Annotated in this window: 43 protein-coding genes and 3 pseudogenes (1 of these 46 running past the window's edge); 10 read left to right on the top strand and 36 right to left on the bottom strand. The window is 28.0% G+C overall.

The genetic code is table 11. The features are described from left to right. The 6 genes from J7M87_RS10960 to J7M87_RS10935 form a co-directional block, all read right to left on the bottom strand. A protein-coding gene (locus J7M87_RS10960) for an aryl-sulfate sulfotransferase (protein WP_291651091.1) crosses the window boundary here: on the bottom strand, positions 1 to 579 show its start. It extends 909 nt beyond the left edge of the window; only the first 579 of its 1,488 coding nucleotides appear in the window; it begins with the start codon at positions 577 to 579; its stop codon lies beyond the left edge, outside the window. A gap of 265 nt (positions 580 to 844) precedes the next feature. Next, entirely contained in the window at positions 845 to 4,081 is a 3,237-nt protein-coding gene (locus J7M87_RS10955; protein WP_291651090.1) for a sensor histidine kinase, read from the bottom strand. A gap of 314 nt (positions 4,082 to 4,395) precedes the next feature. Then, the gene (locus tag J7M87_RS10950) at positions 4,396 to 4,551 is read right to left on the bottom strand and encodes a hypothetical protein (protein WP_291651089.1); all 156 of its coding nucleotides are present in this window, start codon (positions 4,549 to 4,551) and stop codon (positions 4,396 to 4,398) included. 279 nt (positions 4,552 to 4,830) lie between these two features. After that, entirely contained in the window at positions 4,831 to 5,976 is a 1,146-nt protein-coding gene (locus tag J7M87_RS10945; RefSeq protein ID WP_291651088.1) for a toxic anion resistance protein, read from the bottom strand. Between the two features lie 27 nt (positions 5,977 to 6,003). Continuing rightward, on the bottom strand, positions 6,004 to 7,176 hold the full coding sequence (locus J7M87_RS10940; protein WP_291651087.1) for a 5-bromo-4-chloroindolyl phosphate hydrolysis family protein: 1,173 nt from the start codon (positions 7,174 to 7,176) through the stop codon (positions 6,004 to 6,006). Between the two features lie 392 nt (positions 7,177 to 7,568). Next, positions 7,569 to 13,274, bottom strand: coding sequence for a beta-N-acetylglucosaminidase domain-containing protein (locus J7M87_RS10935; RefSeq protein WP_291651086.1), 5,706 nt, complete (start codon positions 13,272 to 13,274; stop codon positions 7,569 to 7,571). A 585-nt stretch (positions 13,275 to 13,859) separates the two neighbouring features. Between J7M87_RS10935 and J7M87_RS10930 the strand changes: the two genes are divergently transcribed. From J7M87_RS10930 to J7M87_RS10920, 3 genes are all read left to right on the top strand, one after another. After that, positions 13,860 to 15,518 carry a sensor histidine kinase gene (locus J7M87_RS10930; protein ID WP_365845308.1) on the top strand — a complete coding sequence of 553 codons (1,659 nt, stop codon included), beginning with the start codon at positions 13,860 to 13,862 and terminating at the stop codon, positions 15,516 to 15,518. 13 nt (positions 15,519 to 15,531) lie between these two features. After that, the gene (locus J7M87_RS10925; RefSeq protein ID WP_291651085.1) at positions 15,532 to 16,254 is read left to right on the top strand and encodes a LytTR family DNA-binding domain-containing protein; all 723 of its coding nucleotides are present in this window, start codon (positions 15,532 to 15,534) and stop codon (positions 16,252 to 16,254) included. Positions 16,255 to 16,399: 145 nt separating this feature from the next. Then, positions 16,400 to 17,617 carry an OFA family MFS transporter gene (locus tag J7M87_RS10920; RefSeq protein WP_291651084.1) on the top strand — a complete coding sequence of 406 codons (1,218 nt, stop codon included), beginning with the start codon at positions 16,400 to 16,402 and terminating at the stop codon, positions 17,615 to 17,617. Positions 17,618 to 17,742: 125 nt separating this feature from the next. Here J7M87_RS10920 and J7M87_RS10915 read toward each other — a convergent pair whose 3' ends face one another. Both J7M87_RS10915 and fliB read right to left on the bottom strand, forming a co-directional pair. Beyond that, the gene (locus J7M87_RS10915; RefSeq protein ID WP_291651083.1) at positions 17,743 to 18,057 is read right to left on the bottom strand and encodes a nucleotide pyrophosphohydrolase; all 315 of its coding nucleotides are present in this window, start codon (positions 18,055 to 18,057) and stop codon (positions 17,743 to 17,745) included. Between the two features lie 51 nt (positions 18,058 to 18,108). Next, positions 18,109 to 19,257 (bottom strand): flagellin lysine-N-methylase, encoded by a 1,149-nt coding sequence (fliB, locus tag J7M87_RS10910; protein ID WP_291651082.1) that lies wholly within the window; start codon positions 19,255 to 19,257, stop codon positions 18,109 to 18,111. Positions 19,258 to 19,502: 245 nt separating this feature from the next. Between fliB and guaC the strand changes: the two genes are divergently transcribed. Next, a complete protein-coding gene (gene guaC, locus J7M87_RS10905) occupies positions 19,503 to 20,486 on the top strand; it encodes a GMP reductase (RefSeq protein ID WP_291651081.1) in 984 nt (327 codons plus the stop codon). Between the two features lie 110 nt (positions 20,487 to 20,596). On the opposite strand, the gene J7M87_RS10900 is transcribed toward guaC, so the two are convergent. Together J7M87_RS10900 and J7M87_RS10895 are read right to left on the bottom strand one after the other, a co-directional pair. Next, positions 20,597 to 20,752, bottom strand: coding sequence for a hypothetical protein (locus tag J7M87_RS10900; RefSeq protein WP_291651080.1), 156 nt, complete (start codon positions 20,750 to 20,752; stop codon positions 20,597 to 20,599). A gap of 79 nt (positions 20,753 to 20,831) precedes the next feature. Then, positions 20,832 to 21,734 (bottom strand): LysR family transcriptional regulator, encoded by a 903-nt coding sequence (locus J7M87_RS10895; protein WP_291651079.1) that lies wholly within the window; start codon positions 21,732 to 21,734, stop codon positions 20,832 to 20,834. Between the two features lie 117 nt (positions 21,735 to 21,851). On the opposite strand from J7M87_RS10895, the gene J7M87_RS10890 reads away from it, so the two are divergent. The 3 genes and pseudogenes from J7M87_RS10890 (at position 21,852) to J7M87_RS10880 (ending at position 24,618) form a co-directional block, all read left to right on the top strand. Further along, positions 21,852 to 23,042, top strand: a complete 1,191-nt coding sequence (locus J7M87_RS10890) for a coenzyme F420-0:L-glutamate ligase (RefSeq protein WP_291651078.1) — start codon at positions 21,852 to 21,854, stop codon at positions 23,040 to 23,042. Positions 23,043 to 23,316: 274 nt separating this feature from the next. Further along, the gene (locus J7M87_RS10885) at positions 23,317 to 23,856 is read left to right on the top strand and encodes a hypothetical protein (RefSeq protein ID WP_291651077.1); all 540 of its coding nucleotides are present in this window, start codon (positions 23,317 to 23,319) and stop codon (positions 23,854 to 23,856) included. A 176-nt stretch (positions 23,857 to 24,032) separates the two neighbouring features. Further along, a pseudogene (locus tag J7M87_RS10880) lies at positions 24,033 to 24,618 on the top strand (IS30 family transposase). A 63-nt stretch (positions 24,619 to 24,681) separates the two neighbouring features. Here J7M87_RS10880 and J7M87_RS10875 read toward each other — a convergent pair. The 6 genes from J7M87_RS10875 to J7M87_RS10850 all read right to left on the bottom strand — a co-directional run bounded on the left by J7M87_RS10875 (position 24,682) and on the right by J7M87_RS10850 (position 32,623). After that, the gene (locus J7M87_RS10875; protein WP_291651076.1) at positions 24,682 to 25,674 is read right to left on the bottom strand and encodes a LacI family DNA-binding transcriptional regulator; all 993 of its coding nucleotides are present in this window, start codon (positions 25,672 to 25,674) and stop codon (positions 24,682 to 24,684) included. Positions 25,675 to 25,865: 191 nt separating this feature from the next. Then, entirely contained in the window at positions 25,866 to 27,500 is a 1,635-nt protein-coding gene (locus J7M87_RS10870) for an alpha-glucosidase (protein WP_291651075.1), read from the bottom strand. A 24-nt stretch (positions 27,501 to 27,524) separates the two neighbouring features. After that, positions 27,525 to 28,496 carry a carbohydrate kinase gene (locus J7M87_RS10865; protein ID WP_291651074.1) on the bottom strand — a complete coding sequence of 324 codons (972 nt, stop codon included), beginning with the start codon at positions 28,494 to 28,496 and terminating at the stop codon, positions 27,525 to 27,527. A gap of 12 nt (positions 28,497 to 28,508) precedes the next feature. Then, positions 28,509 to 29,987 (bottom strand): sucrose-6-phosphate hydrolase, encoded by a 1,479-nt coding sequence (locus J7M87_RS10860; protein WP_291651073.1) that lies wholly within the window; start codon positions 29,985 to 29,987, stop codon positions 28,509 to 28,511. A gap of 109 nt (positions 29,988 to 30,096) precedes the next feature. Continuing rightward, a complete protein-coding gene (locus J7M87_RS10855; protein WP_291651072.1) occupies positions 30,097 to 31,539 on the bottom strand; it encodes a sucrose-specific PTS transporter subunit IIBC in 1,443 nt (480 codons plus the stop codon). A gap of 193 nt (positions 31,540 to 31,732) precedes the next feature. Next, positions 31,733 to 32,623, bottom strand: a complete 891-nt coding sequence (locus J7M87_RS10850) for a response regulator transcription factor (RefSeq protein ID WP_291651071.1) — start codon at positions 32,621 to 32,623, stop codon at positions 31,733 to 31,735. A 98-nt stretch (positions 32,624 to 32,721) separates the two neighbouring features. Between J7M87_RS10850 and J7M87_RS10845 the strand changes: the two genes are divergently transcribed. Continuing rightward, positions 32,722 to 34,914, top strand: coding sequence for an alpha-galactosidase (locus J7M87_RS10845; RefSeq protein ID WP_291651070.1), 2,193 nt, complete (start codon positions 32,722 to 32,724; stop codon positions 34,912 to 34,914). 121 nt (positions 34,915 to 35,035) lie between these two features. Further along, entirely contained in the window at positions 35,036 to 35,188 is a 153-nt protein-coding gene (locus J7M87_RS10840) for a FlxA-like family protein (RefSeq protein WP_291651069.1), read from the top strand. A gap of 154 nt (positions 35,189 to 35,342) precedes the next feature. Here J7M87_RS10840 and J7M87_RS10835 read toward each other — a convergent pair whose 3' ends face one another. From J7M87_RS10835 to J7M87_RS10765, 15 genes and pseudogenes are all read right to left on the bottom strand, one after another. Then, positions 35,343 to 37,025 (bottom strand): GH3 auxin-responsive promoter family protein, encoded by a 1,683-nt coding sequence (locus J7M87_RS10835; RefSeq protein WP_291651068.1) that lies wholly within the window; start codon positions 37,023 to 37,025, stop codon positions 35,343 to 35,345. Between the two features lie 126 nt (positions 37,026 to 37,151). After that, a complete protein-coding gene (locus J7M87_RS10830) occupies positions 37,152 to 38,582 on the bottom strand; it encodes a family 1 glycosylhydrolase (protein WP_291651067.1) in 1,431 nt (476 codons plus the stop codon). A 21-nt stretch (positions 38,583 to 38,603) separates the two neighbouring features. Then, positions 38,604 to 40,481, bottom strand: coding sequence for a beta-glucoside-specific PTS transporter subunit IIABC (locus tag J7M87_RS10825; protein WP_291651066.1), 1,878 nt, complete (start codon positions 40,479 to 40,481; stop codon positions 38,604 to 38,606). Between the two features lie 2 nt (positions 40,482 to 40,483). After that, a complete protein-coding gene (locus tag J7M87_RS10820; protein ID WP_291651065.1) occupies positions 40,484 to 41,329 on the bottom strand; it encodes a PRD domain-containing protein in 846 nt (281 codons plus the stop codon). A 646-nt stretch (positions 41,330 to 41,975) separates the two neighbouring features. Continuing rightward, a complete protein-coding gene (locus J7M87_RS10815) occupies positions 41,976 to 42,914 on the bottom strand; it encodes a hypothetical protein (RefSeq protein WP_291651064.1) in 939 nt (312 codons plus the stop codon). A 32-nt stretch (positions 42,915 to 42,946) separates the two neighbouring features. Then, a complete protein-coding gene (locus J7M87_RS10810; RefSeq protein ID WP_291651063.1) occupies positions 42,947 to 44,125 on the bottom strand; it encodes a glycosyltransferase family 2 protein in 1,179 nt (392 codons plus the stop codon). A gap of 27 nt (positions 44,126 to 44,152) precedes the next feature. Then, positions 44,153 to 45,070 (bottom strand): hypothetical protein, encoded by a 918-nt coding sequence (locus tag J7M87_RS10805; protein WP_291651062.1) that lies wholly within the window; start codon positions 45,068 to 45,070, stop codon positions 44,153 to 44,155. 3 nt (positions 45,071 to 45,073) lie between these two features. After that, positions 45,074 to 46,054: a GDP-mannose 4,6-dehydratase gene (locus J7M87_RS10800; RefSeq protein WP_291651061.1), complete on the bottom strand. Its 981-nt coding sequence runs from the start codon at positions 46,052 to 46,054 to the stop codon at positions 45,074 to 45,076. Further along, positions 46,048 to 46,812, bottom strand: a complete 765-nt coding sequence (gene rfbF, locus J7M87_RS10795; protein ID WP_291651060.1) for a glucose-1-phosphate cytidylyltransferase — start codon at positions 46,810 to 46,812, stop codon at positions 46,048 to 46,050. Before rfbF ends, J7M87_RS10800 begins: the two co-directional genes overlap by 7 nt. Positions 46,813 to 46,837: 25 nt before the next feature. After that, the gene (locus J7M87_RS10790) at positions 46,838 to 47,068 is read right to left on the bottom strand and encodes a hypothetical protein (protein ID WP_291651059.1); all 231 of its coding nucleotides are present in this window, start codon (positions 47,066 to 47,068) and stop codon (positions 46,838 to 46,840) included. Between the two features lie 380 nt (positions 47,069 to 47,448). Then, a complete protein-coding gene (locus tag J7M87_RS10785) occupies positions 47,449 to 47,571 on the bottom strand; it encodes a hypothetical protein (protein WP_291651058.1) in 123 nt (40 codons plus the stop codon). Between the two features lie 132 nt (positions 47,572 to 47,703). Then, complete coding sequence (locus J7M87_RS10780; protein WP_291651057.1) at positions 47,704 to 48,357, bottom strand: 4Fe-4S binding protein; 654 nt, start codon at positions 48,355 to 48,357, stop codon at positions 47,704 to 47,706. Between the two features lie 344 nt (positions 48,358 to 48,701). Continuing rightward, positions 48,702 to 49,031, bottom strand: a pseudogene (locus J7M87_RS10775) (ATP-binding cassette domain-containing protein); the annotation flags it as partial. Then, positions 48,986 to 49,111: a hypothetical protein gene (locus J7M87_RS10770; RefSeq protein WP_291651056.1), complete on the bottom strand. Its 126-nt coding sequence runs from the start codon at positions 49,109 to 49,111 to the stop codon at positions 48,986 to 48,988. The pseudogene J7M87_RS10775 and the gene J7M87_RS10770, both read right to left, overlap by 46 nt. 228 nt (positions 49,112 to 49,339) lie before the next feature. Further along, positions 49,340 to 50,053: pseudogene (locus J7M87_RS10765) on the bottom strand (DUF434 domain-containing protein). A 375-nt stretch (positions 50,054 to 50,428) separates the two neighbouring features. On the opposite strand from J7M87_RS10765, the gene J7M87_RS10760 reads away from it, so the two are divergent. Then, positions 50,429 to 50,659 carry a hypothetical protein gene (locus J7M87_RS10760; protein ID WP_291651355.1) on the top strand — a complete coding sequence of 77 codons (231 nt, stop codon included), beginning with the start codon at positions 50,429 to 50,431 and terminating at the stop codon, positions 50,657 to 50,659. Positions 50,660 to 51,071: 412 nt separating this feature from the next. Here the strand turns inward: J7M87_RS10760 and J7M87_RS10755 are convergent, their stop codons facing one another. The 5 genes from J7M87_RS10755 to J7M87_RS10735 form a co-directional block, all read right to left on the bottom strand. Beyond that, the gene (locus J7M87_RS10755; RefSeq protein ID WP_291651055.1) at positions 51,072 to 53,792 is read right to left on the bottom strand and encodes an SIR2 family protein; all 2,721 of its coding nucleotides are present in this window, start codon (positions 53,790 to 53,792) and stop codon (positions 51,072 to 51,074) included. A gap of 213 nt (positions 53,793 to 54,005) precedes the next feature. Continuing rightward, complete coding sequence (locus tag J7M87_RS10750) at positions 54,006 to 54,281, bottom strand: hypothetical protein (protein ID WP_209738925.1); 276 nt, start codon at positions 54,279 to 54,281, stop codon at positions 54,006 to 54,008. 262 nt (positions 54,282 to 54,543) lie between these two features. Next, a complete protein-coding gene (locus J7M87_RS10745) occupies positions 54,544 to 55,746 on the bottom strand; it encodes an RES family NAD+ phosphorylase (RefSeq protein WP_195624326.1) in 1,203 nt (400 codons plus the stop codon). Between the two features lie 99 nt (positions 55,747 to 55,845). Then, positions 55,846 to 57,435 carry a recombinase family protein gene (locus J7M87_RS10740; protein WP_195624327.1) on the bottom strand — a complete coding sequence of 530 codons (1,590 nt, stop codon included), beginning with the start codon at positions 57,433 to 57,435 and terminating at the stop codon, positions 55,846 to 55,848. A 15-nt stretch (positions 57,436 to 57,450) separates the two neighbouring features. Then, positions 57,451 to 57,621, bottom strand: coding sequence for a hypothetical protein (locus J7M87_RS10735; protein WP_195624328.1), 171 nt, complete (start codon positions 57,619 to 57,621; stop codon positions 57,451 to 57,453). Positions 57,622 to 57,671: the final 50 nt, after the last annotated feature.

Here is a 57,671-nt window from a genome sequence, read left to right as displayed (position 1 = left end):
AGCTCCACAAATACCACTTGATATTGGCGCATCTACTATTAAATTTCCATTTTCAAGTCTCATAAACACGTGGCAGGATACCCCTGTGTATAACCATCTTAATCTTGCTTTATTATCTATGATAGAATATAAATGCTCTATAGTTTTTACAGCTTCTGATCTTCCTAAAGACATTGCTATCATTCCATCATACATATCACTTTCATCACATTTAATTAAATCTATACTAGGATATTCTATAGATAATTTTGAGGTTTTTATATAATGAATAAATTCCTTTTTATTATTATCTTTATAATTACATATAACTCTTATACAATTTTTCTTATCTTCCATTAAACCTAATATAGGTATTTCATGATCCTTCTTAAATTCCTTAAATTCCTTTTCAATATCATCTTCAATAAACACAGTTACTGAACACTCTTCTTCAGTTTTAAATTTCATTAAAGCTGATAATGGACAAGTTTCAAATGGATTCAATATTATAAAAGGATTTTCTTCTGTATAGTTACCTTCTAAATACTTACTCTCTATATTTTCCTCTATATCCTTTTGTTTTTTTAATAACTCTTCCATATGTTCACCTACTATAATCTAATTATTAGCGCCTAATATTATAACATGATTATATTTTCTAAAAAACAGATAAATATTATACACTTTTACTGTAATTACTTTTCCATATATATTAATTTATCACTCTTAATTTCTCTTCAAATATGTTTTATAGACAGTCCTCAAAGTTTTAGATAAAATCTACATAAAGGGCTAAGAGCAAATTTGTCTTAAGCCCTTAAAAATTATCTATTTAATAATTAAATTTTACTTTAAATAATATTCTCTAACTTATTGGTAATATTATTGTAAAAGTGCTTCCTTTATTTATTTCACTTTCTAAAGTGACCTGTCCACCATGCAATTCCACAATATATTTAACTAAAGTTAATCCTATTCCACTGCTACTTACCTGAGTAGAATTAGAACTCTTTCCTTGTTCAAATCTCTTAAATATGAACTCTTGGTCATCATTTGATATTCCAAGTCCAGTATCTGCTATGGAAATACTTACATTATTCTCATATTCTTTAATTAAAACCTTAATTTCTCCTCCACTTTCTGTAAATTTAACTGCGTTTCCAATAAGATTAATAACACATCTTTCTATTTCTTTAGGATCACAACATATTGGCATTTCTTCAATTTCAGGATCAATAATTAAATCAATTCCTTTATTATTAATATAATTACTCATATTTAATGCAGTTTCTTCAACTAAATATACTATATCAATATTTTCTTGCTTATTTATCTTATAAGTACCTGATTCTATTTTTGAACTATCTATAATATCATTTATTATATTTAATAAGTTATTAGAATTTTTCATTATTACATTCATATAATATAATACCTTTTCTTTAGTTACGCTACCGCTTTCATCTAAAGAATTAAATAGCTGAACTACTGATAAAATTACATTTATAGGTGTCCTTAACTCATGGGATAAATTAACAAAGTAATCATTTTTAAATTTTTCATTTCTAATATTTCTCTCATAAAGCTTTTTATTTTCCTCCATTTGAGAATTTATTTCTTTTGTTTGTTTATCTACTAAAGATTTTAGAATTCTTACATGATAAATAAAAAATAGAATTAGTATTGAAATAAGGGATATATAAATACAATATGCTATATTGGATTGCCAAAATGGTTTTTTTATAACAAAGTTTATAGAAGATGCTTCCGTTAAACTTCCATCACTATTAGATGCTTTAACCCTAAATGTATAGTTGCCTGGTTTTAACATTGTATAATGTGCATAACCATCACTATTACCACTAATCCATTCATCATTTACCCCATCCATTTTATAAAAATAAGTTATTCCTCCTATTCTTGTATAATCTGGAATGAAGTACTGAATAGTTATATTATTTTCATTATACTTAAGCTCTACATTCTTTTCTTTTATTGTGTACAAATCATTATTTACCAGTACTTTATCTAAAATTATTTTATCCTCTTTAGAAATTACCTTTTCTATATCATCTGGATTAAATGAAACTACGCCTTTAGTTGTTCCAAATAATAAATATCCTTCTTTTGTCTTATATGCAGCTCTTTTATTAAATTGGTTCCCATATATTCCATCTACTTCTGTGAAATTTATAAATCTATTTTCACTTAGAATAAACTTACTTAATCCATTGCTTGTCCCTAACCATATATCTTCATTATTATCTACTATTATACTATTTATATAATTGCTTCCTAATCCATGTTTCTCACTATATTTAGTGAAAGTTTCTTCTTTAATATTAAACTTATTTAACCCAGAATCGGTTCCTATCCAAAGGTTTCCTTTTTCATCACCTTGAATACAATTTATAGATTCATAACTTAATGAATTATTTTCTGATGATGATAAATAATTCTTAATAATACCTTTAGTTTTATGGAATTTTATTAAACCTCCACCACGTCCTCCAGCTAACCAAAGAATATTTTCATCGTTATCATCTTGATAAATATCAAAAACTTTATAATTTTCGATTCCACTTTCAATAAAATGCTCTTTATAATTCTCAGATTCATTAATATTGTTTGCACTTCTATAGAGCCCATCATGAGTTGCAACCCATAAATCCTTACCATCATTTATCATTTTCAAATCTTGATTAAAAGGAATAATTGTTGCATCTTCTACATCCTGTTTAATTACATCCCCTGTTTCTTTATCAATTGTATTTATTCCATTGTCTGTAGTTACTATTACTACTCCTGGTTTTCCTTGAGCAATATATTTTATTGAATTACTACTTAATGAATTTTTATCATTTTCATTATAGCTAAATCTTATCATCTTATTTTCATCTACATCAAAATAAATTACCCCATTTTGTTCTGTACCTATCCATAAATCACTTTCACTATCTTCTAAAAATGATGTTATACTACTTACATATATTTCATTTTTTTTTAATATATTATTTATTTTATTGCTAAATCGTTGTTTAACATTTAATATACTAATTCCATTATTTGTTCCAATCCATAGAACTCCATTTCTATCTTCATATAAGCATCTAATTGAATTACTTAATAAATAATTAGATTGACTAGGTCCTGACTGATATATTTTAGTTATGTTGGTACTTGGTATATATCTTATTAAACCACTTGAACTAGAAAACCATACGTCTCCTTTACTGTCGCATAATACTTTAGTTACATCTTTACTTAAATTATCTCCAATATCAATTTTATAGTTACCTAATTCATATTTTCCAGCTGTCACCTGAAATATATCATTTTTAGTAACAACCCACATATTACCTTCACTATCTCTATCTACTTGATATATGAATTCAGTATTATCAGTTCCATTTCTCCAATTATGTATATCATAGGTATTTAAATCAATAGCAGATATTCCATCTATAGTAGATATCCATAAGTATCCATTATTATCCTCATCTATATCTGTTATATGATTATTATTTATACTTTTATCAGTTCCATCCGTATAATACTTTATAAATTTATTATTTTTCTCATCATATCTATTAAGTCCATTTGCTGTTCCTACCCACATAGTATCATTACTATCCCTATATATTGAAGTTATTACATAATCAGATAATATATTATCAGACCCTTCGTTTTCTTCTATCATTGTAACCTTATAGTCAGTCCTATTTATAATATTTAGGCCTGCATCAGTTCCCACCCATATATTACCATGATCATCTTCATTTATACTAGTAATACAAGTTGAAGTAAGACTACTTTCATTATTAGTTTCATAGTTATATTCTATTACTATATTGCCATTATATTGATTTAATCCATCCTCAGTTCCAATCCAAATATAACCCAATGAATCTTGATAAATATCAGTTATGATATTATTCGATAATCCATCCTTAGTAGTTAAATTATAAAAATTCACTTTATCTACTTCAGCAATTGAACTTTTGTAAAATTCTATTTTACTAGCATAAGCTATATTTACATTACTACATAAAAACATTAATCCTATTATAAGTAAGACGATATTTCTTTTAAAAGTATCCATTTCTTCTCCAAATCTAATAAAATTTTGTTATTATCTCTACATACTTTTAACATTTTTTACCTTGATAGTCAATTCTATTAACATAAAATTCATATGAATATTGGCTTTATATAAACAATTTAATGAATTTTTAACATTTTTGTGAACAATTGATATTTTATAAAATTTATATAACTTAGTTTTTCAGTAGCCTATAAAAAATTAAATAACTTATTTAAATGAAAAAGAGCCTTTTGGCTCTTTTCTTATATAAACTCTCTAATTGATATGAATAGTTTTTATTTACTTTATAATAGGAATATTATTTTTATTTATTAACTTTCTTTGTTACTTTTCTTATTTATATTTCTTACTGGTACAAATTCTGATGTAGTGTCATTTGGATCAATATAAACATAGTCTCCATTATTATCTTTTTTAAGTCCTAAAGATGCCATCTTTTTCTTACTATTTCTATACTTTGTACTCATTGCCTTCACCTCTTAAATATTATTTTGATCTCTTATTTATTATTTTTAACCGTATAATAACATAGTATGTATGCATAATTACTCCTTTAATTAATATATCTTCCTTAAATACTACCTTTTCATTATGAATTTATTATCCATATAAAGTAGATAGTTGTGAATATTCTTCTTCAAAGGATTCTTATTTAAATTTAAAACGCCTATGTAATGATAGTGTACATAGGCGTTTTGCTTTTATTAAACTATTATGAAATTCTATTTTTTATTAAATTCAAATTATTAATATTTAAAATCTAAAAGCTTATTTTTTAATTGATCTTCAATATTCCTTAATTCTACCTCGGCTTCTCTTCGCTTTTGACGTCCTTCTGTTTGTATATTAAGTATTTCGTCAAGAGTTGAAATTAATGATTCATTAGTTGTTCTAAGGGTATCAATATCAACAATTCCTCTTTCAGCTACTTTAGCTGTTTCTATAGTTGAAGTTTTTAATATTTCAGCATTTTTACGTAAAAGTTCATTTGTCATATTCGTTACTTCATTTTGAACCTTTGCTGCATTAGTAGAATGAGCAACTCCAAGAGCTAAAACTATTTGGCTTTTCCAAAGAGGAATAGTATTTACAATTGTTGATTGTATTTTTTCGGACATTAAGGAATCATTATTTTGAATCAAACGAATTTGAGGTGCCATTTGCAGAGAAATCATTTTCGTTAATTCTAAATCATGTATCTTCTTTTCAAAGCGATTGCAAAGTGCAATAAAATCATTTACTTCTTGAGCATCCTGAGGAAGCCCACTTCTTTTTGCTTTTTCTTGTAGTTTAGGAAGTTCATCTTTTTCTAATATTTGAAGCTTCTTTTTTCCAGCTAATATATACATAGAAAGCTCTTTAAAATATACTTTATTTATTTCATACATCTTATCTAGCATAGCAATATCTTTTAAAAGCTGTATTTGATGTTTTTCAAGGATATTACACATTTTATTAATATTATCCTCTACCTTATCATATTTTACTTTCATTTGATTAATCTTATCTTTACCTTTTTTTAAAAATCCAAAAATACCTTTTTTCTCTTCTGAATCTTCGAAGTTCTTTAACTCAAGAACTACATTAGAAAGCATATCCCCAACTTCACCTAAATCTTTAGTTTTCACATTATTTAACGCAGTCTCTGAAAAATCAGATATTTTCTTTTGAGCACCTACTCCATATTGTAAAATAGAATTTGAATTTTTTATTTCTATCTTCTCTACAAATTGATCTACCATCCTTTTTTCCTCTTCTGTCAATTGGATTTCATCAACTTTTTCTTCTTCTGGTTTTTCTTCCTGTACTTTTACATCAAGAACTTCTTCTTGAAATGGTTCAAAGCTTAATTCTGGCTTTATATTAATAGGTTCTTTAAAATCGTCGATCATTTAAAATTCCTCCCTTTTACTTTAAACTTATTTTTTAAAATCTTCCTCTGTTAATCCTTCTTGCTTAAACAAAGTCTTAAGAACAGAAATATCTGTAGAAATATCTAAAACAATATCTTCAAATAAATCATCTAATAAATTTTCAAAAGCATTATTTATAATATCAATACTCTTTTCAATTTCATTTTTAGCATTTTTTATATTTTCTCCTTGAACTAATTGATTGCTTAAATCTTTATATGAATTAATAAGTTTTATTGTAATCGGAAGATAATGATTTATAAATTTATTAACTTCTTGAAGCTTTTTAGGATTTTTCTCAACATAATCAAGTATTTGATTTGCAATATTTTGTAATTTATCTAGCTTTATAGCTATTTCTTCCTTATAAAGCTGATTTCTTACTTTCTTTATTTGTTCAATATAATTTCTTCCCATTTCAATTATAGATTTTAGTTCTTCTCTTTCTGAATCACTTAACCCTTCATTAGCTTCTTCTTTTTTACTTAATTTTTCTTTATTACTTTCTTTAACAATTTGTTGCTTTTTCAAATTTAGATAGTCTCCATAAACATCATCATTTAACATAAAATAAGTTTTTTCTTCATCAATATGTCCTTCTATAAACATACCTAAATCAATCATTTTGTTTAAGTCTTTAAGAACAAACTCCTCTTTCTCTTTAGCAAATCTCGCTAAGTCTTTAATTAAACAATAACTATTATCTTCAATGAATCTTACATATTTTTTAAAACGCTTTAATCTCTTTCTTAAATTTATTCCTCTAAAAAATAAACCTAAGCTTAATCCTAAAAATCCAAGTAAAACACCAAAAGTAGCAAAAGTACCTGGTATAATCCCATTAAAAAATAACATAAAGATTAGAAATATAAATACCAAAACTCCAAAAACTACGCTTCCAATCAAGCCAAATATTGAATAAAGTATTCCTGATACTGTTCCAGCTGGCCTTTTGCTAATGTATTCTGATATATCATTTTTAGTTTTTTTGTTTAATAATCCATATTTATTTTCTATTTTTACATTGTATTCCTTTAGCTTTGATTTAAATTCATTTAAAGTGTCCTCAGTTTTACCACTAATATCTCTTTTTAAATTAACAAAATCTATAGCATCAAGTGCACTTTTTACTGTCGATACAATTTGATCTTCTAACTCAGAAAAATCTTTCCTACCCATAACTCTTCCTCCAGATTATTTTTCTTATATTTAATATAAATTTAAATATATAAAATAATATATCTCTATTATAATATTTCAGATTAATTATATCTTATTATTAGGTCAATTACAATTTATAACAACTGTATATGTTTATTTTTCTTAATTAATATAAAATCCCTTGTCAAAGTGATATTTAGAAGTTTATAGTTGATTAGTTAAAATCCAATTAAGAAACTCTATAATAAAATAAAAAACTATAATAGCACCTAAATTACTATGATAGCCTTTCATTTAGTAATGCTATCATCAATCCTCGTCATTATAAATGAAATAAAAATGGACTATATCCTTAAAACTAAAGATATAATCCATTTTTATTTTTAATTAATTATTATTTAAAGATTCTATTACTTTGCAAGTTTTCTTTTCTTATTAAATATAAATACCACACCTGCAGATACCAATATAAATCCAAATAATAATACATTTGTTGAGTTTACTCCACCTGTTTCTGGAAGAGCTCCTTCATTTTTACCATTATTATTTTCTGAAGAATTTTCTCCACTTCCTGGAGTATTCTCTCCAGTTCCTGGATTTTCTTCTCCTGCTCCTGGATTTCCTTCTCCTGCTCCTGGGTTACCTTCTCCCCCGCCTGGATTTTCTTCTCCGGTTCCTGGGTTGCCTTCCCCTTCTCCTGGGTTAGTATCAGGTTTTAACTCTAAGTTTTCTTTTGCATCTTCAAAATTGTTCTTAGCTTTCACAAAATCTGTAGCAGCAGTATTATCAGCATTTTCTAACATAGATTTTAATATTGATAATCCTTCCGCATATTTAGCTGCACTTTCTTCTGTATATTTAGTTAAATCAATCTCTTCGATACCATTAACATAATCTACAATCTCTTTATTATCTACTCTTGTAACTAAGTTTTTAATAGCTACATCAATCTTGTTAATTAAATCTTGTACGCTATCTTCACTACCTGAAACAAATTCTTCATTTGCTGAATTAACTAAGGCCATTAATGCATTGTAGCTACTTGTAGTATATAAGTCAGCTTTAAATCCTTTAGCTGTCTCAACTTTAGCATGTAGTGCACTTACATTAACTAAGCTATTTCTTAAGCTTAATAGCTCTTTTTCATATCCTTTTAATTCTTCTTCTGACATTCCATCTAAGTCCATAGATTCAATTTCAACTACTCTATCCATTAATGCTTTATAAGAATTATTAGTATAATTAACTTTATCTAATTTCTTTAATTCAGAAATGTATTTTTTAATACTATCACTTGAACCTATTAATTCTAAGTTATTTTTTGTATTTTTAATATCATCTTCTGCTTGTTTAACTGTGTCAATTGTACCATTAATCATAACTTCTTTAGCTTTATTAATTGCATTTTCATAAGCCTTATAAGAAGTTTCTGTATAAATACTTGAATCAGTTATTGCATCAAATTCATCTATTAATGATGATAAAGATTCAACATTTACTAAAGAGTTCTTAGCATTTAACATAGAATCTTTTGTAGTTTCAAATGCTGAAGGATCTTGAGGTTCTGTTTTATTTAATTCAATTAATGCTTCTAATTCTATCTTTCTATCCTTTAATAAGTTCCAAGAATTTATAGTATATGTTTTTTCTGGGGCTGTAATATTATTCATAAACTCATTAACATCTTCTACTATAATTTCTGCTTCTTCTCTATTAGTAGGATTATATACTAAAGCTGACTTTGCTGAATTTAATTCATCTATTAACTTTGTAATATCAGCTTCTGATAAATTATTAGCATCTTCCATAGCTTTCTTAGCTGCATTTAAAGCTTTTTGATAATTAGCCCAGGTTTTACCTGTATATTTTGAACTATCATCATTAGCAATAGCATTATCAATTTCATCTTGTAATTTAGTGCTATCACCCTTTAATGCTTTATTTTCTTTTGCTTTTTCTATTTCTTTTATAGCACTATCTACAGTTGCTTGTGCTACATAATTATTTTCTTTAATCTCCTTAGCGACTTCTATAGCTTCTTTATATGCATTTGCGCTATTAGTAGTCCAGTCTTCAGTATTTAAATTCTCATTTATTAATTCTTCTAACTTTTGCTTATCTACATTTACATCTAATACTGAATCCATTGATAATTCTACTAGGTTTGGAGTAACTCCACTCCACTCAAACTTAACCTCTAAAACATTAGTTCCAACTGGTAAAATAAATTCATTTGTAGCTTTATTTAATCTTCCTAGTGTTATCCACTCATCAGTATTCTTATTAGTTTTAGCAATTCTAACCTTTACTTCTGCATTTGAAATTTGTTTAGCATTTTGCATAACTCTAATATGATTAACTTCTGTTTTTTCAGATAATGAATATACAAGGTATCCTGTATCTTTATTTGGAATATACATTGTAGTAATATCCCCATCTATTAAGTATTCATATAATCCTTTTTCTGTATCTGCTACATTTGATTCAAATGTTGGATCATTTACTGTTGGAATATATTCACCATTGTTTATTTCAACTTCATTAAGCTTTGTCCATCTATACGAATAAGGTTGTGTTATTTCAATTTTAATATAACGAGCTTTTTTATTAATATCAGTTGCTTTTGCTACATTATATGAAATTTCATGTTCTGGGAAACTTTCATTAATAGTTGAATCATCAGATTCAGTATTAGCTAATTGATCTCCTAGTGTAATGATTGGTTCGCCCCATTCACTTTTGTTTGCTGAAGCATAAACCAATCCATCTCGGATATAGTCTTTATCTGAATCATGAGTTACTAGCTTTAATTCATTTAAGTCAATTTCTTGACCTAAATCAAGAATCATATAATCTCCAATAGCTTGTGTCTTTTGATATTTTAAACCTGTTGTACGATCTTTATCAAATAAGTTTTCAATTTTACCCTCAGCAATTGTTCCCATATTAGTTTCACTTACTGTAGGTTGTCCAAATTCTCTTGATAATACCTTAAACTCATCTAAATCAAAAGTAACTGCATTGTTTGTTAAATTAACTAGACGAATATATCTAGCATCATTATTTTCAGTTAAACTTCCACTTTCTATATTAGTCCATTCATGAGCATTTTTAGAAACTTGTAATGTAAGGTTTTCTAATGATGAACCCTTTACGATAGCTTCAGTTAATTCATGAATACGATCTAATTTTAATCCAATATATTCTCCATTTTCTAATGTAACATTTTGAAGTTCAACAATACTAGCATTATCATTATAATAATCTGCTGGATGTTCTTTGTATTTTTCTACATTAGTATATACCTTACCATTATGATAAACTTTTGAATTTACCTCAAACTCTCTAAATCCAATCCAAGTTTCTTGATTCACATTATTTCTTAAACGCACATATTGTGCTTCAATTTCTTGACTTGAAAGATCTATTCTAATTTCTTTTTTATTTTCAAATCGTTCAATTGGCGTGTAATTTTTCCCATCTAAAGAATACTCTAAAGTAGCATCCTTAAACCAATCCCCCGCATCTGCGGTTTGACCTTGAATAATATTAATTTTACCTAATATAATTGGTTCGCTTAATCTTACTCCCACATAGTCCCCTGCAATAGTTGTATTTACAGGATTTCCATTTTGTCTAACATTATAGTGAACACCTGTAGTTTCATCTCCATCTATAATATCAGAATCTTTTCCGCTATACACACTCCAACCATCAGTTGTACGTATTACTTCACTTGTAAATGTTGGCCCTTCTGATTCTTGTGGAGATGTAGCAATTGAGAATTCTCTCATAGCTGGCCATTTTCTTCCACTTCCAGCTTCTGTGCAAATGTATCTTAATCCTACAACATTATCTATTTCTATTCCACTAATTTTAACTGATTCAGCATATGGTCCATATGTTTTACTGTTAATATCTTGCCATGTTGTTCCATCAGTTGTGTATTGTACCTTTGCAGTACCAAATGTATCATCTTTCTTACTTGGAGTACCATTTAATATATCTACTCCATAAATTGTAGTTGGCTTACTTAATGATATTTGATAATATTGACCAACGGCCTCATATTCACCATTCCATATAAATGTATCTGCCTTACCATCAACAATATTTTCAATATTTCCTGAATATATATTTGATATATTAGTAGAAGGGGTAATTACTAAGTTTTCTCCACCATTAACTAAAGCATTAATTTTATTAGAAATACCATCTCTAACAGCTTCTGCAAATGGAACTAAACGCTTTGATCCTGGTTGAGCTTTAGTACTTCCATTAATAGTTGGTCTATCATGATTTTTACTATTCTCATATGCAACAGTTCCATCAGCGAAATTTTGGATTGCTGATTCATTATCCTTTTCTTCTAAATTCATTGCTGCATTGACATAATCTTTAATAGAAGTTGCTAAATCTTTTAATGAATTTGCGAATGGTGTAATTTGTTCAACCATTCTTGCATTATTGCTAGTATTAATAAATTCATCACTAGCCTCAATTATTATATTCATTTCATTTACTAATTTAGTACCAACTTCAATAAGTGACTCTCCACTACTTAATTTAGTTTTAAATTCATCTAATAAAGGTTTTATCTCTTCTGATTCTTCTAATACTAATCCATGTCCATTTGGTGCTGGATCTGAAGTATGTTTTGCTATTGTGTGTAAAGCTTCTGAAGCATCACTATCTATATATTTGAATGAATCTTCCCAACTCTTATCATCATCAAATCCTTTTACATTCCAAGCATAATCTGCAATAGCAAAAAGAGATACTTTTGATGGTTCTGCATCTTGCATAGGATTTGTTACTACACCTGCTAAATCCTCAATATTGATGTCAGTGTGTAATAAGCTTCCTTTTCCCATCATTAATCTTTTCATATTAATATCATTAACTGGCCAGTTTAGCCAGAATAAAGGACTTCTTCTACTGTCTTTACCTTCTTCTAGTCTATGTGTTTTAAAGTTAGTTAAAGTATCTTGGCTAACTGGTGCACATACTGAATTACCTGTCCAGAAAATTTGAACATCCTCTGGGAATTGGGCATCATAAATATTTAATTCTGAGTAATCCCCTTGCCAACTAGCATTATAACCTGCAGGACAGAATACAAAATCGTATACATCACCTTTTTCTTTACCCCATTCTGATAGTTCATTCATCATATTAACAACAATTTGTTTATCAAGGTTACCAACATCATCTCCTAGAATACCAAATTGTCTAACACCAACTGAGTATAATTGATCAAATTTTGCTTTTAATTTAATCATTTCATTGTCATAATCATTTGCATTAAATCCACCCATAAAAGGATGCGCTGTCCAAACAAATTTTGTTTTACTCTTAACCCCTACTTCTACCATTTCAGCAATTGCTGCTAATTCTTCTTCTGGGTATAATTCTCTCCACTTGCGTGTATGATATAAATCATCTTTAGGTGCAAAGATATAAGATGTCATCTTAAATTCTCCACCAAACTCCATTAAAGACATACGATCTTCATTAGTCCATGGAATACCATAATATCCTTCGATAAATCCACGAATTGGTGTGTCCGCATAATCCTTCATTTCAAAATTAAGAATTGTTGATCCATCCATTTGACTAAATATATGTTTTAATGATGTGATTCCATAAAATGCAGCATCTGTATTTTTTCCTAAAATAGAAATTGTCCCATTTTCTGATGCTAGATAATAAGAATCATATTTTTCAAATAAATCACTATCTAATTCATGATTACTTTGTACATACTTGTCTACATATTCACCTGATGAATATGTTCCTACTAGTATATTTGTTTTCCCATTTGTAATTTCATCTGAAACTGTAATATTCTTATCCTTTGATTCTAAAACTTCAGTCATACGATTTTTAGTAGCATCATCAATTGTACTATCATATACTACATTAACATCTTTACGTATTACAAATTCATCTCCTGTGTATTTTACTTCATGAGGGTTTGGATAAATTTCATATCCAACTTTTTCTTCATTTTCCTCTACTCTTGTTGTCCCATGAACCACAGATGGTTGAACCAAACCGAAAGTCATAGCAACAGCTAAAATAGAACTCAGTAATTTCTTACCTTTAATCCTCATACTATTTCCTCCCTAATAAATAATATTAAAAGGCTTTAAATGATATCTTGTATTGTTGTTACCTATTTTTTCTATTTATATTGTCCTTTATATAAATTCATTTAAGATATATATATTTATACAAAAAAAAGCTCTCTTACAAATCTTGTAAGAAAGCTAATGCCCAATTGGTAACACGCTATACAAAATATACACAAATATTTCCTTTTGTTCTATATTATATAATGAAAACGTATTTCTGTAAACATTTTTCTCATTTTTCATTCTTTTTTTAATAATTATAATTTTCTGCCAAATTAATATAATACAAATTTTATATAAATAAAGGCAATTATTTTTATTATAGTTAAAATTATATTCTAAATCCATATTCCTAAAAAAGTTATCTATTATTTAATTTAATACTTAATGCTATACAGATATTATCACCTTATTTTATAAATTTTAATATTATCTTCATCTACATCTTCTTTGTTAATATTAATAACTTATATTTTGTTATTTTTTTATTTGCTTAACAAATAATAAGAAAAAAAGTAGAATTATATATAGATAAATTATCTTAAGAAAGGAGAAGATGTTAACTTGGATTACATAATTAATATATTAATTCAATTTATGGATAGAGCCGTATTACTTCTTGCATGTTTATTTACTATAACTAGATTACAAAGTTTCAGAAATATATTTCAAAGAGATACCTATAGAAAAAAGGATTACTTAATTGCTTGTACAGTCTTTTCTATATTTGCAATACTATCAACATATACAGGCCTTAATGTAGAAGGGTCTTTAGTAAATGTTAGAACTATCACTATAGTATCTGGAGGAATAATATTTGGTCCAGTTGTTGGAATAGTAACAGGAGTAATATCCGGAGTTCATAGATATCTAATAGATATAGGAGGAATAACTTCTATTCCCTGCCTAATAAGCAGTATATGTGCTGGAATAATCTCTGGGTATATTAATAGAAAAATAAAAAGAAACTATAGATGGATAGCAGGAATAATAGCTGGAATGTTTTCCGAGACCATTACAATGATACTTATACTTCTATTAAGTAGGCCCCACTCATTGGGTTATGACATAGTATCTAAAATCGCAGCTCCAATGATTATTGGGCAAATATGTGTGGGATTTATTGTTTTATTAGTTCAAAGTATAGAAAATGATAAGGAAAAGATTTCTGCTAAGCAAGCAAAACTAGCATTAGATATCGCAAATAAAACTCTTCCTTATTTTAGAAAAATAAATAGTGAGTCTTTAAATAAAATATGTACAATTATAAAAGAGGATATTAAAGCTGATGCTGTTTCAATAACTGACACAAAAAATATATTAGCTTATAGTGGTATTGGTAAAGAATATTATAATATTGGTCATGAAATTATAAATTCTGAAACAAAAGAAGCTATCAGTAGTGGTAAAATAGTTATAAAAAATACTGGTTTTAAAGAAAAAACATCACTTTTAAAATCAGCAATTATTATACCTCTTAAAGAGAAAAATGAAGTTATCGGTGCTTTAAAAATATACTATAGAGCTTCTAATAACATAACTTATACTGTAGAAACTCTTGCTGTGGGACTTTCACAAATTATTTCAACTCTTATGGAGGTATCAAAAGTTGAAGAAATGAAGGAAATGGCTAATAAGGCAGAGCTTAAAGCCCTTCAAACACAAATTAATCCTCACTTTTTATTTAATGCATTGAATGCTATAGCTTCTTCTATAAGAATAAATCCTAATAATGCAAGAGAACTTATAATAAATTTATCAAGTTATTTAAGATTTAATTTAGAATTAAACAGTGAATTTATAGATGTAAAAAAAGAACTTAAACAAGTAAAAGATTATATTGAAATAGAAAAGGCTCGATTTGGTGATAAATTAAATGTTATCTATGATATAGATGATGTTGATATTAAAATACCAAGCCTTACAATACAACCTTTAGTTGAAAATGCCATAGTCCATGGAATTTTAAAGGATAATCATAATGGAACAGTTAAAATAAGTTTAAAGGATGAGGATGAGAAAGTTAAAATTTCTATAATAGATAGTGGTTTAGGAATAAGTGAAGAAATGATAAATAATATTTATACTGATAATGTTCCAGAAAAGAAAATAGGTCTTTATAATGTTCATTCAAGAATTAAGCTTATTTATGGAGAAGGTCTTAACATAAAAAGACTAGATAAAGGAACTATGATAGAATTTTATATAAAGAAAAAAATATAAGAGGGTGAGATATATGAAAGCAATAATAGTTGATGATGAATTCTTAGCAAGAGAAGAACTTAAATATTTTATTCAAAATTACAGTAAAATAGATATAGTCTCAGAATTTACAGATGGAATAGAGGTTCTTAAATTTATTCAAAATAATGAAATTGATGTTATATTTTTAGATATAAATATTCCTTCATTAGATGGTGTTTTACTTGCTAAAAGTATAAGTAAATTTACAAAAAAACCTTATATAGTTTTTATAACAGCATATAAAGAACATGCTGTTGAAGCCTTTGAAGTTGAAGCTTTTGATTATATTTTAAAGCCTTATTCAGAATCTAGAATTGTCTCAATGTTAAAAAAGTTAGAAAATCTTGATAATAACTCAAAAAGTAATTCTCCTAAACATAGCATATCAAATAAGATAAATCTATGGAAAAATGAAAAAATAATAGTTGTAGATATTAATGATATATATTATTGTGTAGCAAGAGAAAGAATAACTTATGTTTTTACTAAAAATGAGGAGTATTCAGTTAACCTAAGTATATCTGATTTTTATGAAAAACTCTCTAAAGATATATTCTTTAGATGCCATAGATCCTATATAGTAAATGTCAATAAAATAAGAGAAATAATACCTTGGTTTAATAGTACCTATAATTTGAAACTTCAAGATATTGATTATGAAGTACCTGTAAGCAGAAGTAATGTAAAAGAATTCAAGCAACTCATGCATATATAATTGCATTCTATTCAAACTTTTTTGTATTTCATTCATAAAATAATAATTTTATCTTTTACGGATTTATAATGAAAACATAAACAGTGTTTCGTTATAAAAATTAGTAAATGCTATATATGTAAAAATAAAATTAGAGGTGAATGAGATGAAAAAAGTATCAGAAAATCGTTGGTTAATAGTTTTAGGTTCAGTAATTACCCAACTTGGATTAGGTACAATTTATACTTGGAGTTTATTTAACCAACCCCTAGTAAATAAATTTGGCTTTCAATTAAATAAGGTTGCTATTACCTTCTCCATAACTAGTTTTGCTTTAGCAGTATCTACATTAGCAGCTGGTAAACTTCAGGACAAGCTAGGAATTAGAAAACTTACTTCAATTGCAGGCTTAATATTAGGACTTGGCTTAATATTAACATCATTTGATTCTTCATTACCTATGCTTTATATTACAGCAGGTGTAATAGTTGGAGCTGCCGACGGTATAGCATATATTACAACACTTTCAAATTGTATTAAATGGTTCCCTGATAAAAAAGGACTTATTTCTGGTATTTCAGTAGGAGCTTATGGAACAGGTAGTTTAATTTTTAAATATATAAATGGAAGCCTAATTAATAATGTCGGAGTTTCACAAGCATTTTTATACTGGGGTCTTATAGCTATGGCTTTAATATTAATAGGTTCTCAACTTTTAAAGGATGCTCCATTAGTGATCAGTAATTCTAAAGATAATAAAAACACAAAGGAGTTTACAGTAAAAGAAATGCTTAAAACAAAAGAAGCTTATGCTTTATTTGTAATATTCTTTTCAGCATGCATGAGCGGTCTTTATCTAATAGGGATAGTTAAAGATATTGGTGTTGAACTAGTTGGACTGACACCTGATGTAGCCGCAAATGCAGTTGCTATGGTAGCAATATTCAATACAGCTGGAAGAATTATATTAGGTGCCTTATCAGATAAATTCGGTAGATTAAAAGTAGTAATACTATCACTTTCAATTACAACTATTTCAGTATTTATACTAAGCTTCATGCATTTAAACTTTGCTATATTCTTTGCCTGTGTTGCATCAATTGCATTTTGTTTTGGAGGAAATATTACAGTATTCCCTGCCATAGTAGGAGATTTCTTTGGTGTTAATAATCAAACTAAGAACTATGGAATTATATATCAAGGGTTTGGCTTAGGAGCAATTTCAGGTTCATTTATATCATCATTAACAGGAGGCTTTAAATCCACATTCATAGTTATTGGAGCCTTATGCTTAATATCAATAATTTTAGCTTCTACAATACAATCTGTAAAATCAAATCAAAAAGTTAGACGTAGTACTAAGCTTGTAAAAAAAGTTGCATAATATCCTTGATATTTATATATGAACCTTTTAAAAAGGAGCTGTCGCACAATTAAAATGGCTTTCTGTGACAACTCCTTTTTTGTATAAATTTAAATATTTGAATTAGATTATACTTATATTATTTTTTAAAGTTCTTTATACTTTTTGCTTGTTCCTTTAGCTTTTTCTACTGGGTATTTCTTTTCATTCTTATCCATTTTCTTATTCATTATGTCGTCTATATTTACACCTAAAGAATCTGACATATGTAAGCAATATATCATAACATCTGCTAGTTCTTCGCATACTTCTTCTTTATTATAATTATCATCCCAAAGGAAATGTTCTAATAATTCAGCTGACTCAATGCTTATTGCCTTTGCTAAATTGGCAGGCGTATGAAATTGTGACCATTCTCTATCATCTCTAAATTTTTTTATTCTATTTCTTATTTCTTCCACTTATATTATCTCCCTTCTTAACATTTGTGTACTATTTTTTAATTATTACTATTAGACTAAAGTTAAAGAACATATATAATCAAATTCTAATATTTCACTTTCAAAAATATCTAATAAGAATTCCATTACTGCATCAGAATTATTACCTATAATTCTTGAAAAAATTACAATATAATCTTTTACATCTTGGATACTAATTTCTTTTTTTACATTAATACTATATCTTAAAAATACAGCATGTCTTATAAATAAATATTCCAATATAATCAATTCGATAGAAATAATCATTTCTTCTAAATCATCACTAACACAACTACTCAAAACTTTTGATACAATGCAGTTTTCAATTAAATTATCATACTCTTTAAATAAATCCTTAAAGTCCTTCCACTCTTTTAAAAGATATTCTATATTAATTTCTTTATTAAATTTATAAATATCCTTTAAAGCTTCTTTAAAAATAGAAACATTTCTATAGTTTTCTATTATATCTATAAATAATGAATTTATTTCTTTTAAACACTCTGCAGTATCTTTACTCTCATAGCATTTGTATTTGTTTAATTCTTCTTTTATATAATTTTTAGATCTATATTTATCTAAAAACTCTATTAAATCTTCATAAGTTAAATCATCACTATCCATCATATTAAGAAGAATATTATAAGAAATGATAAGCTTACCTTCTATACTTATTTCATCTTTTTGGAGTATATTAACTAAGCTCTCTCTTATTTTTAAACAGCCTAAATTTTCAATATAAGAAAGATAATCATTAAACTCTATATAATTTTTTTCTTTCATATCACTAATTATATTAACTACTTCAGGACATGAACATGATAAAGTAAGTTCTTTTACATCCTCAAATTTATTTTCTATTCTAGGGAAGTTCTTACAAGTTAAAGATAAATTTTCATCACCATGGTTTATAACTATATTACATAGCCCTTCTTCACTTAATAAAGGACACTTCCCCTTTGTCTCTTTTTTTATTAAATATGTATTTTCCCCATTAATTTTTATAAACCTTACATTATCTAAAAGATAATTAAGATCATCTTTTTCCCTCCACTTATTATAAGTTTTAGTATCTACATTTATATCCCACCCTTTACAACAAGTGAACTTACATTTATCTGCTGTACACTTAAATTTATCATATCCTTTTATCTTTAAGATATTTTCTATTTTGTTCATATATTAAACTCCATATTCAAATTTAATTTTAATATACTTATTATAATAAACTTCCTTTGCTTTGTATTGTTTTTTATTAAAGGTTACACAGTTAAAACAAATAATATTTTGATAGTCATAATAAAATAAGTATAAAAAAGACTTTAATTAATTTTGACATCTCTCTGAAATATATGTATAATATATCCTATAAACGAATTATAAATATATATTTACAAAAATTATTCGGATATAGTGAGGTAAAAATGGATAACGTTTTTGATTATGAAGATATACAACTAATACCAGCAAAATGCATAGTAAACAGTCGTTCTGAATGTGATACATCTATAACTCTTGGAGGAAGAACTTTTAAATTACCTGTAGTTCCAGCAAATATGCAAACTATTATAGATGAAAAAGTCGCAGTTTATCTGGCAGAAAACGGATATTTTTATATAATGCACCGTTTCAATCCAGAGAGCAGAATACAATTTATTAAAGATATGAAAGCAAAAAATTTATTTTCTTCTATAAGTGTTGGAGTTAAGGATGAAGAATATGCATTTATCGAACAATTAGAAGGAGAAAACCTTTCACCTGAATATATAACAATTGATATTGCTCATGGACATTCTAATGCAGTTATTAATATGATTCAGCATATAAAAAAGCATTTACCTAAAAGTTTTGTTATTGCAGGAAATGTAGGAACCCCAGAAGCAGTAAGAGAGTTAGAAAATGCCGGTGCAGATGCTACAAAAGTAGGGATTGGTCCTGGAAAAGTATGTATTACTAAAATTAAAACAGGCTTTGGTACAGGTGGCTGGCAATTAGCTGCACTTCGTTGGTGTGCAAAAGCTGCAACTAAGCCAATTATTGCAGATGGAGGTATTCGTACTCATGGTGATATCGCTAAATCAATTAGATTTGGTGCCTCTATGGTTATGATAGGTTCTCTGTTTGCTGGACATGAAGAATCTCCAGGTGAAACTGTTGAAAAAGACGGAAAGCTTTATAAGGAATACTTTGGTTCTGCTTCCGAATTTCAAAAAGGTGAAAGAAAAAATGTTGAAGGAAAGAAAATGTTTGTGGAATATAAAGGTTCATTAAAAGATACCTTAATAGAAATGCAACAAGACCTTCAATCATCTATTTCCTATGCAGGAGGCAAAAAACTAGATGCAATAAGAACTGTTGATTACGTAGTTGTTAAAAATTCAATTTTTAATGGCGATAGAATATATTAGAATCATTCAAAAAATGAATCTACTACTGATCTTTAAACTAGTAGTAGATTCATTTTTATTTCTTCTAAATTTATCTTAGTTAGATATTCATTTAAGTATCCATATTATTTTTATATTCTATCATTAATTAACAGCTTTTGGCTTGATTCTAAGCCAATTAGTTTTAATTGTCTTTTTTCTTTTACAAATATAGATTTATACATCTTTCTTTCATTTTTCTCAAATATAATAATTCTTGTCCCTTCATTATCCGATTCAACATACATATTATAATCTTGTACATTAATTTTTTCAGCAATTTTGCTAATTTCTTCATAACAATCCCCCTTCCAGGTTATCTAAACACTACTCCCTCCTGTCACTTAACTCACAAGATAATATCTCAACAAATTTTGTAGAAGCTAATGAAAGTGGCACACTCTTTAAATAACAAACTCCAATACTTCTACTAGGTATTTTTTCTAAAACATTAACCTCATACAATAATCCTTTTTCTAAATAATCCTTCGAGAACTCCTTTACTACACAAGCAATACCTAAATTTATCTTTGCAAACTCCAATAATAAATCAAAAGATCCAAGTTCAAATTCTGGTGAGATTTTTATCCCCTTTGATAGCATGAATTTCTCTACATATTTTCTTGAATTTGAATTAGGTTCTAGAAATATCAAAGGATATTTAACCATTTCTTCTAATGAAATTTTCTTCTTTGTTAATTCCTTATACTTATCTCCACAAACAAAAATATCTCTAACTTCCCCACAAGTTATAAATTCTAATGAAGGATCATCAATTGGTAAGTTGCAAATTGCAATATCAATTTCCCCTGACTTAATTAAAGCGCATAATTCTAATGTAGTTCCATTTATAATCTTAAATTTAAGATTAGTATATCTATTATGGAAAACCTCTAAATACGGTAGCAAAAAATACTTAGATATAGTATCTCCTACACCAATCTTTAATTCTCCAACAGTTAAATCTTTAAATTCTAATATTTTTTCTTCTCCTACATTAATTAAATTAATTGCTGAATTTACATATTCAAATAAGAGACTTCCTTCATTAGTTAAGGTTACTCCCTTTGATGTTCTATTAAAAAGTCTAATATCTAATTCTCTTTCTAATTGCATTATAGCTTGACTCACTGCTGGTTGTGTCATGTAAAGCTCATTTGATGCTTTAGAGAAACTTTTACTTTTTCCTACCTGACAAAACACCTTATATAAATCTAATTTAGTAATCATATAAGTACTCCTTATACCACATATTCATTCTATTTATTTTACTTATATCATTTTTTGAGGTATATTACAATAGTAAGAATATTTGAAAATAAATTTAAATTGTTAGGAGAGATTATTTTGGAAAGAGTTGTTGGTACAGTTGTTAGAGGACTTCGTTGCCCAATCATTAAAGAAGGCGATAAAATTGAAGATATAGTTGTAGAAAGTGTACTTAAAGCTTCAGAAACTGAAGGCTTTACTATAAACGATAAAGATATTGTTACTGTAACTGAATCAATAGTTGCACGTGCACAAGGAAATTATGCTTCTATAGATAATATTGCTACAGATGTTAAATCTAAATTTGGTGACGATACTATTGGTGTAATCTTCCCTATCTTAAGTCGTAACCGTTTTGCAATCTGCCTTCGTGGTATAGCAAAAGGAGCTAAGAAAATAGTATTAATGTTAAGCTATCCATCTGATGAAGTTGGAAATCACTTAGTTGATTTAGATATGTTAGATGATAAAGGTGTTAATCCTTGGACAGATGTTTTAACAGAACAAGAATTCCGTAATCTATTTGGATATAATAAACATCCTTTTACAGGTGTTGATTATATTGATTATTATAAATCTTTAATAGAAGAATATGGTGTTGAATGTGAAGTAATATTCTCAAACAATCCTAAAACTATATTAAATTATACAAAGAGCGTTCTTACTTGTGACATTCATACAAGATTTAGAACTAAGAAAATTTTAAAAGCAAACGGCGGAGAAAAAATTTATAGCCTTGATAATATATTATGTGAATCTATTGATGGAAGTGGATGTAATGAAGCTTATGGTTTATTAGGTTCAAATAAATCAACAGAAGAAACTGTTAAACTTTTCCCTCGTAACTGTCAACCTGTAGTTGATAATATCCAGGCTATTCTTAAGGAAAAGACAGGAAAAGATGTTGAAGTTATGATTTATGGAGATGGAGCTTTCAAAGATCCAGTGGGTAAGATTTGGGAACTTGCTGACCCAGTAGTATCCCCTGCATATACATCAGGCTTAAATGGTACACCAAATGAAATAAAATTAAAATATCTTGCTGATAATAACTTTGCTGATTTAAAAGGTGAAGAACTTAAGAAAGCAATATCAGAATATATTAAAAATAAGGAATCAGATTTAGTTGGAGCTATGGAAGCCCAAGGTACTACTCCAAGAAGACTTACTGACCTTATAGGATCATTATCTGACTTAACATCAGGAAGTGGAGATAAAGGAACTCCTATTATATTCATTCAAGGTTATTTCGATAATTATACAAAGTAATAAATTTAAAAAGTCATCTACAGTGCTTTTGTACTATGTAGATGACTTTTCTTTTATAATAATAAATTATATATCTTTAATATTTTATATATTTGTGAACTATTTTGCACTAAGTAAGTTTCTATTTGCTCAATAAAAAATTTCTTTTATCAGCACAAATTCAATAGCATCTTCATAAATAATATTTAATATTTTTGAAAGATAATATTTTAATCTAGTACTTTTTAGTATATATCTAATATAATAAATATAATCACTTTTATTGAGGTAAAATATGAATTTTAATGGTTGGGGAAATTTTGAAGATTTAATAAGATCTTATAGTAATAATACTACTACTAATAACAATACTAATAATAGCAATAATAATAATAATAACAATAATAATACTACTAACTGTAATGACATACCACCAAGCCCATTCCAAACCATACCACCAGAGCTTTTTGCAATAATAAGTGAAATAATTGGTAATATAATAGCTGGAAATATTCCTTTTAATGTTCAAAACCTTATTGGAAACTGGTTGGAATTAATTGGTCAAATTATTTTAGTATTTAATGCTCAACAACAATATTTCGAATCAGGGCCAGGTAGATACTATGACCCAAAGAATTATAATATTAGTAATCCTTTTTGTAGTAATAATTCTACAAGCACAAATGGCAATACTTCAAGCACATCAACTTCTTCAAGTGCTTCTAGCTCCAAAAATAATGATATTAGCATAGCTAAAATAGAAAGTTTAGAAAATCAAATTCAAGAATTAACGAAAGAATTAAATGAAATTAAAACTTTATTAAAACAAAAATAAGAGGTAGTATCAATTCATTTTGGTACATCCTCTTATTGATAAAACATAGTTATTAAAAATTATTTATTGACTTTTTGTAAGATGAAATTGAACTAATTGTAAATAAAAAATCCATAGTGGATTATCTGTGTTATTATTTAATCTCTAAACAAAACTCAACACGGAGGATAATCACTATGAACTATCAAAATAATAACACAGGATCACGTAAAAATAAGCACTTGGATTTCAAGGAACGTATAACCATTAAAATTAGACTTAAAGATGAATTTTTAGTATATAAAATAGCAAAAGAACTAGGTATATCTATAAACACTGTTCTGAATTATACTGTTATTGGCGAAAAATCAAACAATGACAATGTACTTTTAACTATTTTAGAGCATAAAACTAGATATGCTATTATTCTTGATATTGTAACTAAAACTGCTTATGTAGTTACGGATGCTCTTAGTAGGGTTCACAACTTATATTGAGAACAATTTAACCAAGTACTTAAAATTATAACTGGTGATAATTCTCAGAGTTTGCTGATTCAGAAACAGATATAAAAGTCTATTTCACCAACCCATATTCATCTTTTAAGAAGCGTACTTATGAAGGTCATAATGATCTAATACGCTCCTTTATCCAAATGGAAAGCGTATATTGAATTATTCTTCTTATGCTATTTATTTCATAGAAGATTGGATAAATGCTCTGCAAAGGAGAATACTTAACTATAAAACTCCTGAAGAGTTATTTGACATACACCTAGATTAAATATATTTAATCTAATCAAGCATAAGTAATTAAGTTATAATTATACATTAGTTCAATTTATAGTTATATACTATTTCTTTCTACTATTCGAAAAGGTAGTATTTCCTTTTTAGTAATACCTTTTGAAGATACTACAGAATCTTTTATTAATTCTAATAAAATATTAGCTGCTTCTACACCTGCTGTCTTATAGTAGTAATGTACTGTTGTAAGTTTTGGATCTACAAATCTAGATATTTTCGAATCACCAATACTCATAATAGCTATATCACTTGGAATATTATAGTTATTTTCCTTTAAATACTCAATAGCACCTGCCGCAATATTATCTGTAACTGCAAATATTGCCTTTGGCTTTTCTTTAGACTTCATTAATTCCTTAGTAAGATTGTACCCACTTTCAACATTAAAGTCACCTATCTTAATAAAATCTTTTTTAATCTCTATTTTATTACTTTTCAATTCATCTAGATATCCCCTTTTTCTTTCAAAACCAACTGAAATATCCTCTTCATATACTCCTATAAAAGCTATTTCTCTATATCCTTTATTTATTATATATTTAACTACTTCTCTAGCTGCATTATAATCATCATTATATACTGATGGATATTCATCTATATTTTGAGCTACTACCACTATAGGAACAGCTATTTCATTCATAACCTTTAAATGTTCCTCTGTAACCTTCGTTGCCATAAAAATTATTCCATCTACATGATTACTTTTAAACATCTTTAAATATTCTATTTCTTTTTCTATAACCAGGTTAGTATTTGCTATCAATATATCATATCCATGAACACTTAACTCATCTGAGATTCCCTCTACAACTCTTGGAGCTGTTTCAGTGCTTATTTTAGGTACAATTACTCCTATTAAATTTGTTTTCTTAGTTCTCATACTTTGTGCTTGCCTTTGAGGTCTAAATCCTGTTTTTTCTATAGCAATCTTTATCTTTTCATTAGCTTCTTCACTTACATAGCCATTATTAAAATATCTAGATACAGTTGATTTTGAAACTCCTGCTATTTTAGCAAATTCTATTATATTCATATTCATCACCTAAATTCACTTTTTTTCAGTAAACATAAGTATTTTAACCTATGTTACTAATCTCTATAAAACATAATTCTATTATAAAGAGTATATTAAAATAAGGCAATGAAAGTGTTTTTTTCATTGCCTTATACATAATCAATAAAATACTAGTTAATTATTTTATTGATTACTCCTATTATCAAACTTTAAACATATTTATAAACTACAGCCTCATACGGTCTAAGTTTTATCTGTGAATTTAATACATCATTTTCATTGTAATTTGATATTAATACGTATGCGTCTCTAGATTCAAATTCTTCACCTAAATCTATAGTAATATCATTACCATAAAAATTGCAAGCTACAAGTAACTTTTCATCATTATAACTTCTAGTATAAACAAACGCTTCTTTGTGATCTTTTAATAATAATTCAAAAGTTCCATATTTAATAATATCTTCTTTTTTTCTTAATTTTATTAACTTTTTGTAGTATTCAAAAATTGAATCCTCTCTATTCATATCTTTTTCTACATTTATATATTTATAATTTTCATTTATACCAATCCAAGGTTTTGCCGTTGTGAATCCAGCATTTTTACTTCCATCCCATTGCATAGGTGTTCTTGCATTATCTCTTCCTTTTGCATATAATGACTCCATTACTTCCTTTTCTGAATACCCTAATGCTATTCTTTCCTTATACATATTTAAGCCTTCTATATCATTATAATCATTTATTGATGGAAACTTTACATTTGTCATCCCTATTTCTTCACCTTGATACACATAAGGAGTCCCTTTTTGCATATGTAACATAGTTGCTAACATTTTTGCTGACTCTACCCTATACTCTTTATCATTTCCCCATCTTGAAACCATTCTTGGCAAATCATGATTGTTTCCAAATAAACTATTCCAACCTTTATCATGTAATTCAACCTGCCACTTTCTAAAAGTATCCTTAAAAGCTATAAAATCAAGAGGTGCTAAATCCCATTTTCTTTTCCCTTGCTTTTTATCTAGTGATATAACTTCAAATTGAAAAACCATACTAAGTTCATTTCTATTTGGATCACTATATAACTTAGCTATCTCCGGTGTTGCTCCCCAGGTCTCTCCTACTGTTAATACATCATATTTTCCAAAGGTTTCTCTGTACATTTCTTGTATATAATAATGTAGCTTAGGCCCATTTTGAGTTATTAGTTTATCTGGCTCTTTTCCTATTAAATCTATAACATCCATTCTGAATCCCTTTATTCCAAGTTCTAGCCAGAAATTCATCATTTTATATATTTCTTTCCTTAAAGTCTCATTTTCCCAATTTAAATCAGGTTGTCTTTTATCATGAAGATGTAGATAGTATTGTCCTGTTGTTTCTTCTAACGTCCATGCACTTCCACCAAAATTTGATTTTAATTCATTTGGAACTCCACCATCTACAGCATCTCTCCAAACAAAGAAATCTCTATATGGATTTTCTTTGCTTTTTCTCGCTTCTTTAAACCACATATGTTCATCTGAGGTATGATTAACTACTAAATCCATAATTATTTTTATACCTCTAAGCTCTGCTTCTTTTATTAGATTTTTCATATCCTCCATAGTTCCAAACTCATCCATTATGTCACAATAATCACTTATATCGTATCCGTTATCTACATTAGGAGATTTATAAACAGGACTTAACCAAATAACATCTATCCCTAACTCCTTTAAGTAATCAAGTTTGGATATTATTCCATTTATATCACCTATACCATCATTATTACTATCCATGAAACTACGTGGATAAACCTGATAAACTACTGAATCATGCCACCATTTCTTTTCCATAAAAGTCATCTCCTAGAAAGTTATTTATTTTTTTGCTATCATTTTATTAACTTCTTCTATAGTTGGTAATGCTATAATTGCACCTTTTTTAGATACCGTTACTGCTGCTGTTGCATTTGCAAAAACAAGAATTTCTTTTTTCTCTTCTTCACTTAAATCTACTAAATCATTAATAGTTAAATTGTTAGATGAAATTTTATATAACACAGCTCCTATAAATGAATCCCCAGCTCCTGTAGTATCCTCTACTTTAACCTTATATGATGGTGCAAATGAGATATTATTTTTAGTAATAAAATCTGCTCCATTTGTCCCCTTTGTATATATTACCACTTTCACATTCCCAGTAAATAATGATTCTAATGCCTTATTTTCATCCTTTATTCCTGTAATAAATTCTAATTCTTCATCACTTACTTTAAGTATATTTGCCATTGGTATAAACTCTAAAATTGCTTCTCTGCATTTTTCTGATGTTTCCCACAATGGCAATCTAATATTTGGATCAAAACTTATTATGCAATTATTTTTTGTAGCATATTCTATAGCCTTTTTATGTGCTCTCTTTATTGGTGCATCTATTAAGCTTACAGAACAAAAATGCAGAACATCTCCTGAATTAAAATCCTCTTCTTTTATTTCTTCAGCTGTTAATAACATATCTGCACTTGGATTTCTATAAAATGAAAAATCTCTTTCTCCATCTTCCTTTAAGGATACAAATGCTAATGCTGTATTTGCTTCCTTTGTTCTTAATATCCCTGATACATCAACACCTAAAGGCTCAACTGTATCGATTATTATATCTCCAAATGCATCTTCCCCAAGTTTTGTTAACATCTTACCATTACCACCAAGCTTACACACTGCTGCTACCACATTTAATGGTGCTCCTCCTGGTACTCTTAAAAAGTTATCTACATTCTTTAATTTTCTTCCTTTTTCATGTGGAATAAAATCTATTAATGCTTCACCTATTGCTATAACTTTACTCACTATATATCACTCCTATTCTTCATTAATACTCCATATATCTGCCCTTATACTACATTTTTCAGTAGCAAAGAACTTTATTCCCCTGCTTTCCTTAGATGGGAATATTCTTGAAGTTAATACCTTTTCTCCATCATTTATAAACACTTCAATTGATGAAGTATCAACAAATATTCTTAACTTTAATGTTTTGCAAGTTATATCTATGCTACGAGTTGTTCCCCATTCTAGTGCAAATTCTTCTCCTGACTTACTTCTATCAATCGTTAATTTATTATTATCTATATCATATGAAATAACTGTTTCCTCATTTTCCGATACTCTTAACTTTAAACCTAATTTTCCAGATTCAAAGTCCTTTATTTCACAGTTTAATTCATATTGTTCACCATGAAATTCATCAAAAGATTTTTCTGTAGCTTCTATTTTTTCATTTAAACTTCTATGATTACTTCTTAATTTTTCTAACTCCTTAATAGGTGTTTGAATTAATCTATCTCCATTTAACTTTAATTCGCGAGGTAATGTTAAGCAATGTGCCCAACCATTTTTATCAGTTGGATAATCTATCTCTGGTAGACCCATCCAACCAATTAGAATTCTTCTTCCATCTGGATCTTCAGTTGTTTGTGGTGCATAAAAGTCAAATCCATTATCAAGTTCTACGAACTCTCCATGATTAAATTCACCTGTATTTAAATTTAACTTTTCTCCTACTATATAACCAGATTGATAAATATTAGCATATTTATCACCTTCCTTATCTAATCCCTGTGGTGAAAATATAATAACCCCTTTATTATCCAGCTCTAAATAATCAGGACATTCCCACATAAATCCAAAATTATCTAATGAAGTCTTTACTTCTCCTCTGTATTCCCAATTAATTAAATCCTTTGATTTATAATAAACTATTCTTCCTTTAAACTCATCATTTTGAATACCAATTACTAAATAAAACTCTCCATTTACTTTAAATACCTTTGGATCTCTAAAATGATCTGTATATCCTTCTGGTATTGTGCTTATTATAGGTTCTTTATGTTTTATAATATTATTTTCTTTATCCATTATTGCTAAACATTGATAAGGAACTCTATTCCAGTTTTCATCTCTAGTATTTCCTGTGTAAAATAAATAAAGTTTATCATTATCTACTATTCCTGAGCCTGAAAAAGCACCATGCGAATCAAACCAATCTCCTGGTTCTATTCCAATCCCATGATTTTCCCAATTAACTAAATCTGTTGATGATGTATGATACCAATACTTTAATCCATGAACTGGCCCTAATGGAAACCACTGATAAAACAATTGATATTTTCCGTTATAAAATGAAAATCCATTTGGATCATTTAGCAATCCTGTTGGAGGCTGTATATGATACATTTGACGAAATGGACATTCTTTTACCTTTTTATTTAGTTCAAATATTTCTTCTTTTTTTGCTTCTTCTATTTTTCTATATCTCTTTTCTCTAGACCACTCTATCATAGTGACTCCTCCTTAATTATAATTCATTAATTGCTTTCTTCATAATTAAAGTATTATAGGGACTAGATATTTAATTTTCTAGATCCCTAATACTTATATATATTTATTTTTATGCTACTTCAATTTCACTGTTAAATTTCTTCATTCTTGAAAATACTACTGTCATCACAAATGTTACTGCAAATGAAATTGCCATACCTATTATATATTGAATCATTGATTGTGGTCTTATTGCTATAATTCCTGGTAATCCAGCAGGTCCTTGTGAAACAGCTAATACATTAGCAAATGTTGTATATGCTGTTGAAACTGCTGCACCTATCATTGCTGCATAGAATGGATAGCGTAGCTTTAAGTTTACCCCAAACATTGCTGGTTCTGTAATTCCTAATAATGCTGATATCCCTGAAGCTGATGCAACACCTTTCATTTTAGCATCTTTGTTTGTAAAGAATACTCCTAGAGATGCTGCTCCTTGTGAAATGTTTGACATTGCTGCAACTGTGAATATAAATGTTCCACCTGTAACTGCCACATCCGCTAAAAGTTGAGTTTCTACCGCCATAAAGCTGTGATGCATTCCAGTAACAACAACTGGTGCATAAAGACCTCCAAATATTGCTCCACCTATTGGTCCTAATGTATTATATAAGAACATAATACCATCTGTTAATAAATTACCAGCACCACGCATAACTGGGCCTACTACTACGAATGTTAAAATACCTGTAATAAATACTGCAAATAATGGAGTTAGTAAGTTATCTAAAACTGATGGTATAACTTTACGTAATCCCTTTTCAGTTTTTGCTAATATATAAGTTGCTGCAAGTACTGGAAATACTGTTCCTTGGTAACCAACCTTCTCTATACTAAAACCTAATATATTCCAAGCTGGAATTGTTCCTTCAAATAACGAAGATCCATATCCCCATCCATTTAACAAATCTGGATGAACCATAAGCATAGCTATTACAGCACCTAAATATTGATTAGCACCAAATATTTTTGCTGCTGAGAACCCAATTAATACTGGCAAAAATACAAACGATGTATTAGCAAAAGTATTTATCAAACTTGCTAAATCAGCAATTTGTGGATACGCCTCAACAAGTGACATACCTTCAATAAATAACCCTGATGAAGTTAATATGTTATTTATACCCATTAACAAACCACCAGCCACTATTGCTGGTATTATTGGTACAAATATATCTGCTAAACTTTTTAAGGCTCTTTGAAGTGGATTTAATTTTGTTTCTGCCACTTTTTTAAGCTCTGATTTACTAGTTTCAGATATATTAGCTATCTTAATAAATTCAGCATAAACCTCATCAACAATTCCTGCACCTAAAATTATTTGGAATTGTCCTGCATTTAAGAAGTTCCCTTTAACTAAATCTATAGTTTCAAGAGTTTTCATATCTACCTTTGATTGATCATTTAAAACTACTCTTAATCTTGTAGCGCAGTGAGCTGCACTAACAATGTTATCTTTTCCACCTAATACTTCTAGTATTTCAGCAGCTGCCTTTGAATATTTTTTAGTCATTCTTCTTCCCCCTAAATTAAGGTATCGTTCCCACAATACTTAAATTTTTATTTGTTAAATAATTATTTTAACAAATCCTTGATATCATTACATAGTTTATATTTTGTGAGGTATCGTTCCCACATCTTCAAAACCATGTAACCTTTTTCACGAGTTCATTGTACAACATTTTTTTTGTTTTGTCTATACCCTTTCAATAATTTTTGTAATTGTTATCAAAAATTATTCTATTTACCTCATAATTATTGTTATTATTTCTGAATTCTCCTGGTGATACACCTATGTTCTTCTTAAAGACCTTACTAAAATAATTTCCACAAGAAAATCCCACTTCCCTTGCAACAGTATCTATTCCCATATCATTTGCAAGTAATAATAACTCCATTGATTTTTTCAGCCTAGTCTTCATAATATAATTACCTGGGGTTAACCCTATTTGTTCTTGAAATTTTCTAGTTAAATAATATTTTGATAAATGAACTTCTGAGCTTATTTCATCTAAAGTAATAGGCTTATTATAATTTTTATCTATATACTTTTTACAGTTTTCTATTTTTGAATCTGTACTTTTATCCTTTTGTTCTTGATAAAACTCATTTATTAATTCCATAACTAATTGATAAGCATAACTTGAGCATTGATATACATTTTGTATGTTATCAGTCATTGCGTCTTTATAAAAATTCCACATAAGCTTTATAAAATATGAATTCTTATCTACTGAAAAAATGTTTCCCTTAAGATTATAAATTTTATGGAAAAATGGTACTGCTTCTTTTGAAAATTCTATATATACAACTTCCCAAAAACTCGAATTACTAGGAAGCCTATAACAATGCTCTCCTGGAATCTCTATCACAAAAGCATCCCCTGTTTTTAATCTATGTACCTCTCCTTCAATTTCGATTTCTCCCTCACCACTTAATGTATATTGAAATAAGCAATATTCTCCACTTCTATTTCTATTATCCCAAATGTAGTTACTATCCTTATTATTTTGCCAACCTATTCCCTTTATCATAATCAAAGGTGTAGATGCTACAAACTTAAATCCTATAGATGTTGCCCTTAAATCACTTAGCAATATATTACCCTCCTATTTCTTTTTTTACTCTTGTTATATTAATTATCATTTAATATTATTAAATCATACTAAAAAGTTTAAATAAAGGAGTTTTTAAAATGGATATTACTTTTGATTCAAAAAATAGAATCTTTCATTTACAGGGAAGAAACACAAGCTATATAATTCAAATTATAAAAGATGGATATTTAGCTCATTTATACTGGGGAGCTAAAATAAAACATTATAATGGAAGTAATCCAATTGCTTTTATAGATAGAGGTTTTTCACCTAATCCAGACCCTTTAGATAGAACATTTTCACTTGATACTATCCCATGCGAATATCCTGCATATGGAAATGGTGATTTTAGAATTCCAGCATATCAAATTCAGCTTGAAAATGGCTCTACAGTTACTGATTTACGTTACAAATCTCATAAAATTTATAGTGGCAAACCAACTTTAGAGGGATTACCTAGTACATATACTTTAGATATTAATGATGCTGAAACCTTAGAAATCACTTTAGAAGATACATTAATTGGTTTAAGGGCTACTTTAATATACACCGTATTTAATAATTTTAATGTAATTTCTCGTTCTGTTCGCTTCTACAATAACGGAAATGAAGATTTAAAACTTCTTAGGGCTCTAAGTGCTAGTGTTGACTTCCGTGATAATGAATTTGAACTTATTACATTATATGGTTCACACACAAATGAAAAAAATATTGCAAGAAGACCTATAGTTTCTGGGATTCAAATGATAGATAGCTGTCGTGGTGCCAGTAGCCCTCAACAAGCTCCATTTTTAGCTTTAGTTAGAAAAAATACCACTGAAGATACTGGAGAAGTTTATTCTTTCAACTTAGTCTATTCAGGTAATTTTACAGCTCAAACTCAACTAGATCCTTATGGTAATACTAGAGTAAATATTGGTATAAATCCATTTGATTTTAGTTGGCTTTTAGAACCTAATGAGTCATTTCAAACACCTGAAGTAATTATGACTTATTCATCTAACGGTTTAGGAGAGATGTCAAAAACATATCATGATTTATATACTACTCATTTATGTCGTGGTAAGTTTAAAAATAAAGTACGCCCAATACTTATTAATAATTGGGAAGCAACTTATTTTGATTTTAATGCAGAAAAAATCAAGAAAATTATAAAGGCAGGTAAAGAACTTGGAATGGAGCTGTTTGTTTTAGATGATGGGTGGTTTGGAAAGAGAAACAACGACTTATCTTCTCTTGGAGATTGGATTGTTGATAAAGTTAAACTTCCTAATGGATTGGAAGAATTAGTAGATTATACTGCTAGTTTAGGAATGGAGTTTGGATTATGGTTCGAACCTGAAATGATTTCTGAAAACAGTGATTTATTTAGATCTAATCCTGACTGGTGCCTTCATGTTCCTAACAGAAAACCTACTGTCGGAAGAAACCAATTAGTTTTAGACTTATCCAGAAAAGAAGTATGTGATTATTTGATAGATTCTTTATCATCTATACTTTCAAATAATAAAATTACTTATGTTAAATGGGATATGAACCGACATATGACTGATATTGGTTCTTCAGCTTTACCATCTGAAAGACAACGTGAAACTGCTCACCGATATATGTTAGGACTTTATTATATATTAGAAACTCTTACTTCTAAGTTCCCTAATATTCTTTTTGAGAGTTGCTCTAGTGGTGGTGGCCGTTTTGATGCAGGAATGCTTTACTACATGCCTCAAACTTGGACTAGTGATAATACTGATGCTATATGTAGATTGAAAATACAGTATGGAACAAGTTTAGTTTATCCTCCAATAACAATGGGTTCACACGTATCAACATCACCTAATCATCAAGTAGGTAGAATAACACCTCTTGAAACTAGAGGGCATGTAGCTATGTCTGGTAACTTTGGATATGAATTAGATTTAACCTCTCTTTCTTATGAAGAAAAAGAACTTATAAAGGAACAAATTTCTGTTTATAAAGAAATACGTAATATAATACAATTTGGCACTTTCCACAGAGTACTTTCCCCATTCGAGTTTAATGAAGCTGCCTGGAATTTTGTATCTAAAAACCAAGAAGAATTTGTAGCATTCTACTTTAAGATATTATCAGAACCTGGAACCTCAATTAGAATAATAAAATTCAAAGGCCTAAATGCAGATTTCTTATATAAGAACCTTGAAACTTCAGAAATTTTTGCTGGAGATGAACTTATGAATGTAGGTATAACTATTCCTAGAGTAAAAAAAGATTTTATTAGTAAGATGTGGAGATTTAAAGTTATTAAGCCTTAAATCTAATAAAGATTACTATTGTTCTAATGAAATTAATTGGCTATTGCACTAAAAATAGTTCAACCTATATTTTTTAATAAATAACCCTCGACAACATATTCCTGTATCGTCGAGGGCTTTAATGATTTTTCATATAGTAACTCCAACTTCTTCAAGTGCTTCTAGCTCCAAAAATAATGATATTAACATAGCTAAAATAGAAAGTTTAGAAAAGCAAATTCAAGAATTAACAAAAGAATTAAATGAAATTAAAACTTTATTGCAAGAAAAATAAGAGGCAGTATCAATTTATTTTGGTACATCCTCTTATTGATAAAACATAGTTATTAAAAATTATTTATTGAAAAATATTTGAACCTAAACCAACTCCTAAAATCCTTCTTTTAAATATCCATTAAATTACAAAATAGCTTTATACTATCAGCATTCTAATAATATATCTTATAACCATTAATAATATTCAAGACATTTTTATTTGTAGTAGCTACTCTTGGTATCTTAATTTGATTTTTTGAAATTCCTTTACTAAGTAAAAATTCCTTCACCTTATTAAAAGTTCCCTCTTCAAGTATTATTACCTTTGGTCTAGCTAGCCCACTTTTACCTCTAAATCTCTTATATGCTAAATTACATTTTTTTAGTTCATCATCTAAAGTGATTTCAATATTCCTAACTAATTCTTTTGTAACCTTTCCCCTAATTTCAAAGTAAAATTGATATCTACCCGGTGTTCTTGAATTATCAGCTACTGTTGTATAATCTATTAAATTAAGTTTAAGCTTATTTTTTGTATTATTAATTGCTGCTGTTAAATGTTCTTCTGTTGTTTTTTCTGATACCATGTTTAGCACTTGATTTCTCCTATATAAAAATTCTATTTCGGGTGAATCATTATAAAACCCTACTACTCTAACAACATCACCTAACCTATATCTGTAAAGCCCTGTATAAGTAGTAATTACCAACTCATAGCTTTTTCCTATTTCTAATTCATCTGCACAAAATGTCATTGGGTTATTTTCATTAAATTCTTCTACTGTAATAAACTCATAAAAAACCGTATCTGGTATTATTACATATCTTATATTTTTAACATATGGATTCATACCTATGATACCTTCTGATGCTGCATAACAAGGTGAATGTATTGGAATTGAGCCTGAATAATAATTAACCATATCATCATAAATTGTAAAATTTGCTCCTGTAACCGCTGCTATATATTGTAGCTCTGGCCAAACTCTTTTGCAAATTCCCTTAAATCCATTTTTAAACTCTTTTTCTAATTCATCTGCCCTACTAGCATTTGGAGATAAATATTTATTTAATGCTTTTCTAGTTTCTTCATCAATATTTAATGTTTTGCTTACTCTTCCTTTACGAATATCTCTTACTAACCTATCTGAATTTTTTTCCATGACTCTTAATAAATCTAATATGTTTGAAATAAAAATTCCAGATATATATAATAACTTTTTCTCTCTTAATCCAAAAAGTACATGTAAATAAAGTGATACTTCCTTATCTTTAATTTTCATAACTTCATAAGGTGATGTATATAAATATGGCAAAAATCTTTTCATGCCATTTATACCACCTGACGTGGCTGAACAAATTGGTATTCCCCCATCAGTATAAGTATTCATAACTACATCTGCAATCATTAATCCCCTACCATAATTCCAATTTTCTTTAAAATTATTATAAGATAATCTAGTCATCAATAATGCCATATATTTTGCAGCTTTCATTCTGCTAGACTTTGTTACTGGAATTAACTTTTGCTTACCTGTGGTTCCTGAAGTATTCCCAAAATACTCAACATTCTGTGTTATTAATATATTTTTTTCACCATTAGCCATACGTTCAATATAATTATCATAATACGAATAGTCAGTTAAAGGAATTTTTTGCTTAAAATTACTTACTGAAATTATATTTTTAAATTCAAATTTATGCCCTATTTCACTACTAGAATTTTTAGATAAAATATCAAACAACAAGTCATTATTTACTTTCTTAAAATTTTTAGTTTCTTTATTAAATTTTCTTTCTACGACTCCTCCACAACTTATAATTGTCCTATAAAGCAACTTACTTATTATGGACATATTTTACACTTCCTATGATAGTTTTTCATATGCATTATATGAAACTTATTTTATAATGTTAATATTCTTTTAAAATAATGTACAAAAAGCACTAACCATAAATGATTAGTGCTTTTATATATCACTTTATTTTAAGCTTTCCCCATTTGACTTTATAACTTCCTTATACCAATCAAATGATTTTTTCTTCTTACGTGAATAGTCTCCAGTACCATCATCTTGCTTATCCACATAAATAAATCCATATCTCTTTTTCATTTCACCAGTAGTTGCACTTACTAAATCAATTGGTCCCCACATTAAGTATCCGAAACAATCAACTCCATCTTCTTCAGCTGCTTTTTTTAACTGAATCAAATGCTGATTTAAGTAATCAATTCTATAGTCATCATTTATGCTTCCATCTTCTTCTACCTTATCCATAGCTCCAAGACCATTTTCTGAAACAATAATAGGCAACTCATATTTACGGTAAACATAATTTAATAAATATCTAAGTCCAATTGGGTCAATTGACCATCCCCATTTACTTTTTTCTAAGTAAGGATTTTGCACTCCTCCAAAAAGAGTTTCTTCTCCATCATCATCCCCTTCATAGTGGGCAACACTAGTTGAGTAGTAGTTTACTCCTATGAAATCTAACTTACCATTATAGAATGATTCTTTATCTTCATTAGAAATTTCAAGTTGTATATCTGAATCTTTATATTCTTTTAACTTATATTTAGGGAAGCCTCCATTGCACATTGCATCAATTTGATAGAAATCACGGTCCATTTCTTTAAAGGCGTTCATAACGTTAACTGGATTACAATTTATAGGATAAACAGGTGTTAATCCAAAAACACACCCCACCTTATTATTAGGATTAATTTCATGAGCTAATTCTACAGCTTTTACCCCTGCAAGTGTCATATTATATCCAATAGTCGCTAATGTTTGTTTCTTTTCTACCATCTCACTAAACTTAAGGCCTGCAATTATATATGTAAAAATATCTGATGCCTCAGTTTGTGGATCAATATGGTTCATTTCATTAAAAGTAACCCAATACTTAACTTTACCTTTCAATGCTTCAAACATAGTTTTGCAATACTTTAAGTAAAAATCAATTACTTTTCTATTTGTCCATGATCCATATTTTCTTACTAGATTTACTGGCATTTCAAAATGATATAATGTAACAATTGGTTCTATACCATTATTAATTAATTCCTCTACAACCCTTTGATAATATTCTATTCCTTTTTTATTTGGTTCCTCATCATCACCATTTGGATAGATTCTTGACCAATCAATAGAAATTCTAAGTGCTTTAAATCCCATTTCTCCAAATAGAGCAATATCTTCCTTAAATCTGTGATAAAAATCAATTCCATCATGAGAAGGATATCTCTTGCCTTCTTCTATATCTTTACAGATTTCACGTGGTACTTCATAAGAACCGCTAGTAACTAAATCCATTATACCGATTCCCTTACCGTCAACATTCCACGCACCTTCACATTGGTGCGCAGCTATGCTTCCTCCCCATAAAAAATCTTCTCTCAATTTCATAATAAAAACCTCACTCTAAATTTATAGAACTATATTAATACACTCTTCCTTGTCACTTATAGTATCTTTAGATACTGGAATTACATCAAGATAATCTGGAGTATTTGTAACTACCATTATAATAGTTGGATCAAATCCATCTTCTTTTACTTTATCAAAATCAACTTCTACTAATGGTTGTCCTATTTTCACCTTATCCCCTTCATTTACCTTTGTAGTAAAATGCTTACCTTCTAATTGTACAGTATCTATACCAATATGAATTAAAAGCTCTACTCCAGACTTTGTCTTAAGCCCAAAAGCATGTTTTGTTGGGAATACACAAGTAACTTCTCCATCAACTGGTGCAACTACTAAATTATTATTAGCTATTATCCCTACACCACTTCCAAGAGCTCCAGTTGAAAATGCTTTATCATTAACTTCAGATAATTTAACTAATTTTCCAGTAGCACATCCATTAACTACAACCTTATTCATTATAGAAGTAGCATTTTCAGAAGATACAGCTTTTTCATTTGAATCTTTGGACTTTTCACCTGAAACTTCAACTTCTTCACTACCTTTAGGAATACCTAAAAGATACGCTGCAACTGCTGCTGCTACAAAACCTATTATAACTGCTATAATCATTGAATAGAAATTCTTATAGTCATTGTTTCCAATATATGAAGGTAAACCTGCTAATCCCCAAGCCATTGCATATGTTTTTACATTAGTAATACCTGCAACCAATCCTCCAAGTCCACCACCAATGGCTACTGCAAGGAATAAGTTTCTAAACTTAACAAATGCTCCATATATAGCTGGTTCTGTAACTCCCATTAATGCACTAAAACTAAAAGTACCAAATAATTGTTTTTGCTTTTCATTCTTCGCTCTTAAGAAATATCCAAGCATTGCTCCAGCAACAGCTATATCTGAAATTGTACATGCTGCATAGAAAATTGGATCATAACCAAGTTCTGCATGGAATTGAACTACTATAGGAATAATAAAGTTTCCAGCACCAAACATAATTAAGAATGGCTGAATAGCAGCATATAAAGCAATAACACTCCAGTTACCTAAAGTATTCATTAAGAAAATACAAACCCAGCTCATAGCATTACCAATCCATGCACCAATTGGACCAAAGAACATTAAAGTAATTGGTAAGCAAATAATTAAAGTAAATACTGGTACTAAGAAATAATGTAAAAACTTAGGTAATACCTTTTTTACGAATTTTTGTACATATCCCATAAACCATACAGCTAAAATTATAGGAATAAATGAATTAGAGTAAGTAGTTGCAGGAAGTGAAATTCCAAAAATGCTTAATCCCTCAACTCCATTAACCCCTGTTGATAAAAGCGTTGCAGCTAATGCAACTGCCAAATATGGACTTGCATTTAAACGCTTTGCACAAGACATTGCCATAAAAATCGGTAAGAAGAAAAATACCGATGAACGAATATTATCTAATAGCATGTAAGTTGGACTCTCTGCTGATATTATTCCTGTTAAAGAAAGTAATGATAAAACCCCAGCTAACATACCTGCCACAATAATTGGCTCTAGTATTGGAGTCATAGATTCTGAAAATAAATCTAATACTGCCTTTACTGGATTCTTTTTAACCTTGTTTTCTGAAGAAGTTGCTTCTCCGCTAATTCCAAGCATAGAAATTAACTCACTATGTACTTCACTTACATGAGTTCCTACGATGATTTGATAAGCAACATCATTTGAAACAACATCAACTACTCCATCCATCTTTTTAATTTCTTCCGTCTTTGCTTTTGAACGATCCTTCAATGTAAATCTAAGTCTTGTCATACAGTGAACAACAGCTTGAACATTGTCCCTGCCACCCACTAGTTCAATAATCTTTGTATTAAAATCTTTATACTTCATTACTATTCCTCTCTTTTACTTCTGTTTGTAACTCTATGAATATGAAGCATCAAATAGGTTTCCTCATCAATTGATAAGTCACATTTGTATTGCTCTTTTACATAAAGTTCTATCTTCTTTATACATTCATATGCATTAGGATAAAGAGTTCTAATTTGAGAATTTAGCTCTTTATCATTATCACTATAAGTTTTACCGTTTTGTATTCTATGAATAAAATATTGAAGATGAGTTATAAGACGCATATAATTCAATGATGATTCATCAATCTTTATTCCGTAATGATATTGAATAATTGAAATAATATCTCTCAACGCCTCCATAACTTGAACCGTTTCTTTTAAATTACTTTTTCCCTCTTGTAAATTAACAAAGTGTAAAGCTATAGAAACAGCCTCATCCTCTGGAAATTCTACGTTATATTTTTTATTCATCTGATTTAAGGCATAAATTCCTATTTTAAAATGCTTCGGATAAAACTTCTTCACTTCCCAAGTTAATGGGCTTCGAATAAATTGTCCTTTAGCAGCACGTTTAAGTGCATAATTAATATGATCTAGCAATGTCAGACTTAAATAATCACTTGCTTTTTCCTTCAGTAGATCTTCACCGTACTCAATAATATCATTTACCATTATAATTTCTTCTTCATCTGTATTAGATAAAAGATAACTAAAGTGCTCTAACATATCATTTGAATCTAATACATATGTCTTTTCAATTTCACTTTCGGTGATTGTTTGCCCTACCTTTTTTTTGAAAGATATTCCCCTAGAATAAACTATCACCTCATTATTTCCTCTTTTAACTACTGCTACATTGTTATTTAGTATCTGACTTACTTTCATGTTAAAATACTCCTTTCTAGAAAAAAAACTCAGACTACATAGAAAAAGGACATTTTCTACGTAATCTGAGTTCTGCCTGCTTATCAGTAACATACTCAAGTAGTAACTGCTTTGTTACTACTGGTTTCTTTTCTAAGTTGATTATAATATAACTTTTTATAACAGTCAACGCTTACATACAACTTTTTTCTACATTTTTCGAACCTATTTCCATGTATATATTATATATTAATTCACTAAAATATATACACTTATTATTCGATATCTTTTCTTTGATAATACATATATTTAAATTAATCAATACTAATCAATTAATCAACCTTTTGTTCATTATTTTAAACTATTATAGCACACAAATATTCTTTAAACTCATTGGTAAAGAATTTCGTTACCATCAAATTTTTAATATCTTTATTACATAAATTTTCTATATATTTCAACGAACTATGGCTTATGTATAATAAAAAAGACAAGCTTAAAATTTGAACTTGCCTTTTAATATTTTACTTTAAAATAAACTATATCTACCTTTTATTGAAGTCCTTCGTTGATCATTCTAAATTATTATCCATGCATGTAAAATAGTTCTATATTAATTTTCCACAGTTTAAAAATTTATAATCTGTAAATATTTCTATAATATTAATTATATTTTATAGTTATTCAAATTCACAATATTAGCTTTATCAACAAATCCTGCATTAAACCATGGGAATTCTTTAATTACATTTTCTATTGATTGTGATAGCCATCTAACATACGGGTCATATATATAATTTATTAAATTTTCATCCTCTATATGATAATAAGGGCATAAGTCAAATTCTCTTTTTCCCAATAACACTACCCCAGAAAAATGATAAAATAATAGAGGTGAATCATCTACATAAACAACATTACTCTTTTTTGAAACTGTATAATTTTTTATATTCCACAATGCAACATTTGCTCCAATAGAGTTTATTATATGCACATTTTTAAATATATTAGGCCAATCTTCTACATATCTTTGGTCTCCAAAAGTTTTATTAACTACATCATATTCAATAGTACATTTCTTTAGGCACCTATCCCCCCAAAGCCTAACTGCAGCTTTTGCTTCATCATTATTTTTAAATCCTACAAATCCAGTATTATATAATCCACTTAATTCATAATAGTGATTAAATTCTTCTGAATTTCTATGCTCTGTTAAAAAAATTGATGCATTAGGATTCTCATTAAAAATATAATTTATATCAGAAAAGAAGAATAAATCTGAATCTACATGTGCATAATATTTCGCATTGTCATATTTATTAATAACATAATATAAAAAAATAGGCTTTAGTGTCCAGCAATATTCATGGAATATTCTGTTAGACTTAGCTATCACTAAATCATAATTATTTTCTTCTACATCCTTTAGTTGTACTAAAATAATATTTTTAAAACCTATTTTATTTAGTATATGGTAAACAGAGTCATTCATACATAGAATAAATAACTTAAAATCACTACAACAGTTCTCTAAAGAAACATACATTGGTATTAATTTAAATAAATTTGATTCCGATAAAATCATTGATAAGTGATATTTACTCATAGCTATCCTCCTCTTCAGTATATTCTTAGAATTTAATAATAAACATTATAAACGTCTCTTATTAAAGCCAACATAGCTTCTGTAAAGTATTTAATTCCAAATTTATCTCTTAAAATTTTAACTTCCATAATTAATTTATTTACATCAATATCTATAGTTGGCATAATTTTATTTATACCTACAACACCTTCTATAACGTAGCGACGTCTACATGTCTGAAGTAATTCTAAAAATATATCTAACAGAGGCTTGAAATAGCTTACAGCTGTCATATTATTAATATCTTTAGTTAATTCATTAAAATCAAAATCATTAATTGATGTTATACCAGCCATACATACTAATATTACATCTAAAAAATAATTATGATTGTATTTTTTACATATATAATTTATATTTTCACGAGTTTCAAATAAATTATTATTTGTAGGATGCTCTTGGTGAACACTTAATATATTTTTATCAAATATAAATTTGCTCCCAGATTTATATAGCCTTATTCCTAAATCATAGTCTTCAAATCCATATCCAACTATATTTTCATCAAACATTCCAACTTCTATAACTCTATTTCTTTCGGCAGAGGCATTATTAGTTAAGAAAAATCTCCATGGTAGATTATAGTCTTTTAATTCATCATTGTGATTTTTCAATATCAATTTTAGCCCTCGTATAAATTCTGCATCTAAGTCAAAGGATTCATTTATATAACTTCCATCAGTTATTGATTCAACATCTATTAGTGGATATTTATCTATCATATTAGACTTCTCATCTAGTTTAATCACAGCTTCACCTAAATGATTCTCAATGCTTACTTTTAATTCTTTATAATAAAAAGTAAAAATTCTTTTCCATGGGATTCCACATACAACTATATCTTTTTCTTCATGATTTTTTAAATGTCTAGTTATAAAATCTCTACTTGCTATCATATCACTATCATGAAATATTAGAATATCGCCAACTGCTCTTCTTATTCCTTCATTTCTTCCACGAGCTATTCCTCTATTTTTTTCAAGTCTAACAAATTTAAATGCAAATTTAGCTTTAAAATTTTCTAACATTTCTATGGTATTATCATTAGATCCATTATCCACTACAATAACTTCAAAAATATTTAAGTCACAATCTTGATTATTTAAGGATATAAGATTGTAGTATAATCGCTCTTTAGAATTATATGCTGGTATTATAACACTTGCTTTCATTTCTTTATCTTCTCCTTTTAATGTTTTCTAATTATCATCAATATCAGCTACAGTAATATATTCCTTAAATTCTGGATCTATCTTTTCAACATCATCAATAATTTTTCCTAGTGCTCTTCTGTATATTTGGTAAATAAATGGTGTATCTACTCTGTCTTGTTCATGAACCTGCCTAATATCATCTTTACTAATTATTCTAAAACCGCTAAAGTGATAAAATATTAATTTATTGTTATTTACCAATATATTCTCATTTAAGACTGTAAATTTATATTTCATACAATTCCAATGCCCAATATTTATTCCTGGAGTTGTTATCTCATAAACATTATTAAATAGGAATGGCATATCATCAAGATATTTTTGATCTCCAAATTTATTATCTTCAGGACTTGAAGTACAACTATCTATACACATTTTATCCCACCAATTAACACACTCTAATCCTGTAACATCTTTTTTAAAGCTAATAAACCCAGAGTTAAAATTTCCAGTGAGAGATTGTATAGTCTGATTAAGCTCTTTCGAATACATAGGCATAAATACTTCTCCACTAGATAGTAATACAGACGCATATGGTTGATTTTCAAATATTACATTAGGATTTTGATAAAAGAATAAATCTGAATCTATATAAGTTACTCTTTGAATTGAGTCGTCTAAAGTAAGGATATACTTTATAAAACCAGGCTTTAATGTCCAACAATATTGATTTAATTTTCTTGAAGCTTTGATTGCTAACAAATCTTCTCTATTTAATTCAGTAATTGTTACTAACACTACTTTACCAAAATTTATTTCCCTAAGAAATTCATAGCATTTTTCATCTACACAAAGGATATATACTTTAAAATTGTCCATAGTTTTATACAAAGATAATAAACATGCAATTGCCTGAATTAATCTAGTCCTTGATACAACCATACAAAAAACACTTTCTTGCATTATTTATATCTCCTTTTTAAGGAAATCCTTATACCATTCTATAGTTTTACTTAGACCCTCATCAATCGTATAATTTGGACTCCATCCTAATATAGTTCTTGCTTTCTTTGCTGATAAATATTGATGTATTATTTCATTACTTCCTTGATTTAATATTATAGGCTTTATATCACTTCCCATAATCCTCAATATTTTATTAACTAGTTCTAAAACTGTTAATTGTATTTCATTACTAAAATTAAAAGCTTGTCCACCTAAATTAAGCTCTACAACTTTTTCAGCTAAATTAATATATGCGTCTACTGCATCCTCTATATAAAAATAATCTCGAATAAAGCTTCCATCACTTCTTATTACTGGAGCTTCATTATTTAATATAAATTGTATGCTTTGTGGAATAATTCTATTGAAGTTTAAATCTCCACCACCATAAAGATTTCCACATCTTGTAATACATACTGGTACCTTGTAAGTTTCATAATAAGTTTGAGCAATTAAATCTGCACAACTTTTTGAAACATCATAAGGGTGCTTTCCTTGAAGTGGCATATTTTCATCATATGGAAGTTTTTCTTGATCACCATAAGCCTTATCACTAGATGCCACTATTACTTGTTTAATTAATGGACTTTTTCTTGCAGCCTCAAGTATATTCCAAGTTCCCTCTATATTAGATTTAAAAGTTCCAAGTGGATTTCTATTTGCAACTCCAACAATTGCTTGTGCAGCTAAATGAAATACTGTATCTATTTCATATTCTCCAAGTGCCCTTTCTATTAATAAATAATCTTCTAAGTCACCCTGTACAACATTAACCTTTTTATATTCCTCTCCACGGTATATATTTGATTGTGGTATATAATCTCTTACTAAGATAGTTACATTAGCACCATAGTTTACTAATTTTTTAACTAAGTAACTTCCTAAAAATCCAGTACCACCAGTTATAAAAACATTTTTATTATTCCAAAACTTATTTACCATATCTTCCACACTCCTTTTCCTTCGTTCCAAATTTTATTTACATTATTTATATCATTTAAAGTGTCCATAGCAGTCCAAAAGCCATTATGAATATATACTGCAAGTTCATTATCTTTAACTAAATTTTTTAATGGATTTTGTTCTAAAACACATGTTGTATCATTTTCCAAATAGTCAAATATTTCTGGTTCAAAAACAAAAAATCCACCATTTATTATTTCATCACTATTCTTTTTTTCCTCAAAAGACTTAGCTAATCCATCTTCTACAGTTAAAATTCCATATTGACTTTTCTTGCATATGCCTGTAACTGTTGCTATTTTTCCCTGCTCTTTATGAAATTTTAATAATTCATCTATATTTATATCCGCTAGTCCATCTCCATAAGTTAACATAAATGTTTCATTTCCAATATACTTTTGTGCCTTTTTTAATCTTCCACCTGTCATAGTTTCAATACCTGTATCAATGAAATTTATCCTCCATGGCTCTGGTTCAGAATCTATATTAATATCCCCACTTTTCATATCTAGAAGAAAGCTTCTAGTCTTCCATGAATAATCCATAAAATATTCTTTTATTTTTTCCCCTTTATAGCCTAACAAAAACATAAAATCATTAAATTTATAATGACTATATATTTTCATTATGTGCCATACTATGGGCATACCCCCAACCTCACATAAAGGTTTAGGAATATTCATTGTTAACTGACTCATTCTAATTCCTTTTCCTCCAGCAAGTATAACAACTTTCATCTTTTGTACCCCCATTATTTTTATTTTAATCCGTCTTGTTATTTCTCAAATCTAGTATTGAATCAAGGTCTGTATATCCACAATGTTTGTATTCATCATATAAAATTATAACTATTAAAATAACTACACACCTATCATACGTATTCGAAGTAACTATCTCATGACTTATATTTATAATACATTTATCTTTGATAAACTCATTAATTTCATATTCTAATTTTTTCGGACTTGTACCTTTTAATATCTTTACTTTCATTTTAATTACCTATCCCTTACTGGTTTTCATAATATATATTATTCATGAACATTTATTGTGATACTTATTTTAATGTATTACAAATTTCTTTCTATAAAATGAAAAAACCGTACAGAAAAATCTGTGCGGTTCTTGTTTTGTGTATTTATTTCAAAATCTATTACTTAATCTATCCTTTGTTCCATTACTAATTAATAATTTCAAGTAACTATAAATAATTTAGCTACACTCTATTAATTATAAATTAGGAGTCAAAATTATCTGGGTCTGGTCCTACTCTTAAATCTTTATTTAAGCTATCTATCTTGTCCATATCATCGTCACTTAAATTAAAATCAAATATATCTATATTTTCAATTAATCTTCTTTCATTTGTAGATTTATGGATAGTTACTATTTGACTTTGTAAATCCCAACATAGTACTTGCTTGTGCTGCTGTTTTATTGTACTTATTAGTTATTTCTTTTAATGTCTCATTTTCTAACAATCCATTTCCAGCCATTAAAGGTGACCAAGCTTCAACTTGAATATCATTTTCTCTGCAGAAACCTCTAACCTTTTGTATAACTCTAAATCTCTTAATGTTAGGAATTACTTATAAAAAGTACACTCAACTTAAAGAATTTATATATTTTTATTTTTTATATCCTATAGATTTTTTAGGACATTTATTTACACACCTACCACATTGTATGCAATCATAATAAGTTATACTTTCATTCTTATATTCATGAACGTTTATTCCCATAGGACATGTTTTTGTACATAACTTACATGATACACAAGCATCATTAATGCTTAATAAAATATTTTTATTCTGCTTATTTCTAAATTTTGATATAAATGCAGCTATACTTCCCATTGGGCAAAAATTACACCATGCTCTTTCATTGTAAAATGGAGCTAATATTAAACCTATAATAGTTGTTATTACTATAAGTCTGTATATTACAAATCCCATTCCATATAAATTCCCCCAGTTTTTTATCATACCAGTAGTAAATACAGTAAGCATTAGTGCTATAGCAACTAGCCTGAAATATACTGATTTAATAAATTTAGGAACTTTCTTTTTATTACTAAACTTAAATATTACATTATCATAAAAGCTTCCCCTAGGACATAAATTTCCACACCAAAATCTACCTCTAAATATAGCAACTATTATAGGTGCAACCATACAAATTGATGCAATCAATCCAATTCTAAAATCAAACATACCCAAAATCAAAAAAGTTATTAGAATTACATACGACCACTTTTTCCAAATTTTAATTAAACTGCTCATGCATATCCCCCTTAAATTTATTTATGACAGTTTTACTATTTAATTATACAGATTAATATATATCCTTCTGTGACTTTATTACATATCTATTTAGATACATTTATTATTATCCACGTATCTAATGGAGAATGGGCTTCTATCTTACAACTAGCTATGATATATTTTTTACAATAGCATTTTTATCTTTTCCTATTAAATAAAAACTTTCTTCTATATTTTTAGCTATTATAGTGCAAGGATTCTTATATAGCAAATAAGCACTCCTATCAATAAATAATAAAAAGTTAGAAACTCTATTTTATATAAAGTTTCTAACTTTTTACTTCTAATTCTCACTATATAATTTATTCATTTCCAACATTTAACTTTCCAATATGACTTATTATCATTTGGAAGTAATGCCCCTTATTCTCCATTAAAGTTTTATGATCTCCACTTTCAAGTATTTTGACATCATCAATAACCATAATATTATCCGTATCTCTAATAGTAGAAAGTCTATGAGCAATTAAGAAGCTGGTTCTATTTTTCATTAATCGAACTAAAGCATTTTGAATATCCTTTTCTATCTTAGTATCAACACTACTAGTTGCCTCATCTAAAATAATAATTTTAGAATCCTTATTAATTACACGTGCAATAGAAATTCTTTGCTTTTGTCCTCCTGATAAGTTAACCCTCCTCTACCTAAAAGAGTATTAAAGCCACCTGAAATATTCCCTATAAAAGAAGCTTCTGCTCTTTCCGCTTCCAATTCATACCCTTTTTTATTTAATACTTTTTATTTTATACTATACTATTTAATTTATTCCCTTTGCTAAAAATCCATGAAAAAATGACCCTAATATATCCACATAAATTATTTATCTTCTATACTTTTATGTAAAACTATGTGATATTTACAATTCTATTTACGATATGCTAACCTACTATTATCCATATTGGACACCTCCTTGTATTATAGTTGTAGTCGGCAAACCTACTATAACTTATTAAAATCTATGCAGTTGTCATTTGCTATCTTATCTTTTATAATATACATATTTAAATTAATCCAACTAATACAATTATCAAGAATTATCGCATCACTAGATACCACATTTTCTTTTGATTTTAAAACGCTATCCACATTATCAATATTCCATACTTCAATTTGAAATTCTAAACCTTCAAGCATCTCCAAAATCTTCATCTTTAATCTACCTGAATTAGAAACTGGCTTATCTAAATAAAATATAGCTTTTTTAATTTTATATTCTAATAAAAATTAACCTATTAACTTAATTGCAACTTCAGTTTTATCTATAACTGAATAAGTACCCCTAAGTCCTGCTAAATCCCTTATAGTTTCATCCATAGACTTAATAATTAAAGAATTAGATAAAGCAACCTCTAAAGTTATTATTGTATTAAATCCATCTATATGTACTTCTTCAATATTTGAAAGATTAGTAATTTCCTTAGCCTTTCTTTTTATAAAATCATCATATTTAGATATCCCTCTAACCAATGCAATTCTTTGCCTTTCAGATAACAGATAATGATTGCCTATAAAAGTTGAAGCTCCTTTAATTTTGTATCCTCTATTTAAAAGATACAATAAATCCTCCGCTGCTTCATATAACTTATTTAAATTTTCATTTCTAAATTCTTTTTCATCTGTAGGTACATAACCTCTTCTAGTTATTTTACTCATAATTACTTCCTTATTGATTCCTTAAACATTAATATTTTATTTATTAATATTATTAGACGGATTAGTATTAAAATACATATACCTTTAATATAAAAATAAAAATGTAGTTACCGTATTCTAAAATAAAGTAACTACATTTATCTTTTATAATAAGATTATTATCCTACTAATTTTGTAGTTACTGCATTCTTAGATAAGGTAACTACATTTTTATTTAAGTTATAATTGATTTATTTCTTTATTAATAATCTTTAATCTTTAGCCTATTTCACTTTCAACTGAAGTTCTTGATTTAATTTGTAATTAATATAATATTTTTTGCTAAAAGTCACAAAATATCTTTATGAAGATATTAGCTAAAGAAAAGGTGATTTTATGACTGAAACAGAAAAAGCCTATATTGCTGGAATTATTGATGGTGAAGGTAGTGTAATGCTACAAAGAATACATAAGAATGAACACCCATCCCCTTGTGTATCGATTGCTTCAACAACATTGACTAATATTGCCCCTAGGGTGCTTGTGGGAAGCTTTGCGACCCACTTTCTTTTGGCCCGGGGGTCTTGTGAGGCTCAAAGAGGCCCACTTTCTCTTCATCACCATTAATACTGTGTTAAATTTTACCTAGTATTATACATAAAAATATTGGTCACTCTGTACATTCTTATCTTAGCATTTATAACCATTTACATATATCCGATATGTCGGCAAAAATAATTAAAAAGCGTACTAAATAAATATTTGAACTTGATATGTTTACTTTTAGCATATGGCTCGAGAGGATATAAAGTACGTAAAATGCCATTAGTAGTTCCCTGGAACATTTATATGATAAATCAATTTTATATTAGGCTATGTTTTAAGATACTGTTGATTTTTAATAGCACTGGTGTTTCTGGTTGTCGGTAGCTACTGATTGCTAAAATTTACTTCAATAGAGCAAATCTAGCATGAGCAAGTTTATACTATACTGAATATCTACAGCTTTATATAATAGAACTTTTAACAGAGCTTTATATTAAAGTATTTGGATAATTTCACTAAGATTGTTTTCTTCTATTTTCCTTTGTAAATTTTCAGAAAATAAATCATCTAAATATTTGTCCACCTGAAATGCGGAAAAAATTATCAAATAACTATTTCTTGTTGACAATATACTTTCCCACACTGTATTGGGTTCCAACCAGAGAATCTCATTCTTAGCTTGTAGATCATATTTTCTTTTAATCTCATCTTTATGTATTTTTATAAAATCCCATAGAGCCGCACTGCTAATAGTAGTCTCACCATAAGGTATTCCTATTAAGTCAAAAATCTTTGTCAATGCTTGTTTTTTTAATCCATAATATGAACTCTGTGCATTACAAATATAATCGTCCAAATACTTTGTCGAAATTCCCTTTACTTTACCATTAATAATTAAATCTGCTATCGATGTTTTATGCATTCTATACTGACAATATTTTATTGGGAAAGATGTATTCTCATAGACTTTCTTAAAATTCTCTTCATCACCCCATACTTCAATATGGTTACATATGTATTGCTTTGAGAAACTAATTTTTTTATTGCTAATTAAAATATCACAATTTTTTTTAATAATACCGCACTTGTCATTCAAATGCTTAATAATATCAATGATTTCAATTTCATTCTCATTTATTCGCTTTTTATAATTTTTTAAAATTTTTATTATCTCATCTATTTCAAGTTCATAAATAGCTTTTCCAATACTCCGCATAGTAATTCCTGAAATATTCATGCTTTCTCTAGATAAACTAGTTACAATCTCATTTTCATATGGTTCTGAATTCAATATATCTAATGCAACAAAAGGAATATCAATTCCGCTTAATTGTTTAAAATTTTTCACATCAAATATCACATTGGAAATCATATCATTATAAAACACTGTATTTTGTTTGTCTAAAATTTGCTTTAATTTTTTATCACTATCACTTAATTCATCGTAATCAATTTCTAGCCAATCCCCTTTATATACTTTAATTCCAGCCTCTGGCTCAATAAACCAATCATCCTTATCTAGTTTCACTATTTCTTGCTTTTCACCATCAACTTCAATTATTATTGAATTTTGAGATTTTGTAAGATAATTCTCTAACCCCAATTCCTGGATATAATCTTCAATTGTCTTTTTCTCATCTATTATATTATCTTTTAGATGTAATCTAACGATTGTAAATGAAGGTTTGTCCACTTTCATTATATCATCTGGTATTTCATCTATCCAAGTGACCTGCTTTTTTTCATTCTTAATATAAAGTCTAAAAGATAGCAGTATTCCATTTTCCACTTTAGTATAAACTTCTGCATTTTCTCCTAACAAAAATAACGACAATATTCCAACACCATATTTACCCACTAAACCCTTTTCATTTTTATCTTTACTAGTTTTACCAACAGTTAGAAAGCATTCCCTTACAACTTTAATATCCATTCCTGTTCCATTATCTTCAATTTGTAAATACTCATTTCTTTCACTATCCTTGATTAGTTTTATACTTATAGCTGAATTAACCCCTTTATTCTTACACGCGTCCAATGCATTTTGAAGCAATTCTCTCACAACAACTTGCGTCTTGTCTTGTAATTGATACAATGGTTTTATCAATAATTCAATAATATTATCAGAAATATTAAATTTCAATTTTCCAAAATTCTGACTTAGCACTACATCATTTATAGCTTTATAAAATCTATCATAATAATTTAAATAGAAGCATGTTATGCTAATACTTTTTCCATTTAATAATTCAATTTTCTTCTGCTCTACTCGCTCATCATTAATACTTACAACATAATCCACTATCCATATATGCTTTGCAAATTCCTCTTTTTGTTCTTCTGTCATAATATCAATCATCACTGTCAAAATATCTTTTATATTTCTATCAGAAATACTATATCCGATAAAAATAACTGGATATTCCCAAAACATTGTTAATATTTTTGAATATAAATATTTACTTTTATTGAAGAATCCATCATAATCTTCTTTAGTAATAACAATAGTATCAGGTTTAGTAATACAACCATGAATCTTATACAGATTACTCCTATTCTCTTCCGTATTTTCTCCTCCACATAAAAACCATTCTTGCCCTATCTGAACATCACATCTACCCTTAAAAATAAAATCTTCTAGTAAAGTATCATAATTAGTCGTTATGATCGCTTTAGGATGCGTTTTACTTAATTCCAATATTTCAATCATTTTTTTTCGAATATCTGAGGCACCACTAATATCACATGCAATTTCATCATATAGTTTTGCTTGTTCACTAATTATGAATGAGTCATATTTATCAAATTTTTCTACAATATCATATAACCTTTTTATTATATTTTCTCTAAACTCCTCTACATTTCCAAAATCATACTTTTCTTTATATTTATCAGAATATTGTTTAATAAATTCAGAAATATAATTTCTGAGAAACATTCTATGATTTCCTTTTTCTACTGATTCAGAATCTGCTTGCCTAAAAAAATAATATTCAAGTTCTTGAGCAATTTTTTCATTTTCCTCATTACATGCTTTCTTTATAACATCAAAATTACAGTTTACCTCATTTGATAGTTTATTTAGTAGACCTTCCCAGTTTGGTAATTCCAAATACCTTCTTGATAAACCAGATCCTATAAAAAACATAGGCTTCTTATTTGTTTTTCTCAAAATCCGTTGCATCTCATTTAATTTTTCCTCTATTATGTACATAACTTTCATCCTCTTTTCACTAATTCCAATACCACATTTATTTCACTGATAGTCTTCTTATCAATTTCATACCTTAACTAATAACTTGATTCTTTTTCCATTTTTACAATCTTATGCACTATCTGAAATCTAGGTATTAACTAATTCAATAATTTTTTCTTATTTTTAGATAGTAATTTCATACATATGCCCCTAATATTTGATATCAATATTCTAATTCTTGCTTCCTTTGACAAATGCTTTCTTCGGCATCTTTCTATACAGTGAATCAAGGTTAAAGAGATTACTTTTCTGCTTATAATCATACTTTCTCCAAGTATATTGGTTCTTCTTTCTATGTGTTGAAAGCCAAATATCCTCGTTTTCATAAAAATCATTATCATCTCTTATATCTACATGTAAAAATGAATAGCTATTATTGATATAATTTACGTTAAAACATGTAAATCTCTGCTGCGTAATTTCTTTTTCTGTTATTTTTTCCCCCATTCAAATCCCCCTACATTATATCTTTTAATTAAATTATAACACACTTCCAAATTTTCCACATTAATCAATATTTTAACTTAAAAAGATAAAGATACAGTATTTTACACATAAAAATAACCTATGCTCCTGACTAGTACATAGGTTGTAATATAAAAAAACCTTATTTATGGTAAGGTTCATTATCTTTATTCTAAAATAAATAACCCTCGACAACACATATATGTACTGTCGAGGGTTTCATGGTGGAGGCGATACGTGACCTTTAAAATCCACTATATTTATCTGCTTTTTCAATAAGTTCCTCTCCTAAAGCTCCTCCACTATTATCTTCATTATTTCCCCATGTATAAAATTTATCTGTAATTATACTCGAATCAACTTCTTCGTAAGTATATTCTACTTTTTTAATATTAATAGCTTTAGCAGTTTCCTTAACATATTGGGCATTATCAGGTGAAAACACAACTAAATTATATCCTCTAGTTAATGAACTATTAAAAATAATACCATCGAAACCTATATCAATCAACGAATCTGTAACAGCTTGTGTAAATGAATATACTTGTTCTGGATTAGGTAATGACATTTTTTCCGCAAGCGTCTTTATAAATATAAAATCCTTAATCTCTTCATCACTATGGTAGAAGTTATATATATCAATATCCCTAAAATCTGCAATATTTAATCCAGCTTTAACTTTAAAATTAGCAATAGAAACCAAATGCCCTCTATTAGGTTTAATCTCTGATATAGCTGTTTTTTCATCTAATGCTAAATATAAAAATGCTGTTCCTTTTCTATTTAATCTTCCCTCCATAGCAATATTCGGATTTGGAGCTCCTATTTGTTTTTCTCTGTATGGCAAAACTTTTTTCTTCATTAATTCTGGATACTCTGCCTCTTCATACATATTCTTATCTACGCCTACCCTTGCTCTATAAAATAACCTTTCACCATTAGTTCTTATAACTAACTTCTTCGCATATGCTTTTATTCTATTAGTAATCATCCTAGATATTATATATGGATTATAATATTCCATCATATATTCTATATCTTCTCTCTCATCCTTTAGTGGTGTAAAATACCACCCTCTATCACCACATGCTTCCCTATAGTAAAGGGATACTCCCTTGCCATAATCATCACAATTAGGAACTATCTTGCTATATTTATCATCATAATCACATTCTACTGCTTTAGGAATTATAATGTTTAATATCTCATTTTCTTCTTTTAATATTTCTTCAACACTATCTCCTCCAACGTTAGAATTATAATCACTTTCTGAATAATAATATCTAATTAAAGCTTTAATTAACAATTTAAAGTCAGCATCTTCTGAAATATTTATTGTCATATTAGTTTTTTCACAAAAAGAGCATTTGTTTTCTATGCCTCTTTCATCTATTAATCTTTTTAGTGACCTATGCTTAACACATTCGTTACAAATATAATATACCATTTAACTCTCCAACCTCTAAATTAATAATAATTTTACACTACTTTCATTGTAATATTAACTCTATATATTGTAAATTTTAATATTTATTACATTGTTAACCTAACTAACTTTTATATAAAAACTTCCACTATATCTTTCATATAAAGCATATCTTCTAATTTTACTTACAACCTCTATACCTTGATTATTTTTAAACAAAGAAAAAGACACATTGAATATGACTTCAATGTGTTCCTTATAAATAATTACGCTTTTTACGAAGCTTTGGATAAACTTTTTACATTCTGGGATATTTCTACTCATTACATAACCACTAAAGTTATTTAGTAAATTTCTAACATCTCTTTCTGTTACTACTTGAGTTATTTCATCTGATTTTAACTCTGATAGCTTGAATTCTAGTTCTGATTTTCTATTTTTTAGCTCATCCATCTTTACTTTGAATTCTTCTTGCATAAATCCACTTGCTATTGCAGTAACAATATTATTTATTTGAGAGTCTATCTCTTTTATCTCTTTGTTTATTACTTCCATCTTTTCTTCTTCAACTTTGTTTTTCTTTTGAAGGTTCTTATTAATTCCTTCTACTAAGTGTGGTATTGCTTTATCATTAAATATCCTTCTTTCAAGTTCTGATAACACATACTCTTCTATGTATTCCTTTCTTATCTCCTTATTATCACATACTTTAGAACTTGTTAATCTTCTATAGGAACATCTATAAGAAACATACATTGGTTTATTCTTACCTTGTCTCCTATTTCCTTGATAATGCCTTCCACAACATCCACATCTAATTAAGCCTGCAAGTAAATAATTCTCTTTTGCTTTATTAGTACCAGGAGCTCTCCTTTTTGCTTTTAATACTTCTTGTGCTTTTTCAAAAGTATCCTTTGAGATTATTTGTGGCATACCTCCTTCTATTCTTATTATTTCACTTTCATCTTTATATGCATGACTATTTCTTTTTCCAAAAGCGTCTTTCTTTGCACTCTTATTATATACATATACTCCAGTATACTTTTCATTCGTTAGAATACTATGGATACTATTAGCTCTAAAAATTGTTCCTAGTTTAGTTTTAAAACCTCTTTCATTAAGTTCATTTACCATTTCACTTTGAGAATAACCTGTAGTATACATATCAAAAATTAATCTTACGCTTTCAGCCTCTCTTTCATTTATAATATATTTCTTTTCTGAATTAACATCATATCCCAATGGAGGCATCCCTCCTGTATGTTTACATTGATAAGCATTTTCTTTAAGACCTTTCATAGTTTCTCTTGCTAAATTCTTAGAATAATATTCTGCCATTCCTTCTATTACAGACTCAAGTATTACACTTTCAGGACTATCATCTAACTGTTCTGTTACACTTATCAATCTAACTCCACATTGCTTTAATTTTCTTTTATATAATGCACTGTCATATTTATCTCTAGAGAATCTATCCAATTTATGGACTATAACTACTTCAAATAATCCTTTTTCAGCATCCCTTATCATTCTAAGAAATTCACTTCTTTTGCTACTATTAGTACCAGACTTTGCTTTATCAGCATAATTACCAACTAACTCGTGGTCATTTTTTCTTGCAAAATCTTCTACAGCCCGCAACTGTGCATCTATTGACTCCTCCCTCTGGTTATTACTAGAAAATCTTCCGTAAAACACGGCTCTCGCCATAAACCAATCACCTCTTTAAGTACTCTTATTTTCTGAATACTTCAAGGTAAGAATATCTATTAATAATTTATAATTAATACTATGTAAAACTTCATCATCAGTATCTTTAATTATTTCTATTGAATCTCTAGTGTAATTTTTCTCATAAAGTTTCTTTCTTGATATTGTTGTTTTAGTATACTCCATAAATAGATATTCCTCCCTTGTATTCATTATTATGATATATACTTATTAAT

This window comes from Clostridium sp., from assembly GCF_017888565.1.
Lineage (GTDB): Bacteria > Bacillota > Clostridia > Clostridiales > Clostridiaceae > Clostridium.
Note: the sequence above shows the minus strand (reverse complement) of the source record. Positions and strands in the feature narration are given on the sequence as shown.

Excerpts from the sequence above, each read along its gene's own strand:
- J7M87_RS10955 (WP_291651090.1), bottom strand. The coding sequence starts at position 4,081 with ATGGATACTTTTAAAAGAAATATCGTCTTACTTATAATAGGATTAATG.
- J7M87_RS10950 (WP_291651089.1), bottom strand. The coding sequence starts at position 4,551 with ATGAGTACAAAGTATAGAAATAGTAAGAAAAAGATGGCATCTTTAGGA.
- J7M87_RS10945 (WP_291651088.1), bottom strand. The coding sequence starts at position 5,976 with ATGATCGACGATTTTAAAGAACCTATTAATATAAAGCCAGAATTAAGC.
- J7M87_RS10940 (WP_291651087.1), bottom strand. The coding sequence starts at position 7,176 with ATGGGTAGGAAAGATTTTTCTGAGTTAGAAGATCAAATTGTATCGACA.
- J7M87_RS10935 (WP_291651086.1), bottom strand. The coding sequence starts at position 13,274 with ATGAGGATTAAAGGTAAGAAATTACTGAGTTCTATTTTAGCTGTTGCT.
- J7M87_RS10925 (WP_291651085.1), top strand. The coding sequence starts at position 15,532 with ATGAAAGCAATAATAGTTGATGATGAATTCTTAGCAAGAGAAGAACTT.
- J7M87_RS10920 (WP_291651084.1), top strand. The coding sequence starts at position 16,400 with ATGAAAAAAGTATCAGAAAATCGTTGGTTAATAGTTTTAGGTTCAGTA.
- fliB (WP_291651082.1), bottom strand. The coding sequence starts at position 19,257 with ATGAACAAAATAGAAAATATCTTAAAGATAAAAGGATATGATAAATTT.
- guaC (WP_291651081.1), top strand. The coding sequence starts at position 19,503 with ATGGATAACGTTTTTGATTATGAAGATATACAACTAATACCAGCAAAA.
- J7M87_RS10900 (WP_291651080.1), bottom strand. The coding sequence starts at position 20,752 with ATGTATGTTGAATCGGATAATGAAGGGACAAGAATTATTATATTTGAG.
- J7M87_RS10895 (WP_291651079.1), bottom strand. The coding sequence starts at position 21,734 with ATGATTACTAAATTAGATTTATATAAGGTGTTTTGTCAGGTAGGAAAA.
- J7M87_RS10885 (WP_291651077.1), top strand. The coding sequence starts at position 23,317 with ATGAATTTTAATGGTTGGGGAAATTTTGAAGATTTAATAAGATCTTAT.
- J7M87_RS10875 (WP_291651076.1), bottom strand. The coding sequence starts at position 25,674 with ATGAATATAATAGAATTTGCTAAAATAGCAGGAGTTTCAAAATCAACT.
- J7M87_RS10870 (WP_291651075.1), bottom strand. The coding sequence starts at position 27,500 with ATGGAAAAGAAATGGTGGCATGATTCAGTAGTTTATCAGGTTTATCCA.
- J7M87_RS10860 (WP_291651073.1), bottom strand. The coding sequence starts at position 29,987 with ATGATAGAGTGGTCTAGAGAAAAGAGATATAGAAAAATAGAAGAAGCA.
- J7M87_RS10855 (WP_291651072.1), bottom strand. The coding sequence starts at position 31,539 with ATGACTAAAAAATATTCAAAGGCAGCTGCTGAAATACTAGAAGTATTA.
- J7M87_RS10845 (WP_291651070.1), top strand. The coding sequence starts at position 32,722 with ATGGATATTACTTTTGATTCAAAAAATAGAATCTTTCATTTACAGGGA.
- J7M87_RS10840 (WP_291651069.1), top strand. The coding sequence starts at position 35,036 with ATGATTTTTCATATAGTAACTCCAACTTCTTCAAGTGCTTCTAGCTCC.
- J7M87_RS10835 (WP_291651068.1), bottom strand. The coding sequence starts at position 37,025 with ATGTCCATAATAAGTAAGTTGCTTTATAGGACAATTATAAGTTGTGGA.
- J7M87_RS10830 (WP_291651067.1), bottom strand. The coding sequence starts at position 38,582 with ATGAAATTGAGAGAAGATTTTTTATGGGGAGGAAGCATAGCTGCGCAC.
- J7M87_RS10825 (WP_291651066.1), bottom strand. The coding sequence starts at position 40,481 with ATGAAGTATAAAGATTTTAATACAAAGATTATTGAACTAGTGGGTGGC.
- J7M87_RS10820 (WP_291651065.1), bottom strand. The coding sequence starts at position 41,329 with ATGAAAGTAAGTCAGATACTAAATAACAATGTAGCAGTAGTTAAAAGA.
- J7M87_RS10815 (WP_291651064.1), bottom strand. The coding sequence starts at position 42,914 with ATGAGTAAATATCACTTATCAATGATTTTATCGGAATCAAATTTATTT.
- J7M87_RS10810 (WP_291651063.1), bottom strand. The coding sequence starts at position 44,125 with ATGAAAGCAAGTGTTATAATACCAGCATATAATTCTAAAGAGCGATTA.
- J7M87_RS10805 (WP_291651062.1), bottom strand. The coding sequence starts at position 45,070 with ATGCAAGAAAGTGTTTTTTGTATGGTTGTATCAAGGACTAGATTAATT.
- J7M87_RS10800 (WP_291651061.1), bottom strand. The coding sequence starts at position 46,054 with ATGGTAAATAAGTTTTGGAATAATAAAAATGTTTTTATAACTGGTGGT.
- rfbF (WP_291651060.1), bottom strand. The coding sequence starts at position 46,812 with ATGAAAGTTGTTATACTTGCTGGAGGAAAAGGAATTAGAATGAGTCAG.
- J7M87_RS10790 (WP_291651059.1), bottom strand. The coding sequence starts at position 47,068 with ATGAAAGTAAAGATATTAAAAGGTACAAGTCCGAAAAAATTAGAATAT.
- J7M87_RS10785 (WP_291651058.1), bottom strand. The coding sequence starts at position 47,571 with ATGGCTGGAAATGGATTGTTAGAAAATGAGACATTAAAAGAAATAACT.
- J7M87_RS10780 (WP_291651057.1), bottom strand. The coding sequence starts at position 48,357 with ATGAGCAGTTTAATTAAAATTTGGAAAAAGTGGTCGTATGTAATTCTA.
- J7M87_RS10760 (WP_291651355.1), top strand. The coding sequence starts at position 50,429 with ATGACTGAAACAGAAAAAGCCTATATTGCTGGAATTATTGATGGTGAA.
- J7M87_RS10755 (WP_291651055.1), bottom strand. The coding sequence starts at position 53,792 with ATGTACATAATAGAGGAAAAATTAAATGAGATGCAACGGATTTTGAGA.
- J7M87_RS10750 (WP_209738925.1), bottom strand. The coding sequence starts at position 54,281 with ATGGGGGAAAAAATAACAGAAAAAGAAATTACGCAGCAGAGATTTACA.
- J7M87_RS10745 (WP_195624326.1), bottom strand. The coding sequence starts at position 55,746 with ATGGTATATTATATTTGTAACGAATGTGTTAAGCATAGGTCACTAAAA.
- J7M87_RS10740 (WP_195624327.1), bottom strand. The coding sequence starts at position 57,435 with ATGGCGAGAGCCGTGTTTTACGGAAGATTTTCTAGTAATAACCAGAGG.
- J7M87_RS10735 (WP_195624328.1), bottom strand. The coding sequence starts at position 57,621 with ATGGAGTATACTAAAACAACAATATCAAGAAAGAAACTTTATGAGAAA.